This window comes from Martinezella sp. CNPSo 3959 (assembly GCF_057784355.1).
Map to the genome: position 1 here is coordinate 230687 of NZ_JBXSOV010000005.1, position 57066 is coordinate 287752.

51 protein-coding genes and 1 pseudogene (2 of these 52 only partly in view) are annotated in these 57066 nt (G+C 59.2%); 22 read left to right on the plus strand and 30 right to left on the minus strand.

The window, feature by feature from the left end:
* The 5 genes from AC13RE_RS14825 to AC13RE_RS14845 form a co-directional block, all read left to right on the plus strand.
* Positions 1–166, plus strand: the 3' end of a protein-coding gene (locus AC13RE_RS14825; protein ID WP_488563526.1) for a YadA-like family protein. The gene continues 2897 nt to the left of window position 1, outside the view; 166 of the gene's 3063 nt are visible here — the last part of the coding sequence; the start codon falls outside the window, past its left edge; the stop codon is at positions 164–166.
* Positions 167–173: 7 nt separating this feature from the next.
* Positions 174–749, plus strand: a complete 576-nt coding sequence (locus AC13RE_RS14830) for an invasion associated locus B family protein (RefSeq protein WP_132721326.1) — start codon at positions 174–176, stop codon at positions 747–749.
* Positions 750–762: 13 nt separating this feature from the next.
* Entirely contained in the window at positions 763–1452 is a 690-nt protein-coding gene (locus AC13RE_RS14835) for a hypothetical protein (protein ID WP_488563477.1), read from the plus strand.
* A gap of 2 nt (positions 1453–1454) precedes the next feature.
* The gene (locus AC13RE_RS14840; protein ID WP_488563478.1) at positions 1455–1928 is read left to right on the plus strand and encodes a DUF4189 domain-containing protein; all 474 of its coding nucleotides are present in this window, start codon (positions 1455–1457) and stop codon (positions 1926–1928) included.
* Between the two features lie 187 nt (positions 1929–2115).
* Positions 2116–2625 (plus strand): invasion associated locus B family protein, encoded by a 510-nt coding sequence (locus AC13RE_RS14845; RefSeq protein WP_488563527.1) that lies wholly within the window; start codon positions 2116–2118, stop codon positions 2623–2625.
* A 75-nt stretch (positions 2626–2700) separates the two neighbouring features.
* On the opposite strand, the gene AC13RE_RS14850 is transcribed toward AC13RE_RS14845, so the two are convergent.
* Genes AC13RE_RS14850 through AC13RE_RS14890 form a run of 9 tightly spaced genes read right to left on the minus strand, consistent with a single transcriptional unit; the run spans position 2701 to position 11034 of the window.
* Entirely contained in the window at positions 2701–3645 is a 945-nt protein-coding gene (locus AC13RE_RS14850; RefSeq protein ID WP_488563479.1) for an ROK family protein, read from the minus strand.
* Positions 3642–4367 carry a ribulose-phosphate 3-epimerase gene (locus AC13RE_RS14855; protein WP_488563480.1) on the minus strand — a complete coding sequence of 242 codons (726 nt, stop codon included), beginning with the start codon at positions 4365–4367 and terminating at the stop codon, positions 3642–3644. Before AC13RE_RS14855 ends, AC13RE_RS14850 begins: the two co-directional genes overlap by 4 nt.
* Positions 4364–5191: an alpha/beta fold hydrolase gene (locus AC13RE_RS14860; protein ID WP_488563481.1), complete on the minus strand. Its 828-nt coding sequence runs from the start codon at positions 5189–5191 to the stop codon at positions 4364–4366. The genes AC13RE_RS14855 and AC13RE_RS14860 overlap by 4 nt, the downstream gene beginning before the upstream one ends.
* Positions 5191–6009 carry a sugar phosphate isomerase/epimerase family protein gene (locus AC13RE_RS14865; protein ID WP_488563482.1) on the minus strand — a complete coding sequence of 273 codons (819 nt, stop codon included), beginning with the start codon at positions 6007–6009 and terminating at the stop codon, positions 5191–5193. The genes AC13RE_RS14860 and AC13RE_RS14865 overlap by 1 nt, the downstream gene beginning before the upstream one ends.
* Positions 6009–7085: a Gfo/Idh/MocA family protein gene (locus tag AC13RE_RS14870; protein ID WP_488563483.1), complete on the minus strand. Its 1077-nt coding sequence runs from the start codon at positions 7083–7085 to the stop codon at positions 6009–6011. The genes AC13RE_RS14865 and AC13RE_RS14870 overlap by 1 nt, the downstream gene beginning before the upstream one ends.
* A gap of 11 nt (positions 7086–7096) precedes the next feature.
* Complete coding sequence (locus AC13RE_RS14875) at positions 7097–7915, minus strand: sugar phosphate isomerase/epimerase family protein (RefSeq protein WP_488563484.1); 819 nt, start codon at positions 7913–7915, stop codon at positions 7097–7099.
* A gap of 5 nt (positions 7916–7920) precedes the next feature.
* Entirely contained in the window at positions 7921–8757 is an 837-nt protein-coding gene (locus tag AC13RE_RS14880) for a carbohydrate ABC transporter permease (RefSeq protein WP_488563485.1), read from the minus strand.
* A complete protein-coding gene (locus tag AC13RE_RS14885; RefSeq protein ID WP_488563486.1) occupies positions 8754–9686 on the minus strand; it encodes a carbohydrate ABC transporter permease in 933 nt (310 codons plus the stop codon). The genes AC13RE_RS14880 and AC13RE_RS14885 overlap by 4 nt, the downstream gene beginning before the upstream one ends.
* A 1-nt stretch (position 9687) precedes the next feature.
* Entirely contained in the window at positions 9688–11034 is a 1347-nt protein-coding gene (locus tag AC13RE_RS14890) for an ABC transporter substrate-binding protein (RefSeq protein ID WP_488563487.1), read from the minus strand.
* A gap of 175 nt (positions 11035–11209) precedes the next feature.
* Between AC13RE_RS14890 and AC13RE_RS14895 the strand changes: the two genes are divergently transcribed.
* Together AC13RE_RS14895 and AC13RE_RS14900 are read left to right on the plus strand one after the other, a co-directional pair.
* Positions 11210–12358 carry a Gfo/Idh/MocA family protein gene (locus tag AC13RE_RS14895; protein ID WP_488563488.1) on the plus strand — a complete coding sequence of 383 codons (1149 nt, stop codon included), beginning with the start codon at positions 11210–11212 and terminating at the stop codon, positions 12356–12358.
* A gap of 43 nt (positions 12359–12401) precedes the next feature.
* Positions 12402–13355 (plus strand): alpha/beta hydrolase, encoded by a 954-nt coding sequence (locus tag AC13RE_RS14900; RefSeq protein ID WP_488563528.1) that lies wholly within the window; start codon positions 12402–12404, stop codon positions 13353–13355.
* A 19-nt stretch (positions 13356–13374) separates the two neighbouring features.
* Here the strand turns inward: AC13RE_RS14900 and AC13RE_RS14905 are convergent, their stop codons facing one another.
* From AC13RE_RS14905 to AC13RE_RS14920, 4 genes are all read right to left on the minus strand, one after another.
* Positions 13375–14409, minus strand: a complete 1035-nt coding sequence (locus AC13RE_RS14905) for a LacI family DNA-binding transcriptional regulator (protein WP_488563489.1) — start codon at positions 14407–14409, stop codon at positions 13375–13377.
* A gap of 266 nt (positions 14410–14675) precedes the next feature.
* Positions 14676–15443 carry a methyltransferase gene (locus AC13RE_RS14910; RefSeq protein WP_488563490.1) on the minus strand — a complete coding sequence of 256 codons (768 nt, stop codon included), beginning with the start codon at positions 15441–15443 and terminating at the stop codon, positions 14676–14678.
* Entirely contained in the window at positions 15430–15690 is a 261-nt protein-coding gene (locus AC13RE_RS14915; RefSeq protein ID WP_488563491.1) for a nucleotidyltransferase family protein, read from the minus strand. The genes AC13RE_RS14910 and AC13RE_RS14915 overlap by 14 nt, the downstream gene beginning before the upstream one ends.
* Positions 15668–16291 (minus strand): TetR/AcrR family transcriptional regulator, encoded by a 624-nt coding sequence (locus AC13RE_RS14920; RefSeq protein ID WP_488563492.1) that lies wholly within the window; start codon positions 16289–16291, stop codon positions 15668–15670. Before AC13RE_RS14920 ends, AC13RE_RS14915 begins: the two co-directional genes overlap by 23 nt.
* 106 nt (positions 16292–16397) lie before the next feature.
* Between AC13RE_RS14920 and AC13RE_RS14925 the strand changes: the two genes are divergently transcribed.
* Genes AC13RE_RS14925 through AC13RE_RS14940 form a run of 4 tightly spaced genes read left to right on the plus strand, consistent with a single transcriptional unit; the run spans position 16398 to position 22907 of the window.
* Positions 16398–17474, plus strand: a complete 1077-nt coding sequence (locus tag AC13RE_RS14925) for an efflux RND transporter periplasmic adaptor subunit (protein WP_112414372.1) — start codon at positions 16398–16400, stop codon at positions 17472–17474.
* Positions 17471–18541, plus strand: coding sequence for an efflux RND transporter periplasmic adaptor subunit (locus AC13RE_RS14930; RefSeq protein WP_488563493.1), 1071 nt, complete (start codon positions 17471–17473; stop codon positions 18539–18541). The genes AC13RE_RS14925 and AC13RE_RS14930 overlap by 4 nt, the downstream gene beginning before the upstream one ends.
* Before the next feature lie 11 nt (positions 18542–18552).
* Complete coding sequence (locus AC13RE_RS14935) at positions 18553–21603, plus strand: efflux RND transporter permease subunit (protein WP_488563494.1); 3051 nt, start codon at positions 18553–18555, stop codon at positions 21601–21603.
* 11 nt (positions 21604–21614) lie between these two features.
* Positions 21615–22907 (plus strand): alpha/beta hydrolase, encoded by a 1293-nt coding sequence (locus AC13RE_RS14940; protein ID WP_488563495.1) that lies wholly within the window; start codon positions 21615–21617, stop codon positions 22905–22907.
* A 92-nt stretch (positions 22908–22999) separates the two neighbouring features.
* Here the strand turns inward: AC13RE_RS14940 and AC13RE_RS14945 are convergent.
* Both AC13RE_RS14945 and AC13RE_RS14950 read right to left on the minus strand, forming a co-directional pair.
* Positions 23000–23214: pseudogene (locus AC13RE_RS14945) on the minus strand (hypothetical protein).
* 12 nt (positions 23215–23226) lie between these two features.
* On the minus strand, positions 23227–23673 hold the full coding sequence (locus AC13RE_RS14950; RefSeq protein ID WP_488563496.1) for a CBS domain-containing protein: 447 nt from the start codon (positions 23671–23673) through the stop codon (positions 23227–23229).
* A gap of 379 nt (positions 23674–24052) precedes the next feature.
* Here AC13RE_RS14950 and AC13RE_RS14955 point away from each other — a divergent pair, with 379 nt between their 5' ends.
* Positions 24053–25405, plus strand: a complete 1353-nt coding sequence (locus AC13RE_RS14955; RefSeq protein ID WP_488563497.1) for an FAD/NAD(P)-binding protein — start codon at positions 24053–24055, stop codon at positions 25403–25405.
* A gap of 31 nt (positions 25406–25436) precedes the next feature.
* Here AC13RE_RS14955 and AC13RE_RS14960 read toward each other — a convergent pair whose 3' ends face one another.
* The 3 genes from AC13RE_RS14960 to AC13RE_RS14970 form a co-directional block, all read right to left on the minus strand.
* On the minus strand, positions 25437–26468 hold the full coding sequence (locus tag AC13RE_RS14960; RefSeq protein ID WP_488563498.1) for an NADP-dependent oxidoreductase: 1032 nt from the start codon (positions 26466–26468) through the stop codon (positions 25437–25439).
* 135 nt (positions 26469–26603) lie between these two features.
* Positions 26604–27449, minus strand: coding sequence for a VOC family protein (locus AC13RE_RS14965; protein ID WP_488563499.1), 846 nt, complete (start codon positions 27447–27449; stop codon positions 26604–26606).
* Between the two features lie 104 nt (positions 27450–27553).
* Positions 27554–27751 (minus strand): hypothetical protein, encoded by a 198-nt coding sequence (locus tag AC13RE_RS14970; RefSeq protein ID WP_488563500.1) that lies wholly within the window; start codon positions 27749–27751, stop codon positions 27554–27556.
* 403 nt (positions 27752–28154) lie between these two features.
* Between AC13RE_RS14970 and AC13RE_RS14975 the strand changes: the two genes are divergently transcribed.
* The 7 genes from AC13RE_RS14975 to AC13RE_RS15005 all read left to right on the plus strand — a co-directional run bounded on the left by AC13RE_RS14975 (position 28155) and on the right by AC13RE_RS15005 (position 35718).
* Positions 28155–29780 (plus strand): TIGR04028 family ABC transporter substrate-binding protein, encoded by a 1626-nt coding sequence (locus tag AC13RE_RS14975; protein ID WP_488563501.1) that lies wholly within the window; start codon positions 28155–28157, stop codon positions 29778–29780.
* Positions 29781–29841: 61 nt separating this feature from the next.
* Positions 29842–30783, plus strand: coding sequence for an ABC transporter permease (locus AC13RE_RS14980; RefSeq protein WP_488563502.1), 942 nt, complete (start codon positions 29842–29844; stop codon positions 30781–30783).
* Positions 30783–31700 (plus strand): ABC transporter permease, encoded by a 918-nt coding sequence (locus tag AC13RE_RS14985; protein WP_488563529.1) that lies wholly within the window; start codon positions 30783–30785, stop codon positions 31698–31700. Before AC13RE_RS14980 ends, AC13RE_RS14985 begins: the two co-directional genes overlap by 1 nt.
* Positions 31697–33376, plus strand: a complete 1680-nt coding sequence (locus AC13RE_RS14990; protein WP_488563503.1) for a dipeptide ABC transporter ATP-binding protein — start codon at positions 31697–31699, stop codon at positions 33374–33376. The genes AC13RE_RS14985 and AC13RE_RS14990 overlap by 4 nt, the downstream gene beginning before the upstream one ends.
* A gap of 5 nt (positions 33377–33381) precedes the next feature.
* Positions 33382–34431 carry a putative FMN-dependent luciferase-like monooxygenase gene (locus AC13RE_RS14995; protein ID WP_488563504.1) on the plus strand — a complete coding sequence of 350 codons (1050 nt, stop codon included), beginning with the start codon at positions 33382–33384 and terminating at the stop codon, positions 34429–34431.
* A 30-nt stretch (positions 34432–34461) separates the two neighbouring features.
* Positions 34462–35091 (plus strand): CMD domain protein, encoded by a 630-nt coding sequence (locus tag AC13RE_RS15000; protein ID WP_488563505.1) that lies wholly within the window; start codon positions 34462–34464, stop codon positions 35089–35091.
* A gap of 24 nt (positions 35092–35115) precedes the next feature.
* Entirely contained in the window at positions 35116–35718 is a 603-nt protein-coding gene (locus AC13RE_RS15005; RefSeq protein WP_132717748.1) for an alkylhydroperoxidase domain protein, read from the plus strand.
* 174 nt (positions 35719–35892) lie between these two features.
* On the opposite strand, the gene AC13RE_RS15010 is transcribed toward AC13RE_RS15005, so the two are convergent.
* From AC13RE_RS15010 to AC13RE_RS15030, 5 genes are read right to left on the minus strand one after another with little or no spacing between them, the layout of a single operon-like run.
* Positions 35893–36987, minus strand: coding sequence for an LLM class flavin-dependent oxidoreductase (locus tag AC13RE_RS15010; protein ID WP_488563506.1), 1095 nt, complete (start codon positions 36985–36987; stop codon positions 35893–35895).
* Entirely contained in the window at positions 36984–38711 is a 1728-nt protein-coding gene (locus tag AC13RE_RS15015) for an ABC transporter ATP-binding protein (protein ID WP_488563507.1), read from the minus strand. The genes AC13RE_RS15010 and AC13RE_RS15015 overlap by 4 nt, the downstream gene beginning before the upstream one ends.
* Positions 38690–39538 carry an ABC transporter permease gene (locus tag AC13RE_RS15020; RefSeq protein WP_488563508.1) on the minus strand — a complete coding sequence of 283 codons (849 nt, stop codon included), beginning with the start codon at positions 39536–39538 and terminating at the stop codon, positions 38690–38692. Before AC13RE_RS15020 ends, AC13RE_RS15015 begins: the two co-directional genes overlap by 22 nt.
* Positions 39535–40545 (minus strand): ABC transporter permease, encoded by a 1011-nt coding sequence (locus tag AC13RE_RS15025; protein WP_488563509.1) that lies wholly within the window; start codon positions 40543–40545, stop codon positions 39535–39537. Before AC13RE_RS15025 ends, AC13RE_RS15020 begins: the two co-directional genes overlap by 4 nt.
* Positions 40546–40583: 38 nt before the next feature.
* Positions 40584–42233, minus strand: coding sequence for an ABC transporter substrate-binding protein (locus tag AC13RE_RS15030; RefSeq protein ID WP_488563510.1), 1650 nt, complete (start codon positions 42231–42233; stop codon positions 40584–40586).
* A 449-nt stretch (positions 42234–42682) separates the two neighbouring features.
* Between AC13RE_RS15030 and AC13RE_RS15035 the strand changes: the two genes are divergently transcribed.
* A complete protein-coding gene (locus AC13RE_RS15035) occupies positions 42683–43840 on the plus strand; it encodes a glycosyltransferase (RefSeq protein ID WP_488563511.1) in 1158 nt (385 codons plus the stop codon).
* A 47-nt stretch (positions 43841–43887) separates the two neighbouring features.
* Here AC13RE_RS15035 and AC13RE_RS15040 read toward each other — a convergent pair whose 3' ends face one another.
* The 3 genes from AC13RE_RS15040 to AC13RE_RS15050 all read right to left on the minus strand — a co-directional run bounded on the left by AC13RE_RS15040 (position 43888) and on the right by AC13RE_RS15050 (position 47458).
* On the minus strand, positions 43888–44820 hold the full coding sequence (locus AC13RE_RS15040; protein ID WP_488563512.1) for a glycoside hydrolase family 16 protein: 933 nt from the start codon (positions 44818–44820) through the stop codon (positions 43888–43890).
* A gap of 46 nt (positions 44821–44866) precedes the next feature.
* Positions 44867–45949, minus strand: a complete 1083-nt coding sequence (locus AC13RE_RS15045; RefSeq protein WP_488563513.1) for a glycosyltransferase family 4 protein — start codon at positions 45947–45949, stop codon at positions 44867–44869.
* Positions 45950–46120: 171 nt separating this feature from the next.
* Positions 46121–47458: an NAD(P)-binding protein gene (locus tag AC13RE_RS15050; RefSeq protein ID WP_488563514.1), complete on the minus strand. Its 1338-nt coding sequence runs from the start codon at positions 47456–47458 to the stop codon at positions 46121–46123.
* Positions 47459–47762: 304 nt separating this feature from the next.
* Here AC13RE_RS15050 and AC13RE_RS15055 point away from each other — a divergent pair, with 304 nt between their 5' ends.
* Together AC13RE_RS15055 and AC13RE_RS15060 are read left to right on the plus strand one after the other, a co-directional pair.
* Positions 47763–49730, plus strand: coding sequence for a hydrolase (locus AC13RE_RS15055; RefSeq protein WP_488563515.1), 1968 nt, complete (start codon positions 47763–47765; stop codon positions 49728–49730).
* Positions 49731–49943: 213 nt separating this feature from the next.
* Positions 49944–51383 carry a lipopolysaccharide biosynthesis protein gene (locus AC13RE_RS15060; protein ID WP_488563516.1) on the plus strand — a complete coding sequence of 480 codons (1440 nt, stop codon included), beginning with the start codon at positions 49944–49946 and terminating at the stop codon, positions 51381–51383.
* A gap of 35 nt (positions 51384–51418) precedes the next feature.
* Here the strand turns inward: AC13RE_RS15060 and AC13RE_RS15065 are convergent, their stop codons facing one another.
* The 4 genes from AC13RE_RS15065 to AC13RE_RS15080 form a co-directional block, all read right to left on the minus strand.
* Positions 51419–52420: a glycosyltransferase family 2 protein gene (locus AC13RE_RS15065; RefSeq protein ID WP_488563517.1), complete on the minus strand. Its 1002-nt coding sequence runs from the start codon at positions 52418–52420 to the stop codon at positions 51419–51421.
* Positions 52421–52489: 69 nt separating this feature from the next.
* The gene (locus tag AC13RE_RS15070; RefSeq protein WP_488563518.1) at positions 52490–54208 is read right to left on the minus strand and encodes a Wzz/FepE/Etk N-terminal domain-containing protein; all 1719 of its coding nucleotides are present in this window, start codon (positions 54206–54208) and stop codon (positions 52490–52492) included.
* Positions 54205–56244: a glycosyltransferase gene (locus AC13RE_RS15075; protein ID WP_132717762.1), complete on the minus strand. Its 2040-nt coding sequence runs from the start codon at positions 56242–56244 to the stop codon at positions 54205–54207. The genes AC13RE_RS15070 and AC13RE_RS15075 overlap by 4 nt, the downstream gene beginning before the upstream one ends.
* Positions 56241–57066, minus strand: the 3' portion of a protein-coding gene (locus AC13RE_RS15080) for a hypothetical protein (protein WP_132717763.1). 578 nt of this gene lie beyond the right edge of the window; the window shows 826 of its 1404 coding nt (coding positions 579–1404); the start codon falls outside the window, past its right edge; the stop codon is at positions 56241–56243. The genes AC13RE_RS15075 and AC13RE_RS15080 overlap by 4 nt, the downstream gene beginning before the upstream one ends.

Below are 57066 nucleotides of genomic sequence, written 5' to 3' on the forward strand. Positions count from 1 at the left end.
CAAGGCGAGCGTGGCTCTCGGTGGCGGTGTCTGGCGAGGCGAGGGCGCGGTGGCCTTCGGCGCCGGTTACACCAGCGAGAACGGCCGCGTCCGGGCGAACTTGTCCGGTACGGCCGCCGGCGGACACGTGGGTGTCGGCGCTGGCGTCAGCTTCACTCTGAATTGAGGCTGTCATGGTCAAAGGAGCGCTTCTCGGCGTCCCGACGTTCCTGATGTGCACGCTCCTGTTCGGCTCGATGGCGGCCGGACAGGATGCCGCCTCCCCCGCGTTTCGTATAAAACCTTCCGAGGTCGTTGTTCCCGGGGAGGTGAAGCTTGGCGACTATCAGCGGACCATTCGTCCCTTCGAGAACTGGACGCTGATTTGCGACGAAAATCTCAAGATCCGCCAGCGGGTCTGCAATGTTACCCAGATCATCGAGAACGAGGCCGGACAGGTCGCATTCAGCTGGTCGCTCGCCGCGACGAAGAAAGGCGACCCCTATATGATCTTGCGCGCTGCCCCGGTTGCCAAAAGCGACGGCGGTATCCTGTTGCAATTCGAGGGCCGCAAGGAGCCGATACAGGTCCCGTTCAACGGCTGCAACAACACGGTGTGCGTCGGCATGCTGCCGGTCGGACCCGTCCTGCGCGAGCAGATTTCCAAGAATACCGCGCCAACGGTTTCCTATCCTACCGCGGATGGGAGAACGATCAGCGTGACCGCAAATCTCAAAGGCCTTTCCACAGCCGTGAAGGCGATAAAGTGAAGGATGGATTTCAATGACCCAGCAATCAATTCACGATCGCATCATGTCGCGAAACACCAAGAATGCCGCAATCCAGAACCTGGCGGTCGAGCAAGCCGAGCCGAAGCGAAGCTGGCGAAAGACCGCCGCTCTTTCAATGCTGGCGATCGCAATCGTCGCCGCTGGCGGCTATGCCGCCGTCCGATATGATGTCTTGGGTAATCTTCTCTCCCAGCCGGCGGTCGCCGCAGCGAACGACGCCAATCAGGCCCTGCCCGATACGCCGTTCCTGCAGCACGCCAAGCAGGCCGGACTGCATTCCTGTTCGACGATTTTCCCGGTTCTCGGGCAGCTGTTGACCAACGGCACGCAGTACAATGTCCAATCGGTGTGGAACAAGGAGGCAGCCGACAAGCATGCCGTACAAGCGCTTGTCGGTATGAACTATGCCACGCAGGGCTATAGCGGCCCGGCCGCCGGCATCGTATTTGCAGCACCAGTCGCATCCGGCTGCGAAGGAGCGATGGTTCGCGTCGCACCGTTCACAATGTCCTGCCCGGAAGTTTCGGCCAAGTTCCCGAACGGAAGCAAGCTCGTCAACAATCTCGACCAGGTCGGTGTCTACCAGCTCGGCAACGATGGTGGCGATGCCATGCTTTTACCGACAGGAAGCGGCTGCGTTGTCATTTCCGTGGCTTCGGCAGCAGGAAAGCAAGGGAGCTAAAAATGAGATTGAAATCCGCGATTTCAGCGATAGGCATGCTTCTTGTCTCCGCCGCCCATCCGTGGGCTGCCGATCTCTTCACGACAGAGCAGCCGCCGGCTCCCCCGCCTGACGAGCGCGGCATATGGGCAGCCATCGCCTATTCCGCGCCTGATGAAAAATACGGCTTCTTCTGGGGAGCCGACAAGCGCCAGGAAGCCGTGGATATCGCCCTCAAGCATTGCGAGCGGGATAAGGGCAAGAGCTGCGTCGTCGTCAGTGTCTTCCGCAATCATCGCCACTGGGATGACGACGATAAGACCGGCTTTCCATACAATCATTGCGGCGCGCTTGCCATCGGCAAGGAAGGCGGCAAGCGCCTCACGCCGTGGGGTGCGAATTCGGCGCCGACACGCCGCGAAGCCGAAGATCTCGCGCTCAAGGCATGCGAGGGCTCCGGCTCCCGCTGCAGTGTGCGGGAGTGGGTATGCACGTGAGCGCTTCCGCGCGAGATCGTCCTTGGGCGCGCCGGTTCGCGTCGAAGGGTGGTTGCCGACGCTAGCTCTTCATCCTGGCCTTTGCGGGAACGATTGCATAAGGTCGCATTTCAAAGCTGAGAGATCTTATCCCTTGTCAAATTCCGCATTCATTTCACTTCGGACAGTCGGCCGCATATCTTATGCGGTGCTCGCCTTCATCTCCGCGAGCTTTTTGGCGCCCGTGCCTTCGGCCTTCGCCCAATCGGCGCTGCCAAACGGCGCATCCAGCCTGCAGGAGACCTATCAGGACTGGCATGTTGCGTGCAATCAACGTGACAAGGCACCTTCTTGCGCGCTCTCGCAGGATCAAACCCAGCAGAATGGCCAAAGATTGCTCGCTGTCGAAATGCAGATGCGTCCCGATGGCAGTGCACTTGCGACGCTGCTATTGCCGTTCGGAATTGTCCTCGACTCGGGCGTCACGCCGAATATCGACGATCAGCCGCCCTTGAAGCCGGTGCGCTTTCGCACGTGCCTGCCGAACGGCTGCATAGCTTTGCTTCCGATCGATGCTCCGACACTTGCCAAATTGCGAACCGGCTCCCGCTTGAACCTCAAGGTTGTTGCCGATGGCGGCAATGCCTTGGGCTTCCAGGTGTCGCTACAAGGCTTTTCAGCGGCTGCCGATCGTGTTGTTGCATTGGCCAACCGATAGGAAGTGCACGGTGCGGGCGGCTCGCGCCGAAGATCCGATGAGCTATTTCTTGGACAGCGAGCTGTCTGCCAGCAGCTAGCCGTCGAAGATGAGGCTGGCCGCGCCGATCAAACCGGCATGGCGCCCGAGTTGTGCGGCAACGATCGGCACGTCGCGATAGGCGGGCATGGCGCGCTCGCGAACTGTCATCACCATTTGATCGTGCAGAAGATCGAAGCCATGCGAAATTCCTCCGCCCATGACAAGCACGTCGGGCGAATAGAGGTGAAGCAGGTTCGTAAAGCCGATCCCCAGCAAGCGCGCCTCGTCAGTCAGCAGCGCCAATGCATCAGCATCGCCCTCTCGCGCGGCTTCAACGACGTGTCGTCCGGTTACATCGGCGTTGGCGGCGAGCTTGCGCAGCACCGATCCGTCTGATGGCCTGGTGCGGGTCGTTGCCCGCCTGCCGAGTGCCGTGCCGGAGGCGACGGCCTCAAAGCAGCCGACCGCTCCGCAAAAGCAACGTTCGCCCTCGTTTGTGATCGTCATGTGGCCGATCTCGGCAGCCAGACCGCGCCTGCCATGCAGAATTCGGCCATCGGCAATCACTCCACCGCCGATACCGGTCGATACCGTGACGAACACCATCGAATCTGCCCCGCGACCGGCGCCATATCGCCATTCGCCGAGCGCTGCCGCGTTTGCATCGTTTTCAAGCCGCACAGGCAGCCGGAAGTGGCCGTGGAGAATGTCCGCCAATGGAACCTCATGCCATCCGACGAGCGTCGGGGCGGCAATCACGACACCGGCGTCCGGGTCGAGTGGACCGGGAGCACCGATCCCGATCCCGATCGGCGAAAGACCGGGTGTCTCCGCCAGCACCGTTTCGGCCAGCTGTTCGATCTGGCGGATGACGGCGGCGGGGCCACCGGCCGCGTCCGTCGATAGCGACGAGAACGACAGAAGGCATCCCGCATCATCGATAAGCGCGGCGCGCAGCTCCGTTCCACCGAGATCGAATGCAAGAGCGACCTTTTTCACGAAACCCGGCTCTCCAGTCCATGCAGCCAGGCGATCCGGTCGCCAAGGTTCCTGTCGCCGAATGCCAGCGACCCGAGAACGACCGTCTGCGCGCCTGCTTGGCGCAGAAGTGGCACTGTTTGTTCGCGAATGCCGCCATCGGCGGCGAGTATGATCTGATCTTCGCGGCCTGCCTTCCTCAGCAGGGAACGCGCTTCGATCAGGCGGTCGCAGGCCTTTTCGGAAAGGCTTTGTCCCTTGACCCCAATCGAGGTTCCGAGCAGCGTCACAAAGGCGACATGATCGATGAAAGGCTCGATCGCCGAAACGGGCGTTTCCAGCCGCAGCACCACGCCGGCTTCAGCACCAAGCTCCTTGGCGAGCGCAATGGCCCGCAAGCCTGCATCGCCGTTCTCGGCGTGGACGCTGATCAAATCCGCGCCCGCTTCTATGAACTGACGCGTCTGCTCCTCGACGATCTCAGCCTCGACCATGAGATGGACGTGGATCGGCTTGGCGGTCGACTTGGCGATGCGCGCGACGAAATCTGGAAAGAACAGGAAGCCCGGCGTAAACCGTGCATCGGCGACATCGATATGATGCAGGTCGACATAAGGCTCTATACGCTTGAGGTCGGTTTCCATATTGGCAAGATCGGCCGACCAGAGCGAGAATTCGCCCAGCAGCCTGTTGCGGGGAAGCGCTGCGATGGCCGCCGGGCCGGAAAGGGGTCTGGACGTCATGATGGAACGAAGCTCCGGAGTGTTTTGGATGCGAGAAAATGCGCGATGGCACCTTGGACCTCGGCAAAATGCCTGTCTTTGTCGATGGCCTTGGCGGTGACTTCGACAAAGCTCGCGCCTGGAATGACAGTAGCGAGCGTCTGCGCGCAGGAGAGCGGATGGATCGCATCCTGTCGGTTGCCGATAATGAGGGTGGGCACGGCGAGGGCGGCTGCCGCTGCCTGTGGCACATCCGGTCCATCTGCGGCGATATCAGCCAGAACGGAGGCAAAGACAAGAGCATCCGGTCGGTCGAAATAGCCGAGCAGGGAAGAGAAGTTGTCCGGCGCTTCCGTCTCGATCCGTTGCCCGGTTTCTGAGACGATAAAGCGGCTTCTGGCCTCCTCGACCGGGTACGAGCGGATCAGGGCCGCAACGGCCCGGATCGGCTCGAGATTGTCGGGCGATGCCTCGAAGGTCCAGGCAGGGCGTACGAGAACGAGGCCGGCGACCCGATTGGCGTGATGATGGGCAAGATGCAGGGCAATGGCCGCGCCCATCGAAATGCCGCCGATGATGAAGCGGTCAAACCCGTATTCGGTGGCCGCGGCCAAAACGTCCTCGGCAAACATGCGGATCGAAAAGGGTCGGGCATTGCCGAGCGAGGATTTGCCATGTCCGCGGCATTCCAGCGTCAGTCGGTGAATGCCCACCGAAGCGGGAACATTCTGTGCCACCTGCGCCTCATCGCCACCCAGGCCGTGCTGGAAGACGACCGGAAGCCCTTTCCCGTCCTCATGGACAGCAAGTTCCGCATCGTCACGTTTGAACGATTTCTGTCCCATCAGATCAATGCCTTGAGAAAACCGGCGACGCCGGCCGCTTCGGATGCTGGAAGGCCATGCGTCACGAGCGGCCCGTCGAAATTCACCGAGCGCAGTCGCGCGATGAAATCGGCAAAATCCACCACGCCTTGCCCGACGGTCGCGAAACGGCCGTCGCCGTGACGATCCTTGGCGTGCGCCAGGGCGATATGGCCGGCGGAGATTTCAACCGCCTTTTCGACGATCGCCCGCGCTTGCGCCCGCGTCGCCTGCTCGAAAAGATTGGCCGGATCAAGCACGATACGCAGCCGTCGCGATCCCATCTCGCCGATCAGCCGGCGGGCATCACGTGCCGACGTGACGATATTGGCCTGCTCCGGCTCGATACCGAGATCGATGCCATGCCGCTCCGCCAGCTCCAGGGCCTTTGACATCTCCGCCGCCATGTCGGCCCAGGCGGAAGCATCGCCATTGTCGGGATGATGTGCCCATTGGTCGTTCGGGTCGCGCGTTCCGGTGCAAAGCGTCACCAGCGGAATCGAGAGTGCGGCCGCCGTTTCGATGATGACAGCGAGCTGGGCGAGGCCCGATCGGCGAACGGCAATATCGGGGTGAGCCATGTTGTAGGTGCCCGACAGGGCTACAAGTGGGATGCCGGTCGCTTCGACGGCCGCCCGGATCGCTGCGAGCGTTTCTTTCGAAATGGTATCGGGCATAGACGGGAGCCCGCAGCAGGCGAGATTGAACTGCGCGCATGCGTAACCGCTATCCTGCACGGCCGAGAGAACGCCGAGCGGCTCCGTTCCGGGAAAGGTCTTGGCGAATATGCCGATTTGCATCAGACCGCTCCCGAAACCGATGCGAGTTCGACACGCTCGCCCCGTTCCACCGATCGGGCGATCGCCACCATTGCGCGGATGGAGGCCAGGCCGTCCTCGACATTGGCGCCGCGCATCGGCGCGCCCTTCAACGCCGTATCGGCGAGCCCCTCCAGCTGCCGGCGGAAGAAATGGCCGTCGGCGCCGAGCGGCTTCCGGCTCGTTGCATCCTTCTCGTGGAAGATTTCCACTTCGCTCGCGCGGAAGTACCAGGGATTGAAGGTCTTTGCGAGAACCGAGCCGTTTTCGCCGTAAAGCTGGAAGCCTTCATGCCAATCCATACGCACGGCAACGGTCAGGTCCAGATGGCCGAGGGCGCCGTTGGCAAACTCGGTCTCCACGAACCAGCAATAGGCGCCGGCGCGTTCCAGAAGCCGGGCGCGAACGGCGATGATCTCGCCGCAGAAAAAGCGTGCGGTGTCGACCAGATGCGAGCCATGCGCCAGCATGAAATATTGCCGGAGATCGGCCTTGGGATTGCCTGAGGGCTTGCGCGCAAGCTTGCTGGTGACGGGCAGGGGCTGTACCGCATCGGTATTGGTATAGCGGTGAGTGGAATCGCAATACCAGGCCTTCATCGCAAAGATCTGGCCTATGTCATCGCGCACGAAATCGCGCGCCGCCTCGAGTGCCGGATCGAAGCGCTTCATGTGCCCGACCTGCAGGATCTTTCCGGATCGGCGCACGGCCTCGGCAAGCTGCTGCCCTTCCTCGACCGACACGCCGATCGGCTTTTCGCAGAGCACATGCTTTCCGGCTTCCAGCGCCTTGATCGACATCGGCACGTGATAGGCGTCGGACGTCGCGACGATTACGGCCTCCAGCTCGGGATCGGCCAGCATGGCGTCATAATCGCCGTACATCTTCTGCGGCTCGTAGGTCGCGCCCATGCGGGCCAGAAGATCGGGGGCCGCGTCGCAGATCGCATAAAGATCGGCATTCCTCGCCTTGACGCAGGATTCCAGATGCGCGAACTGTGCGATCGGCCCGCAGCCGAGGACTCCCACGCGAAGACGGCGGCTTTCCTTTTCGATCATGGTCTTCTTCCTTATGCCCCATAGCCGCGCATGGTTTGGCGATTGGCTTTGACCGCGGCGGCAGGGTCGGCGCCGGCCGTCTCAGATTCCTCTTCCAGCACCAGCCATCCATTGAAGAGCGGAGCTGTCGAGATCAGGTCGATCACGGCCGGCGTATCGAGAACGCCCTCGCCGAGCATCGCCCATCGGCCCTGTGCATCGACATCCTTCAGATGCAGGTAGCGGATACGGTCCTGATAGGTGCGCATCGTATCAAGCATGTCGGGATGCCCCCGCAGAATATGGCCGGTATCCGGCACCCAGCCGACCAGGCTTGGGTCGAGGAGTGTGAAGATGCGGTCGTAATCGGCACGGTCGAACAACAGCGTATTGTGATGCGAGCTCGGATGCACGGCGACCTCGACGCCGGCGATCTTGCCCAGTTCTCCGGCGCGATTGTAGAACTCGCCGGCAATGGCGAACTTCTCGTCTCGTGGGCCTTCGGAAACGACGGTTGCCGAGCCGATGGAAACGAGTGCGCCCGGAAAATGCGCGGCATAATCGATCCAGCGCTTGGCCGTCGCAAGGTCATCGTTCATCGCGTCGGCCACCGTAAAGCCGCTCTTCGAGCCGAAGGCGAAGGAGACGAGCGTCAGGCCGCGATCCCTCAATGCATTCGCGAAGGCATGCGGGTTTGCCGCATAGCGGCCGATCATGGTGTCGGTGATTTCGATGCCGGAGTAACCGCCTGCGGAAATCGCCGACAGCAGATCATCGGCCGTTCCTGTCCAGGCATTGCCGAGCATTTCCCATGTGAACGTCTGGCAGCCGACTTTTATGTCCTTGCGCATTCCCGCTATTCCTTGATTCCGCCTTGGGTCAGGCCTTCGATGATGTGTCGTTGGAAGAAGAGCACCAAAATGATGAGCGGCACGGTGACGACAGCCGATGCTGCGGCGATGTCTCCCCAGGGCACATAATATTGGTTGGTGAAATTGGCGATGCCGACCGGGATCGTCTGGCTGTCGCTGTCCGAGGTGAAGGCCAGTGCGAACAGAAATTCGTTCCAGGCAGTGATGAAGGCAAGCAAGCCGGTCGTGACCAGGCTCGGCAATGACATTGGCAGGATGATATGCCAGAGCAGGCCGACCGGGCCGACGCCGTCTATGCGGGCTGCCTCGTCGATTTCGCGTGGAAGCGTTTCGAAATAGCCGAACAGCACCCAGGTCACCAGCGGCAGCCCGAGGGCAAGATAGGTGATGATCAGCGCGGTATAGGTATCCAGCAGCCCGAGATCGGAGGCGATGAGGTAGAGAGGTCCGACGAGCGCGATCTGCGGAAACATCGATACCGAAAGGATGACCGTCAGGATGCCGAAGCGCCCCTTCACATCGAGGCGCGACAGCGAAAAGGCAGCCAGCGAACCGACGATCAGGCAGAGAGCGGTGGTCGCAAGCGAAACGATGAGCGAATTCAGCACATAGTGATGCAGGCCCTTTTCGACGAAGGCGTTGTAGTAATGCTCCAGCGTGAACGGGTTCGGTATGAGCGAGGGCGTCCCCTCGGTCAATGCCTTGTCGAGCTGGAGCGATGTCGAAAACTGCCAGATGAACGGGCCTGCGGACCAGATGAGAATGAACAGGGCGCCGAGATAGATGAGGATGTTCTGGAAGACTGAGCGCTCTCCGGTCATGTCGTCCTCCTGATCTGGCGCACGAGGAACACGCAGAAGCCGATGGCGATCAGCCCCTCGGTGATGAACATGGCGGTCGAGACCGCCGAGCCATAGCCGAACTGAAGCGTCGAAAAGAGCACCTTGTAGGACAGCGTCGAAAGGGTCTCGGTGGAATCTGCCGGACCGCCGCCCGTCAGGACATAGACGAGATCGAAGACGCGGAAGGCATCGAGAGCACGGAAGAGTCCGGCGATCAGCAGCGTCGGCATCAGGAGCGGCAGGCGGACATGCCAGAAGATCGTCCAGGCGCCAGCACCATCGATGCGTGCCGCTTCGATCAGCGATTTCGGAACGGTCTGCAGCCCGGTCAACAACAGAAGCGCCATGAATGGCGTGGTCTTCCACACATCGGCAAGGATGATCGTCGTCAGCGCCGTATCGGGCGAGCCGTACCAGTTGACGTTCTGGTCAATCAGCCCGGCATGCAGAAGGATGAAATTGATGATTCCGTGCTGGCCGTCGAAGAGCCAGCCGAACATTTTCGACGTCACCACGGTCGGCATGGCCCAGGGCACGAGCATGGCGGCGCGGACCATGCCCCGGCCGGCGAAGGTCTCGCACAGGATCAGCGCCATTGCCAGGCCGATGAAGGTCTCGAGCAACGTCGAGATCAGCGTGAACCAGATCGTGTGCCACCAGGCATTCCAGAATGGCGGATCGGCCAGCAGCTGCACATAATTGGCGATGCCGACGAAATCATTGTCCTGGGTGATCAGCGAGCGGTTGGTGAAGGATAGATAGACGCCATTAATGATCGGATAGAAGGACACCGATGCCAGAGAGAGGAACGCCGGCAGCAGCAACAGCCAGGGCCAGAGGGCGCTTGACGGCGCCCTCGACTTGCCCGGGGTTTGCTCGGAAACGGCAGCCGTCATGGTTACTGCCATGTCAGCCGACGATCTTGTTGATCTGGGTTGCTGCTGCCTGCAGTTCCGCCTTGACGTTGCCGCTGACCAGGGCCTTCGAGATGCTGGACTGCAATGCCAGCGTCACCTTGGCATATTGCGGCGTGATCGGTCGCGGGGTGGCGCCGGTGAAGACGTCCTGGAGGCTCGCCATGAACGGCTGCTCGGCCTTCAGCTTCGCATCCTGGAAGATGGCGGGCCGCGAAGGCGCGAGACCGAAATTGAGAGCAAGCCGGGTCTGGGTTTCGGGTGAAGACATCCAGGTCAGGAATTCGATCGCCGCTTCCCGCTTCTTGGAGTTGGCATTGACGCCCAACTGGTAGCCTCCAAGGCAGGCCGAGCTCTTGCCGCCGGCAAAATGCGGCAATGGCGCGACAGCAACCTTGTCGACGACATGCGAGGCCTTCGGGTCCTGCGCGATCGGATAGACATAGGACCAGTTGCGCATGAACATCGCCTCACCCGAGGTGAACGGCTGGCGAGATGGCTCCTCGTCCCAGGAGAGCACGTTCTGAGGGCTGATCTTCGTCTTGTTGATGGTGTCATACAGGAACTGGATCGCGGCAACGGCGGCATCATCGCCGATGACGGAGGATTTTCCGTCGGCGGAAAGGATGGAGCCGCCATTGGATGCAATGATTTCGACGGCGTCACAGACCAGAACCTCGGCCTGCTTGCCCTGCCAGAGATAACCGAACTTGGCGTCGCCGGCCTTCTGCGCCTCTGCTGCCATCGTTGCCATGTCGGCCCAGGTTTCCGGCACCTTGCCGCCATGCTTTTCCACCAGATCCTTGCGGTAGTAGAACATGCCGGAATCGACGAACCACGGCAGGGCTGTCAGTTTGTCGCCATAGGTGCAGGCCGCCACCGTGCCGGGGAAATAATCGGCGCGCTTGTCCTTCGGGAAATATTCGTCAAGCGGCAGCGCCCAGCCGGCAGAGGCAAAGCCCGCGATCCAGATCACGTCCTGGCTGAAGACGTCGGGCGTTCCGTTGCGGCGAGCGAGTTGCTGAACGAGGCCCTGGTAGACTTCCGTCGACGAGCTCGGCGGCGGCAGCTCGATGAACTTGACGGTGATGCGGCTTTGCGACTCGTTGAATGCCTTGACGAGATCGCCGAGCCCTTCCTTGCCGAAGAAGCTGGCACTGGCAAAGCTGATTTCCGTCCGATCCGCAGCGCGTGCCGGGCGGATGCCGAGGCCTGAGGCAACACCAAGCATTGCCGTACCGATGGCGGCGCCGGCAGCATCCAACAGCAGCTGACGACGATCAAGCATTATCGATTGTCCGGCACTCTTGGCGTGAGCCGGCGTCTTCTTGATATCTGTCATGTTTCCCTCCCAGGAAGACCGGCGACCTCCAAACCTCCGCGCCAGTATTCGCATATGTTTTATAAAAATTTGTCGCGCGTCAAGAAATAAGATGCTTTAAATCGATCCGGGAGTCATCGTTCGGATGAGCCGAAGTGCGGCGAACAGATGCGGTGGATAGGGAGGAATGGGTAATATGGCTGGCAATTCAAAAGCTAAACTCGGCATCGGCGTTATCGGCTGCGGTAACATCTCGATGACATATCTGCGCAATGCGGCGCTGTTTGCGGGCGTCGAATTGCGCGCTTGCGCCGATATATCTGCCGATGCCGCCGCGTTGCGTGCCCGCGAATATGGCATTCGCGCGCTCAGCGTCGACCAATTGCTGGCCGATCCCGAAGTCGACCTTGTCCTCAACCTCACTGTTCCCGCCGTCCATTTCGACGTGACGATGTCGGCCTTGTCGGCCGGCAAGCATGTCTTCACGGAAAAGCCGCTGGCAACGTCGGCAGCCGATGGCCGCATTCTTGTGGCGGAGGCGAAGCGGCGCGGATTGCGGCTGGGGTCAGCGCCCGATACGTTCCTCGGCGCGGCCGGCCGCCGGGCGCGGCGCCTGATGGATGAGGGCGCGATTGGCCGGCCGGTCAGTGGCACTGCCTTCATGATGGGGCGCGGCATGGAGCACTGGCACCCCAATCCGCAATTCTACTATCAACCGGGCGGCGGCCCGGTCTTCGACATGGGGCCTTATTATCTGACGATGATGGTAAACCTGCTTGGCCCGGTCGTGCGGGTCATGGCAATGGCGACGAAAGGCCAGGAAGAGCGCTTGATCACCGCCGACGGCCCGTTCAAGAACACACGCTTCAAGGTCGGCACGCCCACAAACATTCTGTCACTTCTGGAATTCCAATCCGGCGCGACGGTGAATTTCGGTGCCTCCTGGGACGTCTTTCGTCACTCCAATCATCCAATCGAGCTGCACGGCACCGAAGGTTCGCTGCGCTTGCCCGACCCGGACACGTTCGGCGGAACGGTGTCACTGTCCGAGCATGGCGCGGATTGGCGCGATTTCGAAAGCGACGGCGAACTTTACGGCGGGAAAAACTGGCCTTTTGACTCTCCGGACCGGGCAAATTACCGCATGCTCGGCGCCGCAGACCTCGCGCGAGGACTTCAGGAGGGCAGGCCATCGCGCGCATCCGGAGAGCTGGCCCTTCATGTCCTAGAAATCATGGAGGCTATCCTCCAGTCGGGTGAAAGCCGGCAGTCAGTCAATATCGATACGCAATTCACGCCGCCCCGGCGTCTTGACGAAGACGAAGCACGCGGTTTTCTCGCCTGATCGTTGCAGAGGAGGGACAATCCAATGGAAAAGCTGGATGCCAATGGAAAAGCTGGATGAAAGCGCCCGGCGCGTGCTCGCTATGGCCAGCGGATCAAACGATCGGCCATTTGAAACGGGTACACCTCAAGAGGCCCGTATCGACTACAATACCGCTTGCCCAACGCTTCAAGGTGCAAAAGAGGCAGTCGCTTCGGTGGAAGATCGCGGGATTGTCGGCCCGAATGGTCCGATCACCTTGCGCATCTATCGCGGCATCGGCGCGCCTTTGAAGGATGGTCCGGGCCTGATCTATCTTCACGGCGGCGGCTGGGTAATCGGTAATCTCGAATCGCACGACGAAATCTGCCGATGGTTCGCCAATATTGGCAAATGCACCGTGATCTGCCCCGATTACCGGCTGGCGCCGGAACACAAATTTCCCGCCGGCGTGAACGATTGCGCCGCGGCATTGGCATTCGCAGTGCGATTTGCTGCAGATCTCGGCATCGATCCCGCGCGGATCGCCGTCGCCGGCGATAGCGCGGGCGGCAATCTGGCCGCCGTGCTGGCATTGATGTCGCGTCGCGGCGAAGCCGCGCCGATTGCGGCCCAGCTGCTCATCTATCCCAACACCGACGCCACCCAGGTGGCTGATAGCTACTATCGCTATGCCGAGGGCTTCGGCTTGACTGCCGCTACGATGAGATGGTTTCGCGATCATTACGTCCGCACCACAGCCGATATTACCAATTGGAGGGTCTCGCCGCTACGGGCTGAAACCCTCCTCGCCGGGGTGGCGCCGGCCTTCGTCGCAACAGCCGGGCATGACATTCTGGTCGACGAAGGCATGGCCTATGCCAAGCGGCTGCGGGAGGAAGGCGTGCCTATGGTGCATCGTCATTGGCCGGGACAGATCCATGGCTTCGTGTCGATGGGAAGGTACGTGGCGGAGGCCCGGCGCGCCGTGGAGGCAGCCGTGGCAGCCTGGCACAGCTTCGAGGCTAACTCTGGGTAGATGAATGGCAAGCGCGACTTCAGGCCGACTGCCGCATGACAAGCGTTCCATTCAGGCTGAGCTTGTGCGGGATCGTCTGAACCGGTGCACTCGCGTCTCCGAGCAATGTCAGCAGCGTATTGACGCCGCTTGCCGTCATCGCGGCAAAGTCCTGTGCCATCGTCGTCAGCGGCGGGCAGATGTACCGGCTCAAGGGATGGTCATCATGGGCTGCTATGCGCAGATGATCACCCTTTTTACGCCCTACTTTGAGCCCATGCGCGAAGGCCGCCGACATCACACCGAAGGCGAGACGATCATTCGCGCAGAGGATGGTTTTGCGGGGAAGAGATTTTGCCCGGAGCAGGCTGTCCATCTGCTCGTAACCGATCCGCTCGAACTCCCAAGTGTAGTCGGCATTGGTGCTGATCACCAGCGGCTCGCCGCCCGCCGCCTCCATGGTGGCGATATAGCTTGCCAGCCTTTCGGGTGAATTGTGATTGACATGCGGTATATCGAGATAGGCTGGCGCTTCCCCGGACCGGCAGAGATATTCGACGATCGTTGCGACGCTCTGGTAGTTGTCATTGCCGATGAACGGCGTGCTCCCTTCGATATAGGTGTCGAAGTAGACGATCGGCAGGTTCTGCGCGAGTTTTTCAAAGGTGCGTGGGTCGGATTTCTGTCCCAATGGTGCGACAAGCGCACCGGCCACCTTCAACGACAACATCGTATTGACGGCTTCTGCTTCCAGTTCGGGTAATCCATGCGACGAGAACACGATCGGCCAATAACCCTCGTTGCGCAGCCGCAATTCCAGGCGATTGACCATTTCGGCATAAAAGGGATCGGTAAGGGCTGGAACCAGGATGCCGATATTACGGGTTCTCTTGCGATTGAGGTTTCGCGCATACAGATTGGGTTGATAATCCGACGAACGAAGCGCCGCCTCGATCAGCGCTCGAGTTGCCGGTTTCACGCTGGTCGGATCGTCAAAATACTTGGAAAGGGTAGGGCGGGAGACGCCGCAGGATTTCGCGAAGTCCTCCATTGTCTTGTGCGTCAGTTTTTCCATCGAACCTCGGCCATTTCCTGTTACCCATGTCAGACGCCTTATGCGTCTGCAGGGAAGAGAGCGCAACCGGAAACGTAAGGTCCGGGCAAGTTCTTTTGCGTTTCGCGTCGTCGTAAAAGGTAACGCGCGTAAATTTTATTATTTGGCGCGCTAAATTTAGACCGAAGACGAAGAAACGAAACTGCAGCGAGCTGCCGGGCTGCCAGGGAGAGGAGCGACGCGACAACAATGTCGGCGTTTCGCTCTTGATCAACTCAGTGGCAAGCCTACTGAACTTTTCGACCCGTCGCGTGAAACAGCCGGGCTATTCCCCTGTACGGGTCGCGCAGCGAAGCTGCCTGCTCCAGCGCGATGAGTGCGTCAGCCATATTATCGTCAAAGCTGTCCGCATCGAGATGATCTGAGAAGATGCGGATACCCCTCCATTGACAGTCGTCAAAACCACACTGCTTCATGCGATCCACAATTGCTGAAGGATCATCACCGCGCGTGTTGACGCCGAGATTGCCGAGGCTGCTTGCCGCGCCGGTCTCGATCAACTGCCGTGCGAGCGTATAATCTCCTTGGAGTCCTTCGCGAAAACCGTTGGAGAGTGCATTCTTGGTCAGAATACTGAGCAGGCCGCCAGAGCTGACATGGCCTGCTAATGTTTGAATGGCAGCGCCGCTGTCATCCAAATACATCAACACTCCGTGGCAGCAGACTGCATCGAATGTCTGTCCTGGTTCAAAGTTTTCGATAGTGCCGACCTCAAAGTTAAGCCGTTTGCGTGCTTGCTCCGGTAATTGGGCCTTACGCAAATTTGCTCGACGCAGCATTTCGGCCGATGCATCGACACCCAGCACATTGAAACCTGCTTCGCATAGGCGCACGGATATTTCACCGTCACCACATCCCATATCCAGAACGGCTCCTCCAGCAGTTGTTAGTCCGGCTACGACTTGGAACACCAGTTCATGTCGTATTCTGCCGCGTATCCCGTCCGAATATCTCTGGTAGGCGTCTCCGACATTTCCGAAATCATTCAGCGGCATATCGTCCTCCATGTTTCAGCCAATAAGGCTTTAATCGTCTCAGCCTAACCACCGTAAGTTTTGGCCATACACTGATCCATAGGTTAGCTTTCGGCGCATATATCTCACGAGTGATCTGCTTTTTGCTCGGACGAACAATTCCGCGAAGCAGATCGGAGAGCCCAAAGGGCCCATTGAGTTTCAAGACGCACCATGGCTGCAAGACCAGGAAGAGCGTTGGCCGTTCAACGCCGCTCAAGCAGCCCATGCAGGACGAGATCGATATGCGCCTTCACATAGCTTGCCTTGTCCAGGGCCCGCCGCTCGTCGAAAAGCAGTTTGAAGAATAGAAAGGCGATGGCCGGCGCGACGACCGCATCACAGAATGCCGCCGGTGCCTGACGGAATTCCCCAAGCCTTACCCCTTCGTCGATAAGGGACTGCATCTGCCGTTCGAGTGGATCGATAAATATGTCGTGGTGCCTGTCGACGATCTGCGGGAACCGCGTGCCCTCGGCGATCACGAACCTCATCAATTCCCGCAATTTACGGTCCCTGATGATAAGATCGTAGATGAGGTCGATATTTTGCTGAAGCCGCTCAGTGGCGGTCCCTTTCAGTTCATTCGCGCTTGCCAACAGGTTTTCGAGGGGTTCCGAAATGTGCCGGATCATCGCTTCGAAAAGCTGTTCCTTGTTTTCGAAGTAAACATAGACGGTTCCCTTCGTAACGCCGACCCTACTGGCGATATCTTCAACGCGTGTTGCGACATAGCCGCGCTCCACGAACTCCTCAAACGCGGCATCCAGGATTTGTACGGGGCGGCGAGCCTTCTGCTCCGCGCGCGTCAGCTTCTTTAGATCGGTCATCGCCGCACCTTGAGCGTTATTGACGGTTTGACGTCAAGATAAATTCTATTGACTAATGGGTCAGTCAATAATATTGCTCCCGCCGACGGATGCAAGAGGTCAGATCATGAAAACTATCCTTGTCATCGCATGGCTGGGTGCGAGCGCGGTCGCGCTCTCCTCATGCGAAAAGCAGGCTGAAAGTGAAACAAAGCCGAAGAACGTGGAAACCGTCGTCGCCAAGCTCACGCCGGTCGTGGAAAACAGCGCCATCACCGGCGAAATCAGCGCACGCGTGGAAAGCGACCTTTCCTTCAGGGTCAGTGGGCGCATCGTCGAACGCTTCGTCGATGTCGGCTCGTCAGTGAAGGCCGGGCAGGTGCTTGCACGGATGGACGCCGAGGAGCAGAAGGCCGACCTGGATGTTGCCACCGCCAACTTGCAATCGACGCTAGCCCAGCAAACGCAGGCTCAGCTTGCCTTTGATCGGCAGCAGAACCTCTTCAGAACGCAGGTTACGACCCGCGCCGCACTTGATCAGGCACAGGAAACGCTGCTGACCGCCCAGGGAAGCGTGAAATCGGCACAAGCGCAGCTCGACACGGCTCAGGATGCGCTTTCCTATACGGAATTGCGCGCGGATGCCGATGGCGTCATCACGGCCAGGAATGCCGAAGTCGGGCAGGTGGCGCAAGCCGCACAGCTGATCTTTACGCTCGCTCATGACGGTCCCCGCGACGCGGTCTTCAACGTTTTCGAGTCCCTTTATCTGGGCCGCAATCTGGAGAACAAGGTCGCCGTCAGTCTCCTTTCGGCGCCGTCGCATAAGGTTGAGGCTTCCGTACGCGAAATCTCCCCCACGATCGATGCGTCGACCGGAACGATCAGGGTCAAGGTGGGGCTCGAAGGCGCGCCCGAAATGCAGCTTGGCGCTCCGGTAATCGGCTTGTTCCGGTCAACCGCTCGGGACGCAATCGAATTGCCATGGTCGGCAATGGCCTCGAAAAGCGGAAAACCGGCCGTCTGGGTCGTCGATCCCTCTTCGTCAAGCGTGTCGCTGCGCCAGATCGATGTTTCCAGCTACGAAACTGGCCGTTTCGCAGTACGGACAGGCGTGTCGCCGGGCGAGATCGTCGTCGCCGACGGCGCGAAATTCCTGCGACCGGGCCAGACCGTTGCGTATGACAAGGGAGCCGCAAAATGAACATCCGAGCCACAAGCGGCCTTGCGATCCTCGCGTTGCTGCTCCTGACGTCCTGCCAGAAGCCGGATGAAGCCCATTACGAGCCGCCGCGCCCCGTACTTTCCGTCGTCGCCCAGTCCACCGCTGCCTCCGCCCTGACCCTTCCGGGGACGGTCGAGGCCAGAATCGAGACCCAGCTTGCATTTCGGGTCCTGGGACGGGTCATCGCACGCAAGGTCAGCGTCGGCGATATCGTCAAGAAGGGCGACATCGTTGCCGCCATCGATCCGCTGTCGCTGGAACTTGCGGTCAAAAGTTCGCAGTCCGAGCTTTCGAATGCCCAGGCGCAGTTGGTCAATGCTGCATCTACCGAGGAGCGCCAGCGATCCCTCCTCGAGAGCAGATCGGGAAGTGAAGCGGCGTTTGAAGAAGCGCAGCTTGGGCGCAAGAGTGCGAGTGCTTCGGTTGCCAAGGCGCAGGCCAATCTGGACAAGGCGGAGGAACAGCTGGGCTATGCGCAGCTTCGTGCGGAATTCGATGGCGTCGTGACAGCGACTTCGGCCGAAGTGGGGCAGGTCGTCTCCGCAGGGCAAAGCATCGTCACCGTCGCCCGTCCCGACCAGCGCGATGTCATCATCGACATACCGGTGGCAAGCTTCGACGGCCTCAAAGTGGGATCACCCTTTGAGATCGCCCTCCAGCTCGATCCGACCATTCGCGCAAGCGGCACCGTGAGAGAGATCGCCCCGGAAGCCGAGGCGACCACCCGCACGCGGCGCACGAAAATCACGCTCATCGATCCGCCGGCGACGTTTCGCCTCGGCTCCGTCGTCACTGCGACCGCGACTGTCGTTGCAGATCCAACGATTCTGCTGCCGTCGTCCTCCGTCCTGATGAAGGATGGAAAGCCGAACGTCTGGGTGGTCGATACCGCAACTCGCAAGGTCTCCATTCGACCGATCAAGATCGACGGCGATCTCGTCGAGGGCGGCTCCGTGAAGATCACCGAAGGCATCAACCCCGGCGAACGCATCGTTATTGCCGGCGTTCACAAGCTTGCCGACGGCCAGGCCGTCAAAGTAGATTAAGGAAAATCCCCGTGAAGAAATTCAACCTGTCCGACTGGGCGCTCGAACATCGTTCGCTCGTCTGGTATTTCATGATTGTCTTCATTCTGGCCGGCGCGTTTTCCTATATTGGTCTCGGCCGCGAAGAAGACCCCGACTTTACCATCAAGACCATGATCATTCAGGCGCAATGGCCTGGTGCGTCAGCCGAGGAGGTGACCAAACAGGTCACCGACCGTATCGAAAAGAAGCTCGAGGAGCTGGATTCGCTCGATTATACCAAGAGCGAGACGGTTGCCGGCAAGACGACCATTTTCGTCGAGCTCCTGCCAACGACCAAAGCCAGGGATGTCAACGCCATCTGGACGCGGGTCCGCAACATGATCGGCGATATCAAGGGGGATTTTCCGAGCGGTGTTGTCGGACCGTTTTTCAACGACACCTTCGGTGACGTCTATGGCAATATCTACGCTTTTACCAGCGATGGACTGACACAGCGACAGCTTCGTGACCTCGTCGAGACTGCGCGCGCAAAGGTGCTGACGGTCGCAAATGTCGGCAAGGTCGACATCATCGGTGCGCAGGACGAGGCCATCTATCTCGAATTTTCTACACGAAAAATCGCAGCCCTCGGACTTAACCAACAGTCCGTCATCGACACCCTGCAGGCGCAGAATGCCGTCACCCAGTCCGGTTTCGTCGATGCCGGTCCCGAGCGCATCGCCTTGCGGGTCAGCGGCCAGTTCACGTCAGAGGAAAGCCTCAGATCGATCAATCTTCGCGTCAACGACCGGTTCTTCCCGTTGACCGATGTCGCGACGATCAAGCGCGGCTATGTCGATCCCCCCTCGGCGCTGTTCAGATATAACGGCCAGCCGGCGATCGGGCTTGCCATCGGCATGAAGACTGGGGCGAATCTCCTTGAATTCGGCAAGGCGCTCGACAAGGAGATCGAGCAGGTCACGGCCGATCTTCCCATCGGCGTGGACGTCCAGCGCGTTTCCGATCAGCCCGCCGTCGTCGACGAGGCCGTGTCGGGCTTCACACGCGCGCTGTTCGAGGCGATCGTCATCGTGCTTGCGATCAGCTTCATCAGCCTCGGCGTCCGGGCAGGGCTCGTGGTGGCCATCTCCATTCCGCTCGTGCTCGCGATCACCTTCCTCGTGATGGCATATACCGGCATTTCCATGCAGCGTATTTCGCTTGGAGCGCTGATCATCGCCCTTGGCCTTCTCGTCGATGACGCCATGATCGCGGTGGAAATGATGGTTGCCCGACTGGAAGTGGGCGATGATCTGAGAAAGGCGGCGACATACGTCTATACCTCGACCGCCTTCCCGATGCTGACCGGTACGCTCGTGACCGTCGCAGGCTTCATCCCGGTCGGCCTCAATACCAGCGCCGCCGGTGAATTCACCTTCACCCTCTTCGTGGTCATTGCCGTTTCGCTCCTGGTTTCATGGATCGTTGCAGTCCTGTTTACGCCGTTGCTCGGTGTTTCGATCCTGCCGAAAACCATGAAATCCCATCATGAGCAGAAAGGCCGTTTTACACGAGCCTTTGCATGGCTCTTGCGCGTGGCTCTGCGCTGGCGCTGGATTACGATCGCCGCAACGGTTGCAGCCTTCGCTCTTTCCATCGGCGGGATGAGCCTTGTGCAGCAGCAGTTTTTCCCGTCCTCCGACAGACCGGAACTGATCGTCGACTGGAACCTGCCGCAGAACAGCTCGATTTCGGAGACGAACAAGCAGATGGCTAGGTTCGAACGCGAGATGCTGGCCAACAACAAGGATATCGATCACTGGACGAGTTATGTCGGCCAAGGCGCTCCTCGTTTCATCCTGTCCTTTGACGTGCAGACGCCCGATGTCTCGTTCGGTCAGACCGTGATCGTCACCAAGGGGCTCGACGTTCGTGACAAGGTCAAAGCCGAACTGCAGGATTATCTGACGAAGACCTTCCCAGGAACCGATGCATTCGTGAAGCTGCTCGACATCGGCCCCCCGGTCGGCAAGCCGGTGCAGTACCGGATCAGCGGGCCGGATATCCAGAAGGTCAGGGATATCTCTCAGAAATTCGCCGGTATCGTCGGTCAGCATCCTCTATTGTCCAACATGACCTTCGACTGGAACGAGCCTTCACGCGTGGTCAAGGTCGATGTCCTTCAGGACAAGGCACGGCAGCTGGGAGTCTCCTCGCAGGATATTGCAACGGCACTGAACAGTATTGTCGAGGGGTCGTCGGCCACGCAGATCCGGGATGACATCTATCTCGTCGACGTGATCGGCCGCGCCCAGACCTCCGAGCGAGGTTCGATCGAGACGCTGCAGAACCTCCAGCTTGGCGGTTCCAATGGCAAATCCGTACCGTTGTCCGCGGTTGCGAATTTCCACTACGAGCTGGAGCAGCCAACGATTTGGCGGCGCACCCGCATACCGACCATCACCATCAAGGCTGCCGTGGTCGGACCGACGCAGCCGGCGACGATCGTCAACGAATTGCAGCCGAAGGTCGACGAGTTCCGCAAGACACTCCCAAGCGGCTACCACATCGTCGATGGCGGCTCGGTCGAGGAGAGCGCCAAAGCGCAGGGGCCGATCGTGGCGGTAGCGCCGCTGATGCTGTTCATCATGGCGACGATCCTGATGATTCAGCTGCAAAGCTTCAGCAGGCTGTTTCTGGTGTTCGCTGTTGCTCCCACAGCGCTTATCGGTGTGGTTGCAGCACTTCTCTTCAGCAACGCGCCCATGGGATTCGTCGCAATCCTTGGCATACTTGCTCTCATAGGTATCTTGATCCGCAACTCGGTGATCCTTGTCGTGCAGATCGAGCACCTTCGAAGCGAGGGTGTGCCGGCCTGGCAAGCGGTTATCGAGGCGACGGAGCATCGAATGCGGCCCATCATGCTGACGGCGGCGGCCGCAACGCTCGCGCTGATCCCAATCTCCAGGGAGATATTCTGGGGCCCCATGGCCTATGCGATGATGGGCGGCATCGTCGTCGGTACGGTTCTGACGCTGCTCTTCCTCCCGGCACTCTATGTTGCCTGGTTCCGAATTCCCCGCGACGACGCGCAACACTGAAGGGGCGTCCGATGCAGAAGGTTGGACGAAGGGACTTTGCCGGCAGCGTTCGTCCCGTTGCCTGCGCACAGCGCAGCTTGACCTCATTTGCTTTCAAGCGGTCTGGTCTTTCCGTTCTGATCTCCCTGTCGGTCCTGGCAGGCTGCGCGGGGCGGCTGGAGAATGTTCTCCAGCCAGTCGCAACGGCGCGACCAGGCACCCGCACCGTGGACATGCTGGTGGCGACGACACGCCAGCCGACCGACAAACCAGGCGAGCTTTATTCCGGCGAACGTGGAACGGCGATTTCTCTCAACGATATCGTCGTTTCCATTCCTCCCGATCGAAATCGCAAGATCGGCGAAGTGCAATGGCCATCGCATGTACCGGCCAATCCCGAAAAGGAGTTTGCTGTCCTCAAGGTCGGAAAGGTGGCATCGGAGCGCAACATTTTCGAGTGGTTTGGCAAGAACCGCAATGCCAAGCGGCAGGTCGTCATCTTCGTGCACGGCTTCAACAATACCTATGCCGACGCCGTCTTCCGCTTCGCGCAGATCATGCATGATTCCGGAACGGATGCCGCACCGATCCTCTTCACCTGGCCCTCGCGCGGCAACGTGTTCGACTATCTCTACGACAAGGAAAGCACGAATTTCTCGCGACGGGCGCTGGAAGACATGATCCTGCAGGCTGCCAAAAGCCCCGATGTCGGCGAGGTGACGATCCTTGCCCACTCCATGGGATCATGGTTGACGGCGGAAGCGTTGCGCGGCGTTGCCATGCGCAACAAGACAATTCCGTCAAAGGTGAAGAATGTCATCCTCGCATCGCCTGACATCGATATCGACGTATTCCGCCGCCAGATGATCGAGATGGGCGTGCAGCATCCGCACTTCACGATCTTTTCCTCAACCAAGGACAAGGCATTACAGGTTTCGCAATGGCTCTCCGGTGGTGTCAATCGGGTCGGCAGCTTCGATTCGACACCCTATGCGGCAGACTTGGCCAAGCTCGGGATCACGGTCGTCGATACGAGCGCCGTAAAGCCCGACGACGCGCTGGGCCACAATACCTTTGCGGACAATCGCGACATGGTCCAGCTGCTAGGGCGGCGGCTGGCGGGGCAATCGTTGGACACCGGACAGGTTTCGCTTGCGGATAGAGTGGGCATGGCGGCCGTGCGCACCGCAGATCTGGCGGGCTCGGCGGCGAAAGTCGCGGTCGCAGCTCCCATGTCGATCATCAGCGATGATGCGAGACAGGTGTTGAAACAGCAACTTTCCTCAGGATCATCACCGATCGTCGATGGGCGAATTTCCTACTGAACGGGCAAGGCTCTCGAACGTCAGGCAACGACGCGAATCGCACTGCGTTCGCAAGAGCTTCGGCCCGGTTGGACAGGGCGAACTTTTTCCGTCTATTCCTGATGGAGGAATACCAGCTTGTTCTCGTCGAAGATCCGGAAGAATTCGTCCCAGCCGATTTCCTCCAGGTTTTTCTTAGGCTCTCCGAAATCGATCCGCAAAAGGCCGCCATCGCCCCGGCGTTCTTCACGCGGGATGGGTGTCCGCCTCTTGAGTCCACCCATTGGCGGATCAGCTTGTGATCCGTCGTTGTTTTTAATGCAGACATCGCGTCACTCCTTCACTCATTGCCGGTTCGCCTTTGCGAATGCGCTCCTCCGCGCCTGGATATTTCGGCAAGCGCAAGGCCGGCAGATCCGTCCTCCATGGAAACGGCAATGTCGCCAAGTGAGAGTATGCCGACCAGCCGCTTGTCCCGATTGAGAACGGGTAGCCGCCGCAACTGAATATCGCCCAGGTTCATCATCACATCGTCGACGTCATCGTCCTCGAAGCAATATTTGACTTCTGCCGACATCACGTCGCCGATCCTGGTCTCCGGTCCTTTCCCTTGCGCGACTGCGCGTACCGCAATGTCGCGGTCCGTGATCATGCCCACGAGCCTGTCATGCTCGCCGACGGGGATAATGCCGGCATCGAGATCGGCCATCATGGTCGCAGCTTCGCGAATGGAATGGTTGGGATTTGCGACGCGCACGTCACGTGTCATTGCTGCGTTCACTTGCATGTCTCTATCCTCCTTGAAAGAAAGACCCCAACTCATGTCGGCACCCAGAGTTCCTTCATTGGAACAATAAGCGGCTAAGAAAATACGCTGCCGGCCGCCGGGGGAAGCTGCCTGCAGGACGAAGAAGTTCATTTGCCCATTCAAGGGAAGGCGGCGGAAACCTATTCTTTTAATCCACGAAATTTATAGATAATGTCTTGCACATTGAGAAAGCGGGCCAAGCGTGCGGCCGTGTCATGAGCGGAAGAAGGTAGGGCGACATTCGATATCTCCCCGGCAAGCCATCGTCGCATGTTGGATCGAAATCCATCCGCCCTAAATCAGATGAAAGGAAGTTATTGGCAATTCCCGCAGCGCCCGAAAGTGAAGAAGGCAAGCCATGATCTATCATGCCGTTGTCGTGGGTTCCGGCTTTTCGGCCATCTCCACCGTCTGTAACCTCGTGGAACTGCTTCCCGAAACCGCATCCATCGCCATTGTCGGAGACGATCCCGGATTTGGCCGCGGAACCGCCTATCGCACCGAGCTCTATCTGCACCGTTTGAACGTGCCGGCCGGCCGCATGAGCCTTTTTCCGGACCGTCCGAATGCTTTTGTCGAATGGCTGCGGGAGCATAAGCGACCGCTGGATGCGGGAGATTTCGCCTCTAGGCAGGACTATGGCCTGTATATTCGAGACAGTTTGGCTGCTCTGCTGCGCAACAGAAAACGGCGTTGCCGGGTTGATTTCATCAAGGCCAAGGCGACCGGATGCGTTGAGCGATACGGCTCCGCGCTCGGTTTTATTTTGGACAACGGCAATGAGATCGCCGGGCGAAGCGTCGTGCTTTGTCTGGGAGTGGGGAATGCCCAACTGCCCTTCGATTTGACCGGATTGCCCGCCGGCCTGCGCTCCCACATCATCGAAAATCCATGGCGACTGTCATGGCTGAGGCGCGTGGATGCGACCGATACGGTCTGTATCCTGGGTTCGGGATTGACGATGATCGATCAGGTCTTGGCACTGTCTGCCCACGGTTTCACCGGCAAGATAATCGTGTTGTCGCGGCGGGGTCTCGTTCCGCACGATCACGTCAGTCATCCGAAGCCGGCGGTCGAGATCGACGTTGGAGCCTTGCCCACGAGGATGAGTGAACTCTTGCATGTTCTCCGTCGCGAAAGCAAAGATGCGGGGGACTGGCGCAGAGTCATGGATGGCTTGCGCCCGAAAACGCAAGCTCTCTGGTCGAGATTGCCGGAGGCCGAGCGCCGCCGCTTTTTACGCCATGCGTTGCCATGGTGGAACATTCATCGTCATCGGGTTGCGCCGGATGTGTTCCGGAGATTTGAGACGATGCTGCAAAGCGGCCAGGTTTCGGTCCGCGCCGGCTACCTACAGAATGTCGAGAAAATCAAGTCTTTGACCGTACATTACCGGCCGCGCGGCGAGAGCTTTACCGCATCGATTGAGGCGGATTGGATCGTGAATTGCACCGGCATGGAGCGGGCAGGCATCGCCCATTCCCCATTGCTGCAGGAGATGCAGCGCCAAGGCCTGATCGAGGCAGACCCGCTTCGTCTCGGACTGGTGGTCGATGAGCGCTCACGCATCCCTGGTTCGAGCGGCAGCGAAGCGGTCATCTATGCCGTCGGCGCGCTGACTGCGGGCCAATTCTGGGAAATTACCGCCGTGCCTGATATTCGCGTGCAGGCAAGAAAGGTCGCCGAGGCCATTTCGGAGAGATTGCGATGAAGGACCGATATGCGCCACTGACGGCTGGCGGTCAGCTCTGTGCGACACGCACGACCAGTTTACCGAAGTTCCGTCCTTCTAGCAGGCCAAGGAAAGCTTCCGGAGCGTTTTCGAGCCCATCCACGATATCCTCCTTATATTTCAGCTGCCCTTCGGATATCCATTTTCCAGCTTCGCGATAGAAATCGGGGCGCTGATCGGCGAATTCGCGCTGTATGAAACCCCGGATGGTCAGGCTCTTTCTCAGGATGGCGCGCATCACCGCGGGGAGTTGGTCCGATCCGCGCGAAGTGGACGGGTCTTCGTTATAATGTGCGATCAGTCCGCAGACCGGCACGCGCGCGAAATCGTTCAGTAGCGGAAACACGGCATTCCAGACGTGCCCGCCGACATTTTCGAAATAAATGTCGATGCCGTTCGGACAAGCCGATGTAAGCTGGGCTTGAAAATCGTCCGCACGGTGATCGATCGCGGCATCGAAACCAAGCTCGTCGTGGATATAGCGGCATTTGTCCGGCCCGCCTGCGATGCCGACCACCCTTGCACCAAAGATCTTGCCGATCTGCCCGACGGCCGAACCGACCGCGCCGCTTGCAGCGGCAACGACCAATGTCTCTCCGGCTTTGGGTCGTGCGATATTGCGCAGCCCCGCATAAGCGGTGAAGCCCGGCATTCCCAGAATGCCGAGTGCCGTCGAGATCGGCGCCGCATTCGGGTCCAGCTTGCGCAATCCCGCGCCGTTTGAGATCGCATGGCTCTGCCAGCCGGAATGGGAGAGGACGATGTCTCCCGGCGTGAACTCCGTATTGCGTGATTTGACCACGCGCCCAACGGTTCCACCTTCCATCACGCCGCCAATTTCGACCGGCGCGGCATAGGATTTCGCGTCGTCCATGCGACCTCGCATATAGGGGTCGAGAGAAAGATAAAGGATCTGCAGAAGAACCTCGCCTTCGTCGAGATCCCGCAAGGTTTCCCGTTCAAGCCGGAAGTTTGCCGCCACCGGTTTTCCAACGGGACGGGAGGCAAGCACGATACGGGTGGTGACGGGCTGATTGGCCATGTGGAGTTCCTTGCATTGATTTCGATATCGAAGCGCTGAACGATCGCAATGCCGGATACCGGCATCTCAGTTGCCGCCGTTCAGGAGCTCCCGCCGTACTATTTGTGCGTCACCGCCAAGTATGCGCCGGCTCTTCTATTCCTTGAACCACAGCGCAACTCCATTGGCGGCATCGGCATCAACGAGCAGGCCGCCCTCAAGGGCGCGAGGCGAAAAGCCTCCTTGCGCCAGGATGTCTGCGGTTGCTTCAAGCGATCGTACCTTCAATCCGAGCGCCACTTTTCTTTCGTTGCCGTCAAAATCTGTCGGAATGGACGAGCCGAACCGGGAGGCAGCATCAGCCTCGGACAGAATATGAAGTGTGACGGTGCCGGCCTGAATTGCAATGCCGTCCCTGGTGATTTCAGGAGCAACGGTATTGGCAAATCCGCCTAGCAGTTCGGTTAGCGTCTGGGGAGCGCGGCTGACGATGAAGACATCGACGATATCAAGAACACCGTTGGGGTGGCTCTGATCCCCCGGCTGCCACACCAGTTCCGGCGTATTGTGCTGGCAAAAGAAGAAGCGACCGTTGGAGATCGCCTCTTTGCCGATCTGGAAGGTGCGGAAACTGGCTGACTTCTCTACGCCTCCAACGTCGACAGGGCGCGAGAAATCACGCCATTCGGTGACGGGTTTGCCGGCATCGCCCAATTCGCGCTGCAGAGCAGCCGCATCGGTGGTTCGAAAGGCAAGCCCGTTCAAACCGACCGGATAAGACCAGAGATCGGCGCGTTTCCCGTCACCGTCAGGCGGAAATCCGAGCAGCTCCAGATAGTTCTCGCCGAACACGGCAAGATGATTGATGGAGCCCAGCGTATGGTAGCCGCGTGGCGTCAGCGCAAAGCCGAGTTTGCGATAGATTGCGGCAGCCTCGTCCAGCCGGTCAAGAACGCCGATGACGGCGTGATCGAGGATGAGAGGTTGGGCAGTAACGACCATGTGTTGGGCTCCCGGTATGGAGATAGGTTAAGGCATGGGATAGGTCATCGCGTTGTGCAGGGCGCCGAAAGAGGCGATGCAGCCTCCTCATGATACGCCTTCTTTTATGCAGCGCGGTCGAGGTTGCCGGTCGACGGGGACGCCAATTGATGGATGGCTCGCAGCACGTCCGAAGCGGCGGCAAAATGTTGGCCGTCGAGATCATAGACATGAAACTTGACTGCGATGAACTTTAGCGCGCCGTTGTCCGGAACGACGATGCCTACCGGAATGCCGGCATATTCAATCACCTGTCTGGTCATTTTCATCACCCGTTGAAATCGATTCTTCCGAACGAACGAACGATCGGAGGCGTTCCAAGTTCGATTAATCCATTAATTTAGTGGATTATATGCTTGGTAGGTGCGGCAGGCCATTCTCGGCAATGCCAAATAGTCGGGCCGTAGGGAAAAACAATTCTAATAGAAAAGATTGAAGGGTATCGAGGAAGCGCATTGGATTGCGGAGGCGTTTCTGAATGCGCGAATATTGCCCGCTCATTTTTAGTGGATGCTTGTCCCATTAAGCAGCCCGCCGCACCCATTCAACGCCACGATATTGCCGCGCGTTCGTTTCCCAGGTTACGCCCAAATTAGAATATTAATTCTATAGATAGATAGGGGTTTGCCATAGGTTGATGTGCATTATCCTACAGAGGCTTACACAATGGGCATCAAAGCCAAATTCAAGGCGGCAAGTTTACTGACCGTGTGGCTACTGGCGGCGCCGGTGGCATTCGCCGATGACCAGCCGGTCAAAGGCGGCACGCTGATTTATCTCGAACAGCAGGCGCATACGAACCTCTATCCGCCGGCAGGCGGATTCTATCCGAACGGCGGCATTCTCAACCAGATCACCGACAAGCTGACCTATCAAAACCCGAAGACGCTCGATATCGAGCCGTGGATTGCCGAATCCTGGACGGTCAACGATGCGGCGACGGAATATACGTTCAAGATCCGTAAAGGCGTAACCTTTTCCGACGGCACCCCGCTTGATGCCAATGCCGTCGCAAAGAACTACGATACGTTCGGCCTCGGCAATAAGGAGCTGAAACAGCCGGTTTCCGAAGTCATCAACAATTACGATCACAGCGAAGTCGTCGATCCCTATACGATCAAGTTCTACTTCAAGAAATCATCTCCGGGCTTTCTGCAGGGAACATCCGTCATCGGGTCTGGCCTGGTCTCGTTGAAGACGCTGGCATTGCCCTTCGATCAGCTCGGCGATGCGACGAAGATCATCGGATCCGGCCCCTTCGTCGTCGAGAGCGAGACGCTCGGCAAGCAGCTCTCGCTGAAGGCGCGGACAGACTACAACTGGGGTCCGAGCAAGCTGGCGCATCAGGGCCGGGCCTATCTGGATGGCATCAAATACATCATCACCGGCGAGGATAGCGTGCGCATCGGCGCGTTGCTTTCCGGCCAGGCCGATTTCATCCGTCAGCTGCAGGCCTATGACGAGAAGCAGGTCTCCGACCAGAGTTTCGCGATCTATGCGGCGCCGACCCGCGGCGTGAACGACAGCGTCGCCTTCCGCCCGGACAACCCGCTGGTTGCCGATCTCAAGGTTCGCCAAGCGCTCCTGCATGCGACTAACAACAAGGAAATCGTCGACACGCTGTTTTCGGAAAATTATCCGCAAGCGAAATCGGTCATTTCGTCGGCTGCGGCTGGCTACACGGATCTGTCGTCGAAACTGACCTACGATCCGGCTCTTGCGGAAAAGCTCCTGGATGAAGCAGGCTGGAAGAAGGGCGCGAGCGGCGTTCGCGAGAAGGATGGCAAGCCGCTTTCGCTTGCAGTCTACGAATCCCTACCCCAGCCACAGAACAAGGCCGTGCTGCAGCTCGTCGCGCAGCAATGGGCCAAGCTCGGCGTCAAGCTGCAGGTTCTTGCCGGCACCTCGGGAAATCTGGTGACCGACAATGTCGATCCGGCAAAGACGCCTCTGGTCGTCGCCGAAGTCGGTCGTGCCGATCCCGATGTCATCAAGAGCCAGTTCTACCCCAAGAACCGCGATGCATTGCTGCAAAAGGGCGGCCTCAATCCCAAGGCGAGTTTCTCCGATGACAAGCTGAACGGCATCCTGGAAACCGTCGCCTCCGAGACGGATCGCGACAAACGCCTGGCGGCGGCCAAGGCGGCGCAGGAATATCTACTCGATCAGGCCTATGTCATCCCCTTCTTCGAGGAGCCGCAGGTTTTTGCCGGCGCGCCTTACGTGAAGGGAATTGTATTCGAAGCCGTGGGACGCCCATCCTTCTACAGCACCTGGCTTGCTGAACACTGATAAAAATGGGGCTGGCCCGGCGTGGTGCCGGGCCTTCCCGATGCGAAGACGTGGTATTGGCATGGCAAGATACATATTATCGAAATTCGGGCAGGCGCTGTTCGTCCTATGGGCGGCTTTCACCGTTTCGTTCGTGTTGCTGCAGTCGCTGCCGGGCGACGCGGTGCTGGTCAAGTTCCAGAACCCGGATTACGGACTGAGCCCCGAGCAGCTTGCCGATATCAGGGCGGCTTATGGTGCCGACGGATCGTTCCTGCACCAATATCTCCATGCCGTCTGGAGCTTCCTGACGGGTGATTTCGGCTATTCCCTGCAGGCGGGCGTTCCTGTGAGCTCACTGCTTGCCACCAACCTGCCGCCATCGCTGCTGCTTGCAGCATTGGGGTTTGCGGTGGCGACGCTTCTTGCCGTTCTAATCGCGATTGCCTGCAATCTTTCCGGCTTTGCCTGGCTGCGCGGCCTGATCCAGTCCATACCGTCGCTGTTCATATCGGTGCCGACCTTCTGGCTCGGCATCATGCTTATTCAGATATTCTCCTTCCGGCTCCGCCTCGTTCCGGTCATCAATCCCGGACCCTGGGAAGGTCTTTTCCTGCCTATCCTGACCGTCGCGGTGCCGATTTCCGCTCCGCTGGCGCAAATCCTGCTGAAGAACATAGACGAAGTCCTGACAAGGCCCTTCGTGCCTGTTGCACGAGCCAAAGGCCTCTCGCATGCCAAGGTCCTGTGGCGCCACGTTGCCAAGAACACGCTGCTGCCGGTCTTAACCGTTGCCGGATTGCTGTTTGGGGAGTTGATCGCCAGCGCTGTCATCACTGAAACGGTCTTTGGCCTCAATGGTATCGGCGGGCTCACGAAGCAGGCGGTGGACAGCCAGGACGTCGCCGTTCTCCAGGCAATCGTCGTCGTCGCAGCAACCGCCTTCGTCGTCATCAATCTCGTGGTCGATCTTCTTTATCCCGTGCTCGATCCCCGTCTGAAAATCAAACTGGGAGCGGCATGATGGCAAGGATCGAACCCGCGCAACGGCACACCGAACTGGATGCGCCAAGCCAGGAAGAAAGAGCATCGTCCGTGACGGTGACTGCCGATATTCGCGAGGACGCTCGTACTCGGCGGCCTCTCGCGCGCATACAGCCTGGTCTCGTCCTCGCCTGCCTCATTCTTGCACTGGCTGTGTTGTGGGCGCTCGTCCCTGGCATTTTCACGGTCTATGATCCCATACAGGGACTGCCCGGCCAACATCTCCGGCCGCCGAGTGCCGCTCATCTCCTAGGGACGGATTCGCTCGGGCGCGATCTCTATGCCCGCATCGTCTATGGCGCGGTGCATTCGCTTTCGGGCGCGCTTGCCGCCGTCGGTATCGCGCTTCTGGCCGGCACGACACTCGGCATTCTTGCCGGATCGTTCGGCGGCAGGATCGAGACGGTCATCATGAGACTGGTGGACGTCATGCTGTCCATACCGGATCTGCTTTTATCGCTCAGCATCATCGTTCTGCTCGGATTCGGCACCGTCAACGCCGCGATTGCGGTCGGCTGCACGCTGATCGCCAAATTTGCCCGATTGGTCCGCTCCGAAGTCGTCACCGTGCGCCGAAGCGAATATGTCGAGGCCGCCTTCGGCAGCGGTGGCACCTTCCTCAAGGTCCTCTGGCGCCACATCCTGCTGAATTCGCTGACCTCGGTGATCGCTTTTGCTGCGCTGCAGGCCGGCTGGGCCATCCTGCAGCTCGCAACCCTCGGCTTTCTCGGCTACGGCGCGCCGCCGCCGACACCGGAATGGGGCCTGCTGATTGCCGAGGGACGCAATTATATCGCAACCGCCTGGTGGCTGACGGCGGCGCCCGGCCTTGTCGTGGTCTTGGTCGTCATCTCCATCAACCGTATCAGCCGAGCGCTTGGGAGTATCGGGAAATGACGGCTCCTATCATCGGAACAATTGCGGAAAAGGGTGCGCCGATCCTCGATGTTGCAGGCCTTAGGGTAGCCTATCGCGACAGGAGCGGCCTGCGCACGGTCGTTCACGATATTGACTTTGAGGTTCGCGCCGGTGAGGTCGTCGCCCTGGTCGGGGAGTCCGGTTCCGGCAAGAGTTCGACGGCGCAAGCTCTCATTGGCCTCCTGCCTGAAGGTGGATTGCTGCAGCAAGGAACCGTTCGCCTGAACGGCGAGAACATTGCCGGCTGGCCGCAAAGGCGGCTGGATGGCATTCGCGGTTCCGTCATCAGCCTCGTGCCGCAGGATCCGGGCAATTCGCTCAATCCGGTGAGGACGATTGGCGAGCAGGTCGCCGAAATCCTGACGGTCCATGGCCGGGCATCCGGTGCTGCCGCTCGAGCCAAGGCAGTCGAATTGCTGAAGCGTGTCGGTCTCAGCCAGCCTGAACTGCGCGCCAGGCAATATCCGCATGAGCTCTCTGGCGGCATGCGTCAGCGCGTGCTGATCGCGATCGCCATCGCGCTGAAGCCTTCGCTGATCATCGCCGACGAGCCCACCAGTGCGCTGGACGTGACGGTGCAGAGGCACATACTCGATCTGATCGATGATCTGAGACGCGAATATGGCACCGCGATCCTTCTGGTGACCCACGATCTCGGGATTGCCGCCGATCGATCCGACCGGCTGATAGTCCTGCAGCATGGCCGCATTCAGGAGCAAGGACGCACCGCCGATATTCTCAGAAACCCGCAAAGCAGCTACACGCGCCGTCTGCTTGCCGATGCGCCATCGTTGAACGCCCGGCCGAAGCGATCGCCGCCGCATGCGAGCGTATCCGCTGCGCCGGCAGACGATATCATCGTGGTCGATAGTCTGGTGCAGGATTTCGGTACTGGCAGCGATGGTAGTTTCCGGGCGGTGGACGACGTGTCGTTTCGTGTTCGCCGTGGCAGCACGCATGCGATCGTCGGCGAATCCGGCTCCGGCAAGACGACGACGATCAGGATCGTTTCAGCCTTTCAGCGGCCGACCTCCGGGCAGGTTGTGATCGACGGGCTCGATCTGTCCTCGCTGCGTGGCGAAACGCTGAGACTGTTCCGTAAGAAGATCCAGCTCGTCTACCAAAATCCCTATGGTTCGCTCGACCCGCGTCAGACGATCGAAAGGATCGTGGAGGAACCGCTGTTGAATTTCGAACGGTTGCCCCGGCGTGAACGATTGGCGAAGGTGGCGGCCACTCTCGAAAAAGTCAGACTGCCGGCTGACTTATTGCAACGCCGGCCGCACGCGCTTTCGGGAGGGCAACGTCAGCGCGTGGCGATTGCGCGCGCCCTGGTGCTCGATCCGCAGATCCTGGTACTCGACGAGGCGGTTTCCGCGCTCGACGTAACGGTGCAGGCGCAGATCCTCGATCTTTTGGACGAGCTGCAGCGCGAGCTGGGACTGACCTATCTGTTCGTCTCCCATGATCTTGCGGTGGTGCGTCAGATCGCAGACACGGTCTCGGTCCTCAACGGCGGGCGGCTGGTCGAAACAGGCGGCGTCGAAGACGTCTTCAGCAATCCCAAGAGCCCTTACACGCGTGAACTGATCGATGCGGTGCCAGGCAAGAAGTTTCCGCGGGCCACAGATCCGACCCTCGTCAGTGCAGGATAATCCTCATGAGTACATCAACACCACCGAAGAGATTGGGTTTCTTCAGCCGGGTCCTCGATCAGGCAGATGCGAAAACGCGCTACAGGCTGGTTTCCGAACAGATCATCCACGCCGAAAAACAGGGCTTCGATTCTGCCTGGGTGGCGCAGCATCACTTCAACGGCGATGAGGGCGGCTTGCCCGCGCCATTGGTATTTCTTGCTGCCCTGGCCCCGCAGACGTCGCGTATTCGCCTCGGTACCGGCGTCATCACGCTGCCGATGGAAAATGCTGTCCGGGTCGCCGAAGATACCGCCGTGCTCGACAGCCTGCTTGATGGGCGGCTGGAAGTCGGCTTCGGCACTGGCGGCACTCCGCAAGCCTTTCTTCCCTTCGGCCTGGAAAGCAGCCAGCGCACGGAGGTTTATGGCAATCATCTTGCTTTGGTGCGCAATGCCTGGGCGGGCGGAGAGCTTACGGGCGGCAACCGCCTTTATCCCGCCGCGCCGCATCTGCGCGACCATGTCTGGCAGGCGACATTTTCCGTGGGCGGCGGCTTGCGTGCCGGCCGCGATGGCGACGGGCTGATGTTATCTAGGACGCAGCCGCGGCCGCCGGAGACGCCGGACGCCAGGCTTTCGGACCTGCAGAACCCGATTATCGATGCCTATCTTTCAGCGCTGCCGGCCGGGCGACAGCCGCGAATATTGGGTTCGCGGAGCCTCTTTGTCGCCGACAGCAGAAAAGAAGCTCTTCAATTTGCCGATCTCGGCCTGAGGCGGATCGTCGAGCACTTCAAGGCAGCGGGGTTTGCGATTCCGGGCGAAACCACGGCCGACCTGATCAAAGCGTTCGACGTCCACGTCGGTACCCCTGATGACGTTATTGAATCGCTTCAGGCAGACGCGGCCCTGGCGCGTGTCACCGATCTGGTCTTTCAGGTGCACTCCGTCGATCCGCCGCATGAATACATCCTGCGCTCACTGGAACTGACCGCCGCTCATGTCGCACCCGCGCTCGGCTGGGTACCGCAAGGCGCCACTGGGAACGAACGTCGCTTCGCCGCGCAGGTCTGAATAGCAGCATCCGAAGAGAAGGCATCGACCATGACTTTGCAGAACAGGGATATTATCGACTTCCTCGCTGGGATAGAGCCAGGATCCCGTCTTGACGGTCTTCGGGCGCAGCGGCCCGAGACGCGCCTTAATGCGCAGAAGAGCTATGAGGCTCTCTTTGAACCCGAACATTGGGGAAGCGCCACTCCGGCGGAGCGCTTCGCCGCCGCGGCCTTCGTTGCAGGGCTGCACAAGGCAGCCGCGATCGGGAGCTATTATTCTTCCAAACTCCAGGATGAGCCCCATGGCTCCGCCCTCGTTGCCGTCATCGACGCCGAAATAGATCGGGGCAATGCACACGGGCCTTACGGCCATTATCCGGCTGGCCCGCTATCGCGTGAGGACAAGCCGGGCCTCGTTTACGAGGTTTCGGGTGAGAGCCGAAATCTTCTGGATCCAAAACTCAGCGCAGCGCTCGAACACATCCACCTTCTGGTCTTCCGACCGAGGGAGGCAAGCGCCGGGGCATTGCAGAAGTTGCTCGATGCCGGCTGGACGACCACCGGCATCGTCACCCTGTCGCAGCTCGTCGCATTCCTTGCGTTCCAGATCAGGGTCGTTACCGGCCTGAAGGCCCTGGCGGCAAGTTCCGCCACCATCGGACAGGTCGCCCAAGCCTAAATCGCACGGATAAGGAATTCTGCCATGACCGAAACTGTCATTCATCCGGCAATCGAAAACCGGCCAAACGCCTTCACTCAAGCTGAGATCGGCTGGACGCCCTGGCTGCAGCCCCTTGACGAAGCGGAGCTGACCGAACGCCATTGGGCGGGCCTCGTGGACGCGTCGCGTGCAAAATCGCCCTACTTCATGCTGTTGGCGCGGGACCCCGACATTCTGGGCGCGCGTACGAAGACCGACAAGGATATCTTCTACAATGTCTCGGCCGGCCTTCCCCGCGCTGAACGGGAACTGGCTGCTACGGCCGCTTCGCGGGCGAATGGATGCATCTTCTGCGCATCGGTCCATTCGCGTTTTGCCTCCCATCATTCCAAGCGGACTGAGGATGTGCAGCGTCTGTTGGACGAGGGCCTTCAAGCCGATCTTGGCAGCCGATGGAACGCTGTCGTCGAAGCTTCAGCCGCGCTGACGGCCACCCCCTCGCAATTCGGAGTGGACGAAATCCGCAGGTTACGCGAAGAAGGTTTGGATGATCTGGAAATCGCCGATGTGATCCATGGAGCCGCCTTCTTCAACTGGGCGAACCGGTTGATGCTTTCGCTTGGCGAGCCAACGCCGGCGGCCTGAACGAAGGTTCGGCCAATAGAGCGGTTCAGCTTTTCACGGAATCTCTGAACCGTTCTATCAGGCAATTCCGGATGGAAAACCGCTGTGCACTTTTCCTGGAACCGCTCTAGCCGCCGTTCTCGTGACTGAGCGGCGGACGTATTTCGGGCGGATAGTCTCAGGCCTTGAAATGCATCAAATCGTGGTTGGCGACCAGCCGAGGCTCGGGGCCACCGTCTGTACGAGATCGGCCAGGAGGCGAACGTTCTCCGCAAGACCGAAAGCGGGCGGCAGGAAGAGAACAATCTCGTCGGCGGCGGCCAGCCCCGGGTCCTTGAGCACTGCTTCGATCACCTGATCGGGGGTGCCGTGGAAGACCGGAGAAATTTGGATGCCCGGCGGCTGAATGGCCGGCGCGGTCGGCTCGAGGGCGCCTGCGGGCCGGGATGCCCCGATGCCCTTGGTTTGGCGCTCGAGGTCGTAAGCGGCATATTTCTCCCGCAAATCGGCGGTGGTGCCAACCAGGATCGACGCCGCGACAGTGACCGGCGGCGGCTCGGTACCCCATCTCTGGCGCCATGTCACGCGGAAAGCCTCGATGGCGCGGGCCTGGTATTCTCCAAAACTCTCGCCTTCGGCGTGGTCGTGTTGCACGGTTCCCGAGATGAGGCCGATCCCGAGTTCGGCAGCCTGCACGGCCGAGGCAAGGCTACCAGAGCCTTGCCGGATACGCGATCGCAGCGTCGGACTGTGCGGGGTCACCCGCAGTTCGGTGCCCTCCGGGGCGCCCTGGCCTGGACCATCGACCGTATGCAGCACCTCGCCGGCGACCGCCGCAAGAAAGCGCGCCTGGCGGTGCTTCGCTTCCGTACGGGCATCGGTGTCGACCGTACCGAATACCGCGTCGAATGCAGCGTTGGCGCCGGTCGAGATGGCCAGCTCAAGCCTTTCGCCGATGAGCAGGTCCGCAGTGGCGGCTGCCTCGGCAAGCAGGATGGGATCCTGGTAGCGCATCGGGATGACAGCCGATCCAAGCGTGATATGGCTTGTATGTTGGCCGACAGCAGCAAAGAATGGGATCGGAGAAGATAGGTAGTGATCGAAGTGGCGCTGATAGGCCCAGCCCGACTGGTAGCCCAGCCGCTCGGCTGCCTTGAACAGTTCTATGCCGTCGCGCAGTCCCTGCGCCGGACCGACCTCATCGTTGAACGATACGCGGGTGTTGAAGCCGAGCCGCCGCTTGGGGCGGAATGTGGCGGGCAGGGTGCCTGCGGCGGCAACGATACTCATGCGATCTGTTCCTGGCTGATGATCCGGCGGGGTTGCGGGAGCGGTGCGCGGGCAGGGCTGGCGGCGGCCGGGATCGATTCCAGCAACGACACCGTGTAGGCCTCGCGTGGATTGTCGAAGATGTCCCTGACGTTGCCGTGTTCGACGATGCGCCCGCGTTGCATCACGGAGACGGTATGGGCGAATTGGCGCACGAGGGCCAGATCGTGGGAGACGAAGATATAGGTCAGGCCGAGGCTTGCCTGCAGCGAGAGCAATACTCCGACGATATCAGCCTGCACGCTCACGTCGAGTGCCGAGGTCGGCTCGTCGAGCACGATCACCTCCGGCTTCAGGACCAGCGAGCGGGCGATTGCGACACGCTGCCGCTGACCGCCGGACAAGGCTTGCGGCTTGCGTGAAAGCAGGTGCTCCCCGAGCCCGACATTCGACAGCGCTTCGCGGACTCGTTCCGCCCGTTCCGCATGAGTTCCAATGCCGAACCTGTCGAGCGGCTCGCGCACGAGCTGCTCGACCTTCCAGGTCGGATCGAGCGATGTGAATGGATTTTGATAGACGAGCTGAAGATTGCGCCATACGGAGCGTAGAGACTGGTGTGAGCGTCCGTTGAGTTTTTCCCCAGCGACCAAAATATGACCGACGTCCGGTTGATCGAGCCCGAGCAGCAGCCGGATCGTTGTCGTCTTTCCGGAGCCGGACTCGCCGACCAGTGCGTGCGTGGTGCCCGCCGGAACGGTAAAGGACACGTCATCAACTGCCGTCAGGACCTTGCCGTCGACCGTGAAGCTCTTGGTGATACCCTTGACCTCGATCTTCGGCGAGTTGTTGCCCTCAGCGTCAAGGAACCGAAAGCCAGGATCCCGAAGCTTGTAGTAACGGTTGGGATTAAGCGCCGGAACATCGGCATGCAGCTTCTTTGCGTAAGTCGATGCGGGTGAGGAGAAAACGGCCGCGGTGCTGCCGGCCTCCTGAACGATGCCATCCTTGAGAACGACCAGGGAGTTTGCCCGTTCGGCTGCGATCGCCAGGTCATGGGTGATGAGCAGCAGACTGATGTCGAGGTCTTGCTGCAACCGTGAGAGCAGGTCGAGGATTCTCTTCTGGATCGTAACATCGAGCGCCGAGGTTGGCTCATCGGCGACCAGCAACTGTGGCCGCGGCAGAACCGCAAGTCCGATCAGGACGCGCTGAAGCATGCCGCCGGACAGTTGGTGCGGGTAGGAATCATAGGCACGCTGCGGGTTGTCGAGCCCGACCTGGGCGAACGTCTCCAGGACAAGCGCCTTGCGGATTGCCTTGCTGGGCTCGTCGACAAGGGCTGCTGCTTCCATCGCCTGCGAACCGATTGTCCGCACCGGGTTGAGTGCGTTTCCCGGGTCCTGCGGCACGAAGCCGATAGCCCTGCCTCGAAGATGGCGGAAGCGGCGCTCGGAGAGTTGCAATATGTCCTGGCCGTCGACCGCGATGCGGCCCGTCGCCTGTCCCGTGCGGGGAAGCAATCGCAGCACGGCGCGCGCAATGGTCGACTTGCCCGAGCCCGATTCCCCGATGAGTGCAAGGCTTTTGCCGCGGCCTAGCTCGAAGCCGACATTGCTGACGACCTCATGCGAGCCGTAGGAGACGGACAGGCCCTCTACCTGAAGCAATGGCGTTTGCTGCTGCGGCGTCGGGGCTTTCTCGGTAATAAAGGTGCGAACTGCATTTAGTCTATCTTGCGAAGCCATCGGCTGATCCTATTCACAGAGAGGACGGTCGCGATCGTGACGAAGGCGGGTGCGTAGACCAGCCATGGCCACTTGAGGTAGTCCTTGCCAATCGAGATCAGCAGACCCCAATCGGAAGCTGGCGGCGGATCGCCGTAGCCGAGGAAGGCGAGGCTGGCGATCACCAGGATCGAGTCGCCGAACTGCAGCACGGCAAGCGGGAGCACGGAGCGCGATGCGTTCGGCAGGATGTGCCGCCAGAGGATGTGCCAGCGCGAGCCACCCGAAAGGAAAGACGCTTCGATGAAGGTCGCCTGCCTGGTCTTGATGACCTCCGCCCGCATGACACGGGCAAACACGGCAACCGAGGAGATGCCGGTGGCGATGGCGGCGTTCGTGGTGTCGAAGCCGATCGCGGTGACGACGATGACGGCAAGCAGGAATTTCGGAATTGCAAGCAGGACATCGACCAGGCGGGCAAGGGCGATATCGACACGGCCGCCGAAGAAACCGGCGAGCAGGCCGATGAAACCGCCGGCGACCGCACCGATGACGACGGCTATCAGCGCACTCCTGACCGAGGCGGCCGAGCCATAGACAACGCGGGTGTAGAGATCGCGGCCGAGTTGGTCGGTTCCGAACCAGTGTTGGGTGCTAGGTGCAAGCAGCTTTTGAGAGGGAATGCCGACCGCCGGATTGTGGCTGGTGAAGAGGGTGGGTGCGAGCGACCACGCGATCACGATCGCCACGATCGCGAATGAGAGCGCGACGGTCGCCGGCAGTCGGAAACCGGCAAGCCTGCTGCCAGCTGTGATGCGGTGGGACGTATTGGTCGAGAGAAGGGTCATGACAGCACCGACTTTGAAATATCGGCGGATCCTTCGTCCGAAGTGGCTGGGCGGCGCTCGGCACCGCCGAGCAGTTTCACGCGCGGGTCGAGCAGCGGATAGACAAGATCGGCGATCAGGTTGACCAGCACGAAAACCACGGCTGCGAGCGATACGACCGCCTGCAGAACAGGTAGGTCCTGGGTGCTGACCGAGCGCTGGACCAGGCTGCCGATGCCGGTGCGCCCGAACACCGCTTCGGTGATGAGCGAGCCGCCAAGCAATTCGCCGATCGTCAGCGCGACAACGGTGATGACCGGAAGCGAAGACGGCTTGAGGAGATGCCTGGCAAAAAGTTGCAGCTGGCCAAGGCCGCGACTGCGCGCAACGGTGGCATATTCCTGCCCCGACTCGTGATCCAGATTGGCTATCAGTACCTCGGCGATCTGGGCCGAGATCGGAATGCCGAGTGCGACCGCCGCGAAAAAGGTTGCCCAGAAGCTGTCGGGATTGATCACGCGGAAGAGACCGAGCTGGAAGCCGAAGATGTGGATCAGCACCAGCCCGATCACGAAATTCGGCACCGACAGGAACAAAGACGGGAAGCCCCGCAGCAGGCCCTGGCCGAACCTTTTTGGCAGGAACTGAGTGCCATAGGCAATCACGATCGCCAGGATCAGCGCGACGACGAGGCCCGCAAAGGCGAGAACGAGCGTCGAGGGTAAGACCTCGGCGATCATGGTCGTCACGGAACGGTTGGTTCGCATCGACAGGCCGAGATCGCCGATCAGGAAGTGAGAAAGCGATGTCGACAACTGCACGAGAACGGGCTTGTCGAGGCCCTGGGCGGCAACGATTTCCTGGATCTCCGCCTCGCTGAAGCCGTTCTGCGGGTTGCGCAGAACGTTGGTAACGGGATCGCCCGGCAGAACGCTGACGACGACGAAGGTGAAGACATAGGCCAGCAGGATGACAATGACGGCCTGGACGAGGCGCTTTGTGGCATAGCTAACATAGGCATTGTTCATGCTCGTCACCTCCTCGCTTTCCTTCGCTACGCTGTGGGTCAGTCACTGATCGTGGCCGTGTAATAGCTGGCATAGGCGACGCCGTTGTATGTCTCGCCTTTGAGCTTGGGAGACTGGACATAGATACGCTGGACCATCTGTGTGCGCGGAATGAAATAGCCCTGCTCAAGAACATATTTCTGAAGCTCGTCGAGCAGCGGGTTTCTGGCCTCGAGAGAACCGGCGCTGGCGATCTTGTCGCGCAGTTCGTTGATCTTCTGGTCGCTCTCGCCGAGCGCGAACCAGTTCTCGCCGTTATTGGCGTTGGTCAGGATGCTCGCGACGGTGCCGGCGTCGATAAAGCTGCGCGTTACCTCATAGGCCGGCACGCCGGCGCCGCCATATTGAACTTTCTGGCCGTAGGTCACGACGTCATAGGCCCGGATATCGACCTTCCAGCCGATCTTGCCGAGCTGTTGGGCGATGAGTTCGTCGATCGACCTCGAGGTCACGAGATATGGGTTGGAATTGAGCGTCAATGACAGCTGCTTGCCGTCCTTGGCGCGTATGCCGTCGGCCCCCTTTTTCCAGCCCGCCTCGTCGAGGAGTTTCTCGGCTCTGTCTGGATTGTAGGCCAGAAGCTCGCTGTGATCGGTCGCGCCGGGAACGTTGCTCTGAATGAATGATGTCGCGAGCTTCCAGTCGGGCGTGTAGACGGTATCGATGATTTCCTGACGATTGATGCCGGCCTGCAAGGCCTGTCGCACCTTGACGTCATCGTAAGGCGCGAGTTTCGTATTGATTGCCCAGCCATTGACGAAGCCGAGATAACGCGGCGTCGCGACGGTAAAGCCTTCCTGCTTGAGGGAGGTCAGTTCTTGCGGCGAGGCGTTATAGGCAACGTCCGCCTGGCCGGACTGGACGGCAGCGACCCGCAGTGACGGTTCGGATACCAGCTTGTAGGTGATCGTATCGAGATAGGCCGGACCGGTATGACCAACGGCCGCTGGACCCCAGTTGTAATCCTTGCGTTTGACCAGCTTGACGAAATCGCCTTCCTTCCAGGAATCGACCACATAGGGCCCGGTGCCGGAGGTCTTGCTGAGATCGGCCTGCTGCGCGGCCGGCTGTGCGATGGTCTTGGGAGAGATCAGAATGGAACCGTGATAACCAAGGGTCGGAATGAAGCCGAGCGTCGGTTTTTTGAAGAAGACCTTCACCGTGGTTGCGTCAACCGCCTCGGCGTGGTCGTAGGTCTTCGGGAAAAGCCCAATCGGGTTGATGCCCTCTTTCTTGCGTCCGGCGTACCAGATGTCGAGATTGGCGACAGTGGCAGATGCATCGAGGGGCGTGCCATCCGAGAAGGTCACACCACTCTTGAGATGGAGGGTGAATTCGGTGGCACTGTCATTCTGCTCCCAGCGCTCGGCGATCCACGGGCTAACCTTGCCGGCGGCATCCACGTAGACGAGCTTGTCGGTTACGTGACCCCATATGTGGCCCTGGAAACTGGAAATCGCACTGTTGTTCGGGATCCAGCTGTCACCCAATGAATCGATGAGGAAGGTGATGTCGCCGCCATTCGGCTCGCCGGCACTATGTGCGGGAGTGAAGCCTGCCATCGCTACCAAAGCACCGGTCGCCACGGCGGATGAAGTGATCAACAAGCGGCGCCGGGAAAGGGAGAGCGAGAAAAGGCGTTCGGTCATAGAGAGGTCCTGATGGTTCGGGTTCTGCGAATTCTTGAAACAAAGCCTACGCAGGCAGAACCAAAAGGAGAAAGACTGGTTGTTCTTTTTCTACTAATTTTATGGATTATTTTGGCCGGTTTTGGCCTCTGCAGGGGATCAGCATTTTTCAGGCCTGCCGGTGAGGAGACTGTAACCCGAAAATATTTGCTAGCGTGGGGCATCACCGCATCGATCTTGTCACGATCGATGTATCCGAGCCAATAGGGCTCCTGGAACTGGCTGATGCAGCAAGATCGAATGCTCGAATAGGCGTAAAGCGAGGTTTATAGTCGCGAACGAGAACTTATTCGATCGCCGGCATTATTCGTGTAGATTTCTCCCGAATTTGAGGCAATATTCCCTCATATAGCTTTAGCATTGATAGTATAGTTAGAGACGAACGGACAGGTCGAAGAGGGCGCGTGTAGATGAAGGCCGCATTATCGACTGAGACGGATCAGGCTCCGCCTGCGTCTCCCAAGAGAATCCTCTATATCCAGCCGGGAACGAGTTCGTTTGCCGGTATCGAGAGAGTTGTCGACACGATATGCTCAGCCCTGTCCGATAAATATCCCGCCGATTTCGATATCGATGTTCTCTACACATCCGAGCATAAAAACCGGCCGCACGGAACACAGAGCTACAACACAATCGACAGGATCGTGCACAACAGACGCGAGCTCATGTCGGTCTTGCGCGATGTCATCGGCGCAAAAGACTATGACTTGGTCGTTGTTCCGCAGATCGAGCCGACAGTGATCTGCATGATTGCCTGTATCGGCATCCGGCGGAACTTTGCCATGCATCTGCACGGTAACCCGCGGTTGGAGCCGAGCCATCTGAAAGCGAAGATCCTGTTCTTCCTGATGAGGATTTATTTCATCAAGCGGCTGACCTATGTGTTCGGCACGTCGCCAAGGCAGCTTGAATCGTTCAAAGCGATGTTCAGAAGCAACGTCCGGCAATATTGGCTGCCCAATCCCGTCAGGCGCTTCGATGCCCTTGAAAAGCCCGAGGGAGAAGAGGGCTGCGTCACATTTGTAAATGTCGGTCGCTTCTCCTTCCAGAAGGGGCAGGACATTCTCCTTACGGCATTTGCCGAAGCCTACAAGCTTCGTCCCAATATCAGGCTGAAGGTCGTGGGTTATGGAGACGGCGAGGCTGAACTACGCAACCAGATAGGGGATTTGGGGCTCGCAGCCGTGGTCAACGTCGAACACCATCCCGACAATCCCTCACCAGCACTGGCGGCGAGTGACGTCTATGTGTCGACATCACGCTGGGAAGGGTGGTCGTTGGCAATATGTGAGGCGTTGCGATTTGGGCTGCCGGTCATCTCGACCGATTGTGAATTTGGCCCGAGCGACATATTGGTCGATAGACGCCTCGGCCTTCTCGTGCCGGTTTCCGGAGGCGAGGAGCTTGTCAGGGCGATGCTTTATTATTGCGACCATCTCGAGGAAGAGCGTGCGCATGCCGAATTTCGGCAAAACTTCATTGATATTTACGACACAGAACGCGTCGTGGATGTTCATGCAGATGCCTTGCGGATAGCCGCCATGGGGCCTGCACCGCTGATTGCCTGAAAAATGACGGCATCACGAAACCCGGCGCTCCCCGGGTCTTACGGATATCATGCATAGACCCGCATGTAATCGACACGCATGTGGGTTTGGCGATCCTGCGGCTGCAAAGGATCGGGGAAGGGGACATCCGAGCGCAGCGCAAGCGTCAGGAGCGGCCAAAAGACATCGTTCTGCGCATCCATCTCCGCCGCGCGTCCGAGCGTCCACTCGATGAGCCCGCCGGTCTTCGGATCGGCGATTTGCTTGCGTTCGAAATAGAAGCGGCAGCGCGCACCTTCGATGAGCAGGCCATAGCGGAAATAGCCGGTTGTAATATCGACGCCGGTGGGAACGCCCACTCCTTCGTGATGCTCGCCGGGCTTGCCCCATTCATGCAGATAGGCGCCGTATAAATCGTGCTCCCAGCCCTTCTGTTCGACTATGTCGAGTTCGTTGCTCGTTGCGGGAAACAGAATGCTTCTGCCATTCATCAGCCAGAAAGCCGGAAAGCTCAAGGGATGGGCAGGAAACCACATCCGCGCCTCGAAATAGCCTTGTCGCCAACCCTTCAGGATCGTGCCGTCGGGCTTGGCCGTCTGGATATTGCCCGATATCCATTGATATTCGGGAAGATTGTTGCCGTAATAGTTCGGCACCTGCATGGGGTGCCCAATATATTGAACTGAGATCTGCAGTGCCTTGCCGTTGCTGGCGGATGGATCATCCACGATCGCATAAGGATCGAACCCTTCCTCACCACCGAAGCGGCTGAAGGCCGATCTGCCATAAAAGCCGCTGTCAAAGGTGGTCGCCTTGGCCCCGGCATGCCAGATCGTCTGATCAAGCGTCGTAAAGTTTTCATCGAAGATGATGGTACGGCCTTCGGTCGGATCCTGCTGTACCTGCGCTGAGGGATGGCGGTTTGCAAGCAACAGGCCGCCGGCCGCTGCCAACGATGCCGTGCCTATCAGCACGTTGCGCCGGGATGTCAGGCTTGGCATTGCTGCTTCTCCTCGATCGATTGCATCGTCCCTGACGGTTCAAGTCCTACGCGGCGACGGCTGCGTTCTTCGAGCCGGCTGCAAGGGCGCTGCCATAGATATCAAGCGTCTCATGGGCAACGCGGCTGATCGTCAGGCGGTCGAGATGAACTTGGCTCTTGTCCTTCCACTCCTGCATTCGGGCAGGTTCTCCAAGCAGCTCGCAGAGCACGGCTGCCAAAGCGGGCGGATCGTGCGGCGGCACCAGTATCCCTGCCGCTCCGTATTCCAGGAGCTGCGGGATCCCGTCCACTTTGCTGCCGATAACCGCACATCCTGCCTCGCGGGCTTCGGAGAGAACCAGCGGAGCCGGATCGGCATGTGACGGCAGCACAAAAATATCCGCCGCCGCCATCCAGGGGAATGGATCCTCCTTGGCGCCCAGAAAAGCGACGGCCGAAGCGCACTCCATCTTTGCCACCATTTCCATGTAGTTGGTCTGGAAGGGGCCTTCTCCGACGATAACAAGTCTGGCCTCGGGATGCTGCGCATGCGCCAGGCGAAAGGCCTCAAAGAGATCGGGCAGGCCTTTCCTCGGATGTAGGCCGCCGACGAAAAGGATGCTCGGAGATGGCAGATCGACCGGCGTTCTGCTGCGACCTTCGGAGCGGACCGAGCCGATCGTCCCGTTAAGGACCACACAAAGCTTCGATGACGGTATGCCCCGCCTGAGCATGGAAGCGCGCACGGCCTCGCTGACTGCGATGACGCGGTTTCCAAGGCCCATCAAGATCGCGCTCTTTTCGAATTCATTGTGAACGGTGGTGATGAGCGGAGTGCCCGACAACCTGCAAATCGGCCACGCGAGAACTGCACTTGTCATCATATGGGCGTGGACGATATCGGGCTGCCATGCATGGACGTGCTTGCGCAAGGCGAAGGATGATTTCAAAAGATTGACCGGCTTTCGCTGGTGGTCAACCATTGCCGTTGCGACATTATTCTTGTGCAGCAGCGGGTCGAAATCACCGCCGCCGTTTGCAATACATACGTCATGTCCCAATTGGGCCTGTGCACATGCCAGATCGACTGCTGCATGGACATGTCCATTCAGCCTGTTCGTGTGATTCAGTATATGCAGGATCCGCATGAATGCACCTTATATAAGTGTGATAAATACAAACACGATATATCGAGGATGCTGACGTAGTATGCTTTAGCTGCCCCGGCATGGCAATGATAAGGCATCGTGTTTATATTATAGAATTCGCTGCTATCTCGTATGGTATTTCCAATTATACCGGAGTGCTGTTGTCAATGCTTATGGTGTTGGCCTTTGCAGTGCTGCTTCTGCTTCCACCGTTGAAGCCCGTGCTGTTGGCTGATAGTTGAAGCCACCCTGGCGGCCTAAGGATTCGAGGCCGAACGCAAGGAGTTGTTGCATTGCTTGGGCAGCATGGGCAGCAGCACCCTTGCTATAGATGGGATATGCTTCTCCGAGCATGTCGCTGCCTTCCAATTTGAGATCACCCTCAAAAAGGCCGTTGGCGTGAACATGATCCCTGAAGTCGCTCTCGGCGCGTTCTATCGAGCAGCCAATCTGGTTGCCGATGACCTCGACTGTGAAATAATCGCGATCATCGACCCGACCGTAGAAATCGGAGTACATCGTCAGGCGCTTCCAGGCGCCTTGATGCGAGAAATTATAGATGATCGGTTGCGAAAAGCCGCGATTGCCGGAAAAGCTGAAATAGAGGGAGATGAGGGTGATCGTCTCAAGCTTCCGGCCGGAATCGAGGCCACACAGCTTTTCGGCCATATGAATGGGTATGGTTGAGATAACGCGATGCGACGCCACGACCCTGTCTTGTAGTTGCAGGTGGAGCTGATCGTGAACCTTGCGGATCGTCTGCATGTCCGCTGCCAAATGAAATTCCGCGCCGCGCCGCTCCAACCGTTCGACTGCAGCCCGGTAGAGGAATTGAAAACCTTCCTTAGGGCGGGCCATCTGCCGGTTTTTTGGTCCTTGGTGACTGCGTCTGAATGCCCGCGCGATCTGATTTTTCAAGGAGGCATGCTCGCTGATCCAGAGCATCCGCTTGCGGGCGAGATCGATGTCTATGCTTTCGACGGCAGCTCCATAAAAACGCTTCATGTAGGATTCCAGGCCGGAGCGATGCAGCAGACGGCTCCCGATCCAATAGCGGGCAAATTCTTTCGCATTGTGCATCTTTCGCTGAAAGAGCCGCGCGAAAATGACCGAGGAGAAAATTCGGACTACTTCAGTGACGCCGGCGTTGAAAATGTCATCGCGTACCGAAATCGGATAGGCAGTGATCATTCCCTGAGGGTTCAAGCGCGCCCATGTCGGTTCGATCGGAACATAGAGTGGCAGCAATTCCGGAAAATGGGCAAGCAACGGGGAGTCGTCCTGAAAGATCAAGCTGCCGATATCGAATGTATATCCGCCATGCGACCAGTCGATGTGATTGCCCCCGACATGGCCGTAGGTATCGACGATCAGGATACGCTGATAGCCCTGCTTTTGGAGGATCGAGGCGGAGACCAGCCCAGAAATGCCCGCCCCTAGCACTATGGCATCAAATCTCTCTACTTCGGCGATAACATCGTTGGCGACATAATGACCCGCATCGTTCATGGAAGCGTCCCCTGCTGCGGCTTTTCATGCACTAGATTAAATTTTGCTTATTGAAAGTTTAAGTCGAAAAGTGTTCCGAACTCACTTCATTAATGGTGTATCACAAATCTGTGTAAGTTCTATATGGAACAAAAATTCGAGTGAATACTCAATCTATATTGCAATTTTACTTGATATGTCCGTATTTGTGTAGTTAGATCATCCGCGGATCGGCTCGTCTTCTGATGAGCGCCAGGTTTGATTGCGAATAAATTACGACTGTGTCGATTATTACTATTCCGGTGAACGCCGAGGGAGTTATCTCGTGCTGCGGCCAAGCCTCGACGATGTCTACAAGAATCTTGGCGAAATCGACCTGATTTCCACCGATGTATTCGACACACTGCTATTGCGCCGCGGAACGTCGCAGCGTTCGCGCATTGCCGCCGGCGAAACCCGGTTTGCCCGCCTCCTGAAAGAAAAGGGACTGTTTGTCGAGAAGGCTGAACTGGTCAGGTGCCGCCTTCTCGCGCAGAAGTTCGCCTATCGCGCGCTCAACATGGGCGGAGGGGTCGGCGAAGTTCAACTGAGCGACATTATCCGCAGGCAGCTCCAATTGCTTGGCTTGCCGGACGATCTTGTCGGAGAGCGCATCGCCATAGAGCTTTCGGTCGAGAAGACGGCTCTTCGCGCAAACGCCTGGCTTGCCGCCCTGCTGCGGCAGTTTCGCCAGGAGGGAACCCGTATCGTCGCCGTCAGCGATACAGCGCTTTCCGCTGCAGAGCTTACGGCGCTGATCAATCATTTTCATGGCCCAGGCTTGATCGATCGCGTCTATTCGAGCGCCGACGCCCAGGCAAGTAAGCGCTATGGCGCATTGTTCTCCGCCATGCTCGAGAACGAGTCCGTTGCTCCATCTCGCGTCTTGCACATAGGCGATGACGATATCGCCGATTTTCGAATGCCGGCCTCGATGGGGTTGCGCACACTTCACCTGCCCAAGAGCCGGTTGGAACGCTACGCCTCGCGCGTGGACGGCGCAAAGACCGAGGCGATCAGTCGATTGGGGAGGCAGCCTTGGCGGAACGTCCCTCCGCCACCCACTCTAAGCGATAAGGTCTTGTTCGGCCGAGATGTCTTCGGGCCGATCGTTGCAGAATTTTGCCTCTATATCTGGCTCTATGCTGCGCAGGCCAGACTTGGGCATGACACCGCGCTGCTCTTCTGCGCGCGCGGCGGCATCGGCATCCGCGAGGCGTTCGAGCACGTCGTGCAGAAGCTGGGGCTTCCCCTCGATCTCAAGCGTGACAATATCCAGATTTCGAGGCTCGTGGCCGCGCGCTCGGCGGTCGTGCTTCGAAGCCCCGCGGTCCTGGATGAGCTTGGACGCGAATTCCAAGGTGGAAGCTTTGCAGATGTCGCTCGCGCCCTGGGCGGGCGCGCCTATGAATTGCCTGATACCTGGCGCCATATATTCGATCCAGCGCGGTTCTTTGCCCTTCTGGAGACGGATGCTGGGCAAGACGTTCTCGATGACATCCGCAAGCAGAACGATCTCTTCGCTCGCCACCTGGAACAGATCTCTGCCGGAGCGCAGCGCATCATACTTTGCGATACCGGCTTTTACGGCAGCACGCAGCGCCTGTTGTCTGCGGGGTTTCCTCAACAGCGCTTCGAGACGATCCAGTTTGCCCGGTGCAACTACAAGGGCCTGAGCGAGGATCATTTTCCCAGGGTCGCCGGCCTTGTCGTCGAGCAGAATCTTTATAACCCTTTCAAGTCGGAAACCGTCATTCTACGGTACTGGCAGATCATCGAAAGCCTGTTCGAGCCGGCACTCTCTTCCGTTCGTCATTTCAGTGAGGCAGCGGAGGGTGCCGTCGTCTCCAATGCCGGGGATATCCGCTTCGGCGCGGTGGATCCGTCGGCCGGAAATCCGCTTCTGACTGGCGCGCTGCAATATATCGAACAGGTCGAGACGGGAGGCCAGGTTCTGCAGGATGCCGGGCGTGCGTGGCTTCGTCTGAAGCAGGCGATCATCAATCCAAGCCCCAGCGATGTTGTCGCGCTCGACGTCGGCGCCCGCTCCGTAGATTTCGGCCGCTCCGATCTTGTTCAAGTGCTCAATCATTCGCAGAAAGTTGCCCTGGCCGCGAAGCTGATGTCGGTGAAATCCCATCTTTGGCGTGAAGGCGCCATCGCTCGTGATTTTCCCCGCTTCAAGCCGCCGCTGCTTGCGGCTCTGGAAATGGCGCATGTGCTGCGAGGGGTCTCGGCCCGGCTGTATCGCTGAACAACGGAGGCTGCCAAGGATATGTACATGAGTGATATGGCGCGTAATGGTTTCTCTCGGAGAGCGACGGATCCCGGATGGGGAACGGGGATCGTTCCGGCTCGCAAAGCCTTGGAGCGGCCGTCAGCGATGAGCTGCTTTCGACATCAGGTCTATGCGTTGCGCCGTCGCAGTCGCGGGCCGGGTTCCAGACAGACGGAGCATTAGGATCGCATGCTTGCGTTCAAAGCCTTCAAGGGAGCCGGTTGGCTCGTCGTTTCACGCTTTATCGGCCGCCTCGTCGATTTCTGCACGCTTCTGCTCTTCGCTCGTATCCTGACACCAGCCGATTTCGGCTTGGCTGCACTGGCAATGTCGCTTGTCGTGGTCGTCGATACGGTGTTGGAAGTGCCTGTCACCCAGGCGATGGTTCGGCTCGATATGGTCGACAAGAGCCACCTCGATACGGGCTTTACGCTGAGTATCGTAAGAAGCGGCCTGATTGCGCTCATCGTCCTGGCCGCCGCCTGGCCCTTCTCGTTGATCAATCACAATCCGCAACTCACTCCGCTGATTGCCGTTCTGGCGATCGGGCCGATTGCCAGGGGTTTCTGTAGTCCGGCGATGGTACATTTCGTCCGGGAGCTCGGCTTTCGTCAGACCTTCCTTCTGGAATTCAGCGGTAAACTATGTGCCTTTGTCATTGCGATGATCACGGTCTTTTCGGGAGGCAGCTATTGGGCAATCGCCGCGAATTTCGTCACCAATTCAGTGGCGGCTGTGGTGGTTTCCTATCTGCTTGCACCATATCGGCCAGCGTTTTCGCTGCGGCGTCTCTCGGATTTCGCCGGATTCGTGGGATGGTTTAGTTCCGCACAACTGATTTCGGCGCTCAACTGGCAGTTCGATCGCTTTCTCATCGGTGCGACGACCGATAGTACGACGCTTGGACGCTACGCGGTTGCCAGCGATGTCTCCGTTGTTCCAACACAGTCTCTCATTGGTCCCGCACTGCAGCCAGTCATGGCTGCATTCTCGCTCATAACTTCGGATCGGCAGCGAATGCGTCTGGCCTTTCTAAAGGCGGCTCGGTTTGCAATGCTCATTTCCGTCCCGGCGTGCATTGGAATATTTCTGACGGCAGATCTCGTTACCGATCTCCTTCTCGGAGAGAAATGGAAAGATGCTGCTCCCTTACTGAGCCTTCTATCCTTGTCCGTGATCCCCATACCTTACTTTCAGACGCTGTATTCGGTCAGTCTCGCGCTTGATCGCCCGCATGTCCTCTTCCGGCTCAACAGCATCGATTTGTGCCTGCGGATCACACTGATATCGATTGGCTTCTATCTTTTCTCGATCACGGGCGTCAGCGCAGCAAGAGTGCTCCTTTCAACCATCATGTTCGCGTTCTATCTGCGTGAGGTGCGGCGGCAGCTGGAGCTTGGAATAGGGACCCAGCTGAAGAATCTCTGGAAAATCGGCGTTGCCGCCGCGGTGATGGTCCTATGGGTCGTCATGTTGCGCGACGCATTGGCCGGGCGTGCCTTGAACCACGTTTTCGAGCTTGCCTTCGTTGCGGGAACCGGCGCGGCAGCCTATGTCGGTACGCTGCTGGCGCTCGGCATGCGCCTGATCGCGGGCCAAGGGCGGTTCGAATTGGCCGATCGCCGGTGATCCTTCGCTTGTACCGCGCGTGAAGGATGGCTTCGTTACATCAAAGCCTGCAGAAGTCCGACGGTCGAACGGTTGCCGCCGTTCAGCCGGTAGGCGAGGCCGCGGCGGGCGTTCCGGTTCGGCAATATCATCGTGAGCAGGCAAAATGCCGCAATCGTCCCCTTGGTCTTCAACGGGTATTGCTGGTGTTGGAGTTTTCGCAGCAGAGAAAGGAAGCACTTGATCGGGGGGCGCCTGCCTTCCGCGATCGCCAGATAGAAATTGCGCTCGATATAATAATAGGCCTCTTCCGGTCGAACGAGCGCGTCTGCGCGTCCGGTTGGCTCCAGAATTCGGCGCAAGTGCTCCATCCTCATAACAAAGCGGCGTAGTTCCTGGCGCAACGGGGCTGGATCGACCGCGCGTCCTAGTCCGGAAAAATTTTTGCCGTGGATGCGGTAGCGCCCAAGCCTCTGCGGCAGGCTGACGATATCGCCCATGAAAGGGGCGACGAAGAGCGGCAATCCATCGATCGCTGGATCGTAATCCATTTCTCTCAAATATTCGCAGACGTCGCGTCTGAAGACATTTCCCGATGTCGGAGGGCTGGTATAAACACCAGTATGCAGCACGCTGTCTGCAATCACGTGGCGATCTCGAAATCCTTCGAGGGTCGTGCCGGCGCCGAGGGTGTCTCCGCGATGATCGATCCGTGTCAGCGAGAATTGAAGTTTGGCAACGTCGTCATCCAATTCCGACAGGATGATGGCTAGAGAGCCCGGCGCCAGCTCGTCATCGGCATCCAGAAACAGCACGAAGGGCGCGCGCGTCCGCTCCAGACCATAAAGGCCGGCCGCCCTCTGACCGCTGTTTTCGATGCGATAGGCTGTGACGCCTTCACGTTGAATGACATCCCATGACGCATCGGTGGAACCGTCGTCGATGACGACAAGTTCGCATTCGTCGCAATCCTGCGATACGACGCTGCGGATCGCATTCGCCACATAGGTTTCATAATTCCAGCATGTGATGACGACGGCAATTCTTGGCGGTTTCATCGGGATTTATCTTATTGAAATAGTAGCGGGTGGCTTGAAACAAGTTCTACCGGCTTGATTTGACATGCATCATGCCTTTGCCAGATCGATGACAGTGCCGATGACATTGGCGCCGGCGCGTCGCAATTGTAGCAAGGTATCGTTGACTTGGTCGGTCGTTGTCCTGCCGGCGCTGGCAATTACCACCACGGCATCGGCGTGGACAGACAGCGCCACCGCATCCGACGAGCTGCCGACGGGAGGCAACGCCAGGAGTACGTCGCCTCTGGCTCTTGCCGTCTCCACGATCCGTCCTGCCCTTCTGTCGCGGAAATCGACATAGAGATTTGTTAGTGCATTGGTGGAATGGATCGGAAAACGGGCGATGCCTTGTCCGTCATTGCGTCCGTTGGAAAGCAATATCTGCTCGGGCCGCATATCGTCGACGAGAGCATCTGCCAGCGATGTCATCAGCAGATCATCCGACTCTCGATTGCTGTGGTTGTGTTGGCCCGCCTCGTCATAAAAGAGGGTGACATGCCGGCCGCTTCGGCTGAGGAATTGCGCCAGACTGACGCCCATCTTCGAGATGCCCTGGCCAGGCTCCCATCCAGTAATCGCGATGATGAGTCCTCGTTCACTTCGGATCGTCGAGCATGCGATCTCGATGGATGTCCTGAGATTGTGAATGGCCATAGCATAGGCGCTGCCCGGCTGATTGACGACAACCGAGGACTTCCTGCTGTAGGCTCCACGCAAGGTGCTCGCCCGACCAGCCGGGTCCGGCAGGCTTCCGAGACATGGTACCCCCGTATCCCGCGCCAGATCTTTCGCATTGCGAACCTTGCGATCGAAGGCGATATTGAGAACGATGATCGAGAAGCCGAAGAGTACGCCGAGAATACCGCCCAAAATGGTAATCAAGGTGGCGCGTGGCCCCGATGGACTAAGCGGCACAAGTGCCGCGCCGATAATTCGTGCATCGCCGTCGGGCGTCGGTACCGCAGGCAAGGCTCCCAGCTTCATGGCATCGGTCGCGGCAGTAACCTGGGCCGCCAGCGCGTCGAGACGCCACTGAAGAACCTCGGTTCCCGCCCGAGCCATTTCGTCTTTGAAGCTTACAGCCTGCAATATGTAGGCGGAAACCGTAGCGTTCGCGATGCGTGCTGAAAGCGTCGGATTGGACGAAGAATAGCTGATCTCGATGACATAGGATTGACCGACACGGCGCGCGTCCAGATGCTGTGTGAAATTCGAGAAGGCTGCTTGGTACGCATCGCCAGCCGAACTATTTGCCGGTGTGCCCGACGTGGTATCGGAACGAGGGGCTTTCCCCGCGTCAGGGCTGCTTATGGCAGACCACACGTAATTTATTGCACCCGTTATGTTGCCGATGACAAACGCACTTATGCTTGGCGGCTGTGGGCCAAGTTCCGGGTTGTTGGCAAGATTAAGGCTGCTGAAGACGGCCGAGAGCAGACGTTCGGAACGGATGATTTGAAGCTCGCCGTCAGCCCTGTTGAGGTCGAAATTCTGGGCGTCCTGGCTTGAAGTCAGAGAGAGGTGGCGAGGTTCGAGCAAGACAGTGGCCGTCGCCGTGTAGGTGCGCGGCAATGAATGCGCATAGGCTGCTGCCAGGCCGACGCCGACCGCCGTGCAAAGAATGAGCTTCGTCTTGTGCCGCAGAGCGAGCATGCACAGCGATCGCAGGAGCGCGACCGGCCCTTCGCTGGTCTTGTCCGCGGGCAGTTCGTCCAACCGCCAAAGCCGTGACGACCGTTCCAGTAGAGACGGAGCGTTTTGCGTCATCTAGTCCTCACCTCCGACTTGAGTTGTTCTGCGTTGCTTTGCGTCGGCAATTTTGCCGCTCGTTCGGGTTCAAGGCGCCCGTAAAGGAGATCTTTGATTGCAATGAGATTGCCTTTTGCGCGCCCCCATCTGTCGATGAACGGTTCCGGCCAGACGGCCCGCGAAAAGTTCATGGCCATGTTGCAGAAGATGTGATTGGCAACCATCGGGCCCGTCATTGTTCCCTTACGCAGCATGTAAATGGGGTTGATCACCTGCGAATAGCCGAAGCGGTCCCCGCTGACGCGGCCGCTCTTCACGCCCATATGCACCCCGAAAGCTTCCGCGCATTTGACGAAGCGGCCCCCGCGCTTGCCAAGGGCTGCAGCAAAGTCGCGGTCCTCCAGCCAGCCATAAAGGACAAGACGTTCGTCGAAACGCGTTTCGCCGATCGCTTCCGCCCGGAAGGCCATGTTGCATCCGTAGGGGCTGTAGGGCTCTACCCAGGCCCAGTCGCTCGTTGGGGCGGCCTCGGTAAGACGCAAAGCTTCCTCGAAGCCAATCCCCGGGCCGCCGACGCCATCGGCGAGCACCCGGCCGGTGAAGCCCACGATCTGATTGTCATCGCGAAATGCCCTTGCCGCCGCCGCCAGCCAATTCGCGTCTGCCAGGAAATCATCGTCGAAAAAAGCGACGATCTCGCATTCCTCGGGGATGTTCAAAAGCGCGGTATTTCGCTGCTTCGTTAACCCAGCAGGGCCTGTCACGACGGTCACGTCGGGATGACCGATGAGATTGCCGGCATCCGCGGCATCGATACAGGAGACGATGACTGTTTTAGGTTTCAACGTCTGCGTGGCCAGCAGGTGGCGCACGGTCGCGTTTACGGTCGCTGGCCGTCCCCGCGTTGCGACGATAACCGCAATATGGGGGGTGCCGATTCCAGAAGGCTTATAGGTTTTCGGCCGGGCGATGGGTTGAGCAAGCAGCTCCATGTAGCCGGCGGCTGTCTGCGACCAGGAGAAATTCTTGATCTGGTCGTATCCCCGTCCCATCAGATCGATGCGCATTCCCGGGGATTCCTTCAGTGCTCGGATTTGCCGAATCCATGCCGCCGGATCGGTCGGCGAGGCAAGCAGGGCAGCGTCACCGCAGACCTCCGGTATGCTTGCACTGTAAGAGGCGACCACGGGGCAGCCACGCGCCATCGCCTCCACGATCGGTAGACCGAAGCCTTCCGTTAGGGATGGAAAGGCAAGACAGAGCGCCCTTTCGAGTAGGTAAGCCAGGTCATGATCCGAAACGCGCCCTATCATATGGACGTTCGGCCGTTCCTTGAGCGCGCCGGGAACGAAAATTCCCGCATCGCCGCCGGCAATCACGATATCGATGCCCATCTCATCGAGGCCCGGTGCGGCGTCAACGAGCAGGGCAAGGTTCTTGTGCCGCGCCTTGGATCCGAGTGCCAGGATGAACTGACGATCGCATCGCTCGAAGGTTTCGGCGACGAAGCCCGGGGCAATCTGCGCAAGCGCCGGATTCCAGCCAAATGCATGTTCGTGACCATTGGGAAGAACGGCAATGTCTTCGATCCGGATCGGCAGATGCCTCGTGATCTGGCGTGCCGCTGCATGCGACACGGTGACGATGCGAGCCGAGCGTTTCACGAGAAGCGGCTGGAGCGTCTGATAGACGATCCGGAAAGCCCGGCTATAGCTATCCGGCGTCGTGAAGACGTTGGCGTCGTGGATGCATACGATCTGATCAGCCTTGGTGGCGGGCGCCGTGTTGCAGAGGTTGAGAAGGCGGCCATGCCATTGAGCCGGCAAGGTGATCTGTTCCCATGGATGGCCGGAAAGCGCTCCGGATTGCATAAGCGGCATATGACTGAACCCCGGATCCGTTGTCCCGGAAGGGGCAATGATGGCCGCCCGTTCATCAGCGGCGGCAAGCGCCGTGTTGAGCGCGCGCACCACATTCGATGCGTAACGCTGCACGCCTGTTGGATTCTGACCGAGGAAGCGGCCGTTGACCGCAAAAAGGGCGCCAGCGCTCATATGGTGACTACTCCTATAGGGCGACCGGTGCGTATATGTTGTCTGCTGCGTTCCGGCAGGGCCGACGCCAGTCCGGCAAGCATGCAGAAGAATAGGCCCTGATCGATGACGGGGCTGACGAGCATATCGCCGATAAGGAGGCCGAAGCAGCCGTTGCAGGCCGCCAGCCGCGCATCCGCGGTAAGGCTGCCAGGGGTTCCACGCTTCCTGATCAATGCTCCGAAGGCGAAAAGCAGATAGAAAACCGTACCGGCGATGCCGACATTTGCGAGAAGGGCAAGGGCAAAGCTGGAGGTGCGAGCAGTGCCGAGACCGACGCCTACGCCCATGGTGTCAACGACATTCTGGATTGCGGCCATGTTCCAGGAGCCCCGCTCAACGGCGGAGTCGGACGTGGATTTGCCGAGTGCGATGATGTCGATGTAATTATATACGGTCTTCGACACCTCAGGATCTATCGCGATCAGTAGCGCCGCCGCGGTCGCAATCGTCGGTATGAATACGATCGCCAGGGTACTGAAGCGGCGGGCATTCTTATGCCCTCCGACGGCAATTGCCGTCAGGTAAAGGATCAAACCCATCACGGGTGCGCCTACCAGGCCGGTTGAAGATGTCGACATCACAACCAGGATAAGCGACGTCACGGCGACAAAACCAGTGAGATAAGGACGGCGGCCACAGAGCCAGAGCGTGCCGGTGAAGGCAAAGACGCCGAGGGTTGAGCGTGCAAAGGAAGAGGCTTCGGTGAATGATCCAACGATGCGTTTGACGCCGGCAATCTGATCGTCGGTATGGAGAACATACTGGGCATTTCGTATGAAG

Excerpts from the sequence above, each read along its gene's own strand:
- AC13RE_RS14830 (WP_132721326.1), top strand. The coding sequence starts at position 174 with ATGGTCAAAGGAGCGCTTCTCGGCGTCCCGACGTTCCTGATGTGCACG.
- AC13RE_RS14835 (WP_488563477.1), top strand. The coding sequence starts at position 763 with ATGACCCAGCAATCAATTCACGATCGCATCATGTCGCGAAACACCAAG.
- AC13RE_RS14840 (WP_488563478.1), top strand. The coding sequence starts at position 1,455 with ATGAGATTGAAATCCGCGATTTCAGCGATAGGCATGCTTCTTGTCTCC.
- AC13RE_RS14855 (WP_488563480.1), bottom strand. The coding sequence starts at position 4,367 with ATGACGTCCAGACCCCTTTCCGGCCCGGCGGCCATCGCAGCGCTTCCC.
- AC13RE_RS14860 (WP_488563481.1), bottom strand. The coding sequence starts at position 5,191 with ATGGGACAGAAATCGTTCAAACGTGACGATGCGGAACTTGCTGTCCAT.
- AC13RE_RS14865 (WP_488563482.1), bottom strand. The coding sequence starts at position 6,009 with ATGCAAATCGGCATATTCGCCAAGACCTTTCCCGGAACGGAGCCGCTC.
- AC13RE_RS14870 (WP_488563483.1), bottom strand. The coding sequence starts at position 7,085 with ATGATCGAAAAGGAAAGCCGCCGTCTTCGCGTGGGAGTCCTCGGCTGC.
- AC13RE_RS14875 (WP_488563484.1), bottom strand. The coding sequence starts at position 7,915 with ATGCGCAAGGACATAAAAGTCGGCTGCCAGACGTTCACATGGGAAATG.
- AC13RE_RS14880 (WP_488563485.1), bottom strand. The coding sequence starts at position 8,757 with ATGACCGGAGAGCGCTCAGTCTTCCAGAACATCCTCATCTATCTCGGC.
- AC13RE_RS14885 (WP_488563486.1), bottom strand. The coding sequence starts at position 9,686 with ATGGCAGTAACCATGACGGCTGCCGTTTCCGAGCAAACCCCGGGCAAG.
- AC13RE_RS14890 (WP_488563487.1), bottom strand. The coding sequence starts at position 11,034 with ATGACAGATATCAAGAAGACGCCGGCTCACGCCAAGAGTGCCGGACAA.
- AC13RE_RS14895 (WP_488563488.1), top strand. The coding sequence starts at position 11,210 with ATGGCTGGCAATTCAAAAGCTAAACTCGGCATCGGCGTTATCGGCTGC.
- AC13RE_RS14900 (WP_488563528.1), top strand. The coding sequence starts at position 12,402 with ATGGAAAAGCTGGATGAAAGCGCCCGGCGCGTGCTCGCTATGGCCAGC.
- AC13RE_RS14905 (WP_488563489.1), bottom strand. The coding sequence starts at position 14,409 with ATGGAAAAACTGACGCACAAGACAATGGAGGACTTCGCGAAATCCTGC.
- AC13RE_RS14910 (WP_488563490.1), bottom strand. The coding sequence starts at position 15,443 with ATGCCGCTGAATGATTTCGGAAATGTCGGAGACGCCTACCAGAGATAT.
- AC13RE_RS14915 (WP_488563491.1), bottom strand. The coding sequence starts at position 15,690 with ATGGGCTGCTTGAGCGGCGTTGAACGGCCAACGCTCTTCCTGGTCTTG.
- AC13RE_RS14920 (WP_488563492.1), bottom strand. The coding sequence starts at position 16,291 with ATGACCGATCTAAAGAAGCTGACGCGCGCGGAGCAGAAGGCTCGCCGC.
- AC13RE_RS14925 (WP_112414372.1), top strand. The coding sequence starts at position 16,398 with ATGAAAACTATCCTTGTCATCGCATGGCTGGGTGCGAGCGCGGTCGCG.
- AC13RE_RS14930 (WP_488563493.1), top strand. The coding sequence starts at position 17,471 with ATGAACATCCGAGCCACAAGCGGCCTTGCGATCCTCGCGTTGCTGCTC.
- AC13RE_RS14940 (WP_488563495.1), top strand. The coding sequence starts at position 21,615 with ATGCAGAAGGTTGGACGAAGGGACTTTGCCGGCAGCGTTCGTCCCGTT.
- AC13RE_RS14950 (WP_488563496.1), bottom strand. The coding sequence starts at position 23,673 with ATGCAAGTGAACGCAGCAATGACACGTGACGTGCGCGTCGCAAATCCC.
- AC13RE_RS14955 (WP_488563497.1), top strand. The coding sequence starts at position 24,053 with ATGATCTATCATGCCGTTGTCGTGGGTTCCGGCTTTTCGGCCATCTCC.
- AC13RE_RS14960 (WP_488563498.1), bottom strand. The coding sequence starts at position 26,468 with ATGGCCAATCAGCCCGTCACCACCCGTATCGTGCTTGCCTCCCGTCCC.
- AC13RE_RS14965 (WP_488563499.1), bottom strand. The coding sequence starts at position 27,449 with ATGGTCGTTACTGCCCAACCTCTCATCCTCGATCACGCCGTCATCGGC.
- AC13RE_RS14970 (WP_488563500.1), bottom strand. The coding sequence starts at position 27,751 with ATGACCAGACAGGTGATTGAATATGCCGGCATTCCGGTAGGCATCGTC.
- AC13RE_RS14975 (WP_488563501.1), top strand. The coding sequence starts at position 28,155 with ATGGGCATCAAAGCCAAATTCAAGGCGGCAAGTTTACTGACCGTGTGG.
- AC13RE_RS14980 (WP_488563502.1), top strand. The coding sequence starts at position 29,842 with ATGGCAAGATACATATTATCGAAATTCGGGCAGGCGCTGTTCGTCCTA.
- AC13RE_RS14985 (WP_488563529.1), top strand. The coding sequence starts at position 30,783 with ATGGCAAGGATCGAACCCGCGCAACGGCACACCGAACTGGATGCGCCA.
- AC13RE_RS14990 (WP_488563503.1), top strand. The coding sequence starts at position 31,697 with ATGACGGCTCCTATCATCGGAACAATTGCGGAAAAGGGTGCGCCGATC.
- AC13RE_RS14995 (WP_488563504.1), top strand. The coding sequence starts at position 33,382 with ATGAGTACATCAACACCACCGAAGAGATTGGGTTTCTTCAGCCGGGTC.
- AC13RE_RS15000 (WP_488563505.1), top strand. The coding sequence starts at position 34,462 with ATGACTTTGCAGAACAGGGATATTATCGACTTCCTCGCTGGGATAGAG.
- AC13RE_RS15005 (WP_132717748.1), top strand. The coding sequence starts at position 35,116 with ATGACCGAAACTGTCATTCATCCGGCAATCGAAAACCGGCCAAACGCC.
- AC13RE_RS15010 (WP_488563506.1), bottom strand. The coding sequence starts at position 36,987 with ATGAGTATCGTTGCCGCCGCAGGCACCCTGCCCGCCACATTCCGCCCC.
- AC13RE_RS15015 (WP_488563507.1), bottom strand. The coding sequence starts at position 38,711 with ATGGCTTCGCAAGATAGACTAAATGCAGTTCGCACCTTTATTACCGAG.
- AC13RE_RS15020 (WP_488563508.1), bottom strand. The coding sequence starts at position 39,538 with ATGACCCTTCTCTCGACCAATACGTCCCACCGCATCACAGCTGGCAGC.
- AC13RE_RS15025 (WP_488563509.1), bottom strand. The coding sequence starts at position 40,545 with ATGAACAATGCCTATGTTAGCTATGCCACAAAGCGCCTCGTCCAGGCC.
- AC13RE_RS15030 (WP_488563510.1), bottom strand. The coding sequence starts at position 42,233 with ATGACCGAACGCCTTTTCTCGCTCTCCCTTTCCCGGCGCCGCTTGTTG.
- AC13RE_RS15035 (WP_488563511.1), top strand. The coding sequence starts at position 42,683 with ATGAAGGCCGCATTATCGACTGAGACGGATCAGGCTCCGCCTGCGTCT.
- AC13RE_RS15040 (WP_488563512.1), bottom strand. The coding sequence starts at position 44,820 with ATGCCAAGCCTGACATCCCGGCGCAACGTGCTGATAGGCACGGCATCG.
- AC13RE_RS15045 (WP_488563513.1), bottom strand. The coding sequence starts at position 45,949 with ATGCGGATCCTGCATATACTGAATCACACGAACAGGCTGAATGGACAT.
- AC13RE_RS15050 (WP_488563514.1), bottom strand. The coding sequence starts at position 47,458 with ATGAACGATGCGGGTCATTATGTCGCCAACGATGTTATCGCCGAAGTA.
- AC13RE_RS15060 (WP_488563516.1), top strand. The coding sequence starts at position 49,944 with ATGCTTGCGTTCAAAGCCTTCAAGGGAGCCGGTTGGCTCGTCGTTTCA.
- AC13RE_RS15065 (WP_488563517.1), bottom strand. The coding sequence starts at position 52,420 with ATGAAACCGCCAAGAATTGCCGTCGTCATCACATGCTGGAATTATGAA.
- AC13RE_RS15070 (WP_488563518.1), bottom strand. The coding sequence starts at position 54,208 with ATGACGCAAAACGCTCCGTCTCTACTGGAACGGTCGTCACGGCTTTGG.
- AC13RE_RS15075 (WP_132717762.1), bottom strand. The coding sequence starts at position 56,244 with ATGAGCGCTGGCGCCCTTTTTGCGGTCAACGGCCGCTTCCTCGGTCAG.